This window comes from Limosilactobacillus sp. (assembly GCF_051873035.1).
Classification (GTDB): domain Bacteria; phylum Bacillota; class Bacilli; order Lactobacillales; family Lactobacillaceae; genus Limosilactobacillus.
The window spans coordinates 1-42596 of the sequence record NZ_JBJEEL010000045.1 but is presented as its reverse complement, the minus strand read 5'-3'; the positions used below and the strand labels follow the sequence as shown (position 1 = coordinate 42596).

Genomic DNA, 42596 nt, shown 5'->3' with positions numbered 1-42596 from the left:
AAGACCCTACACATTTGATTCGTCGAAACTTTGTTCAGTTTTCAAAGGTCTACCATGCAACTGGCTAAGCAGCCAATCAACATCAATTATTATATCAAACTTGTTTGAATAAGTCAATAACTATTTTTAATTAATTATTAACTCGTCATCAACAAGTCAGCTTATTCATAATATCATCACATCAACTTCCCGTCAACAACTTTTTTAACTTTTTTATGAGCAACTCAATGGCGTCCTATAAGTACCACCAATTGAACTGTCAACCCGCAGTCAGGCTATCAAGTTAAAAAGCCATTTCTCATACACCTAGTTATTAAAACTAGCTGTTCAGAAAGTTGCTTTGATTGATTGTGAAATTAACAAACAAAAAAGCAGATAACTATTGATGAGACAACAGTTATCTACTTTACTTTAAAGTCTTGCAAAATGCAAGGGTTATTTTTAATTTATTCTAAATCGCTGCTCTTACTTTTATCCTGCATCAATAGTGTTAGGACAAAGCCAATCACTACTAAAACAATCGTAAAGTAAAAGCCATAGTGGGCACCATTAGTAAACCGAGCGGCCATTGAACCAGTACCCGCCTGACGACCAAGTTCCAAAAAGCTGGTTGCTAAGGCCGTGGCCAGCGCACCGATAATTTGCTGCATCGTGTTTAATATCGTGCTCCCGTCACCGGACTGCATCCCCGGTAGTGAATTTAACGCACTAGTCTGTGATGGGGACATTGCCAGCGGGCAGCCAATCATCAAAATGACGTGGGCAGCAATGATATAGGCGATTGAAGAATGTGGTGTGGCTAGTGCTAGCATTACGGCACCCACCAGCGCAATCAAGAAACCACACATTGCCGGTTTCTTGGCACCAACATTATCATACAACCGTCCAGCCACTGCAGACGTTAACGCGTTAATTACCCCACCAGGCAACATAATAATCCCCGTTAAGGCAACTGGCAGTAACAAACCATTTTGAATGTACATCGGTAGTAAGTACATTGCCGATAAGATAATTCCAAAGTCGAGCATCACTAAACAAGCACCAATTGCAAAGGACCGATTAGCAAAGACCCGTAAATTTAAAATCGGTTCTGCCAAGTTTAACTGCCGGTGAATGTACAGGGCTAATACAACGATCCCGATTACTAGTGCTACCAATACCGGTGCCGATAGCCAGCCATCACGGCTTGAAAGTGACGCACCGATTACTAATCCGGAACACCCGATTGCTGATTCTAAAATTGAGAGTACGTCCACGTGTGGCCGCGTCCGTTCACCAACATTTTCCAACGAGGTCAGGGCAAATACCAACGCAATTAGTAGGAACGGGACAAATAGCCAGAAGATCCACCGCCAGGACAACTTGGCCAGGATTAAACCGGTCAGGGTAGGCCCGATGGCGGGTGCAAACATAATCACTAACGCACAAACACCCATCACCGCACCGATCTTTTGCGGCGGGAAGATCTGCATGACTACGGCAAACATCAATGGTAGTATCAACCCGGTTCCAATCCCTTGAATCATCCGTCCGATTAGGACCACCATAAAGCCATTGGCCATTGCTGAAATAATTGCACCAACGATAAAGGCCGCTAAGGCAAAGGTAATAATCTGCCTGGTCGTAAACCACTTCGAAATCAAACTCGATAAGGGTAACACGATCCCAATTACTAGCATGTACCCTGTTACCAGCCATTGAACCGTGGCCGTATTAACCTGCAGTGCCGCCATTAACTTAGGCAAAGCAATATTTAATGATGTTTCACTGAACATCCCCACAAAGGCTCCCAGCAGCATACTAACCATCGCTAATTTCGGGTGGCGGACTTGCTGCCGGGCTTGTGGCATTTCATCCATACATCAACACTCCTTCAATCAATTTTCTTTTTTTACACAAGTGGTTACTTTACCAGAGTGATATTTATTTCGTAAGTTTTTTTGATTATTCTTAGGAATATTAATGTTTAAACTTAAGAAAATTAAGTTATCAGGTGTCTGCACTACTAATTTAGAAAAGACTATAATAATCATAATGTCTTTTAAGGAGTAACTAGATTGATGGATAAATTAATCAAGGTCGTAACAGTAATGCTAATTATCGTTGGTTCACTAATACTGACACCAGCGGGACATGCTAGCCACATGCGAACACCAATCGACTGGCAGCAATCGTCAGAAACCATCGCGTACCCGGACCTGCAAAAGACCCCCAACCTGTGGATCAAAGTACGGCTCAAGCATAACCGCACCTATGTCTATAGTGGTCAAAAATGTATCTATACAATGTACAGTTCGGCCGGAAAACTCCAGAAAGACCCCACCAGCCATACGACTAAAAGCGTTACCCCTACTGGCACCTATACGATCCACGGGGCCCGTGGCGACTGGGTTTATAACCCTAATTTAAAACTAGGTGCCAACTATTATGTCGCCTGGAATGGCAACTACCTCTTCCATACCGTCGTCACCGATCCTAACCACCACTACATTAAAGGTGAGGCCCAAAAGCTCGGTAAAAAGCCCAGTTCCCCCGGTTGCGTCTGCCTATCCGTGCCTGATGCCAAGTGGCTGGCCGGCTCCGTCCCAGAAGGCACTAAGGTTGTCGTCACTAATTAGCTAACTGCTTAATTTTGTCAGGACGAAAGCCGGTCCACCCAGTCACCGTTCCGTGATCGTCAACAACTACTACCGGTAAACTGGCATAGCCTAGTTCCCGTAAGGCGGTTAGCGCCTGATGATCATTAGTAACATCCACTTCCTGGTAGTCGATCCCTTCCTGAGTCATTAGTTGCTCCGTCATCCGACAGCCCGGGCAAAATTGCTTAGTAAAGATACGTACTTCTTTCATGGTAGCCTCCTTGTTATCATCTTTTTTCGTCATATTAATTTGGTTTCTTCATTATATACCCACTAAAATACCCACTAAAAGCCGGCTCGCTCTGACATTAATTTAAAATTAGAGATTGACAAATTAAAATGAGAATGTTTTAATAATACCAACATCAACGGAAAGGAAAGAATGATAATGACTCAACAACGATTAAATACTAGTGTAGTGTATTATTACGGCAATGCTTATCTAGACTAAATGTCTGTGCCACGGCTGGTGCGGACAGGGACGTTCGCACCTAAGCAGAGCTGTATTTGATATGCCCTTTGCTAGGTGTCAATCTAGTAAAGGTGCCAGTATTTTTGCTGAGCAATTATTTTTCCGAAATAATGAAGCACCAACTAGGTTGAGCAATGTCTCACTGTTAGTTGGTGCTTTTTGTTTATCTATTAGGGAGTGAAAGATAATGAGTGTTTTTAAGAAATCTTCTGATAAGGCCGAACCGGTTCTCGGCTTCGGTGAAAGTCTCGTCGTTTTAATTGTCATCCTTTGCATTCTGGGATACTTAATCATCTTTGAAAAGCAGGAACCCCAGGCGCCGCTGTTTATTGCCTTTACCGTTCTCGCCGTTTACGGTAAAATCCGGGGATTCAAATGGGACACCGTAATGGAAGGAATGCGAAGTGGCCTGCGGGCTGGGGTTGACCCGCTGGTGATCTTCCTCTCCATCGGGGTGCTGATCGCTACTTGGATTTTCTCTGGAACCATTCCCACCATCATGTACTTTGGTTTTAAGATTATCTCCGTCCAGTTCTTTTTACCAACGGTCTTCGTTGTCTGTACCCTGGTTGGAGTAGCCTGTGGTAGTTCCTTCACGACCGTTTCCACAATGGGAATTGCCTTTATCGGGATTGGGGCCACTTTGAAGATCAATCCTGGTTTAACGGCCGGGGTAATCGTCTCCGGAGCCTTCTGTGGTTCCAATATTTCGCCCCTGTCTGGGACTACTAACCTAGCAGCTAGTGTAAGTCACATTAGCATTTACGAACACATCCGTTCTCTTCTGATTACTGATTTGCCAGCCTGGGCCCTTTGCCTTGTCCTGTACACTGTCCTGGGCTTAAACTCGCAACACGTCAGTCTTAGTGCCGTCCACCACATGATGAGTGGCCTGGCCAACGGCTTCTGGGTTTCTGGCTGGGCGCTTCTCCCCGTTGTCCTGTTGATTGTTCTGGCAATTCTACAAGTACCGGCAATCCCATCACTAGGGCTCGGTTCCCTATTTGCCGCCTTCCTCGGTTGGATCCATGCTCCGGCAACGAGCATTACGACAATTACTAAGACCATCATGATGGGCTACGTTTCCCACACCGGTGACAAGACCATCGACACCCTATTATCTAAGGGTGGTATTGCCAGCATGCTTACTTCGCTTGCCCTCATCGTCTTTGCCCTGGCATTAGGTGGTTTGTTAATCAAGTTCAACATCATCAACACAATTATTGAGCACCTCTCCGGAATTGTTAGAACTCCTGGCCGGCTCTCCTTAGCAACTGCCATTACCTGTATCGGGGTTAACCTAATTGTCGGTGAACACTACCTGGCAATCATTCTCCCTGGACAATCCTTCATTAAGTCCTTTGACCAACTTGGACTGAAGCGGCGGTTCATGGCCCGGATCCTTAATGATGCCGGGGCCGCGGTTAACGCCATTGTCCCGTGGAGTGTTTCCGGGGTCTTCATTGCGGGTGCCCTGCAAATTAACCCGCTCCGGTTCATCCCCTGGGCCTTCTTCCCATTCATCGTTACCATTTTGGCAGTCGCTGTGGGCTTTTTCCTAAAGCCCGACCAGCAAGCAGCTAAGGTAGCGGCATAGTATCAAAGATATAAAACGCGCGACAAGGGTTACTAAGACCATTGCTGCGCGTTTTATTTTAAAAAATTAAAGACGCTCACGGAACAATTACCGCGCGCGCCTTTCAAGGAACAAATACTAACATTGATGAGTTAGACATTTAACTCTGCACCATATTCATCATTGATGGTGTCAACGACATCCTTAACGGACATGTCGTCTTGCACAATGGCGTCACCGTCGCGCAACGTGTACTTTACGTCGTCGCTCAAGTTACTAAAGTCAACATCGTTACCCTTTGCATCAACAAAATTGAACTTCGAGTTCTGGAAGTTCTTAAGAGCATCTTCATCAATCTTCATGATTATGCTTCCTTTCACTATCTATTATAGTCTTTTTTTCTAAAGTGGGCGTTTAATTTTAAAAATTTTTCGATAAAACGCTTTCTTTGAGAAAAGGATTCAAAAGCCGTGGCAAAGCCAGCCAAATGAAATATAATGAAGTTAGATCCATGAGAGGGGAAATTCATATGTCATTAATGCAAGATACACAAAATATCAATAAGACCGATGAACAAGTTTACCTGATCACCCTGGTACGGCAAAGTACTGATCGTCCGATGTACCTAGACCACATGATCTACCAAACGACGGCGGCGGGGCAAAAGTTTATGGCCAACCTAGCTGATGCCTTTAGCAAGGCCGGTTACCGGCTAGAAAAAGTCAATGCCGACCACTACATCCTCAATAATGGTTTGGACAAGATCACGTTAACTGGTGAATCACAAGGCATCTACCAAGGATAATTACCTGGTATAAACAACTTAACTTTAAAAGACTCCGTGTGGGTGATCACCCGTACGGAGTCTTTTAGTATGCTTATTTATTACTTAGCAGTACTTTCATTATAGGCCGGTAATTTGGAAGGATTCCGCGTGAACGGCATTCGGATCGCCCTTTCGTCCCGGCTTCATCTTTTTAATACCGAGCTTGATTGCCCCGACTGGACAAACTAGCGCACAAAGTTGACAGCCGACACACTTACTCTGGTCAAAGGTTGGGAGCCGTTTTTCATCATCCCAGCCCATTGCCTGGTGGGCACCATCTTGGCAGGAGATAAAGCAACGGCCACAGCCAATGCACTTATCCCAGTCAATCTTTGGGTAAACAACGTAGTCCCGGTCCAGCTTATTAGTTGGCACAATCTTTTGGTTAGCCAGGCCAACCAAGTCCTTTAAGTGGTCAACGCCTTGTTCATCCATGTAGTGCATCAGACCATTGGTTAAGTCATCAATGATCCGGTAACCGTACTGCATGATAGCGGTGGTTACCTGCAAGGTCGAGGCCCCGAGTAGGATAAACTCAGCCGCATCTTCCCAGGTTTCAATACCACCGATCCCGGACACTGGTAATTGTTCTAGGCCAGCTGCTGACCGGATTTGCTGCAAGAACCGGAGGGCAATTGGCTTAACCGCCTTACCAGAAAGACCGGAAACAGCCGACTTACCATTGATGTTAGGCAGGGCGACCTTGTTATCAAGGTCAATGTCGGTAATGGACTTAACGGTATTGATCGAAGAAATACCGTCGGCTCCCCCTTCAAGGCAGGCCTTAACAACCGGAACCATGGTGGTAATGTTAGGTGTCATCTTAGCTAGTACCGGCAGGTCCGTCCCCTTCTTAACTGCGGCACAGTTCTTTTTACATAATTCAGGGTTAGTACCGACATCTGAACCCATGGTATGTGAGGTCATCTGTGGGCAAGAGAAGTTTAATTCAATCATGTCAGCCCCGGCCTCAGTTACCAACTTGGCTAGGTCCGTCCAGTCCTGCGGCGTTTCCCCCATGATAGAAGCGATCAGCACCTTATTCGGGTACTCCTTCTTTAAGCGCCGCATATCGGCTAGGTCTTGGGCCATCGGGTGTTCAGCCAGCTGTTCCATGTTCTTAAAGCCAATAAATGGAGTATCTTCCTTGCTTAGTTGGGCAAACCGTGGTGAAACTTCATCGATAACGAAGTGGTCCGGTGACAGGGTCTTATAGACAATCCCACCCCAGCCAGCGTCGTAGGCATTCTTACACATTTCATAACAGTTGCCAACTGGTGAAGATGACAAGCAAAACGGGTTTTCAAAGTGAACCCCTAAAAAGTCAATTGACAGATCCTTATTAATCATTGTCTTGTCCTCCTAACACACGATCAATTTCTTCGGCAACTTCCTTACCCTTTTGCACGGCGTAAACAACGGTCTTATCGCCGTCTACGATATCGCCAGTAGCAAAGACCTTGGGATCCTTGGTGTGGAAGCGGGCCTCCCGGAATGGAATTTCGTTATGTTGGATGTCGATGTCGAGGCCATCAGCATTGACCTTTTGACCAACGGCTAAGATGATCTTGTCGGCGGTAATGGTCATTTCACTGTCAATCTTACGGTGCTTAAAGGTAACCTTGTTTTCGCGTACGTCAGTTGGGACGTAGCCGTCAACAATGGTAACCCCTTCGCGTTGGGCCCCTTCAAGTTCCTTCTTGGAAGCTTTAAATTCAGAGAATTCTTCGTAAACCATGTCAGTAACGTGGGTTACACCGAGCTTCTTCAACGTGGTAACCACATCCATGGCCACGTCACCACCACCGATAACGAGGACGTTATCCGGTAAGTCATCAAGGTTTCCCTTGCTTTCCTTAGCCCGGGCCAGGAAGGAGATGGCTGACTCCGTGCAAATGTTGTGTTCAAACATTGGAATCGTCTTTGCTTCACTAGCACCGATGGCTACGATAACGGCATTGTACTTAGCCTTTAGGTCGTCCATCGAAATATCCTTACCAACGGCGGTGTTGTACTTGATGTTGGCCCCCAGGTTAACAATCCGTTTAACTTCGTACTCAACAATTGATTCTGGAAGACGGTATTCGGGGATCCCGTAGGTCAGGTAACCGCCGGCCTTGGCATTCTTTTCGTAGATGTCAACGGCATAGCCCTTTTGTAAGAGGGTCGTGGCGGCTTGTAGTCCGGCCGGGCCGCTACCAATGATGGCAATGCTCATCCCATTTGGCTTACCCGCGTGGAGAATCTGCATGTTTTCCTTCCGTTCCATGTCGGTAACGTAGCGTTGGATCCCACCGATATCGATTGGGCCATCGATCTTGGCACGCGTACATGCACTTTCACAGTAACGTTCCGTCGGGCAAACCCGGGCACAGATGGCCCCCAGGGCATTGTTTTCCCGAATAGTTTCGGCAGCCCCTTTTACATTACGGAAACGAACACTCCGGATAAACTTAGCCGGATTAGTGTGGGCTGGGCAGGCCTTAGAACACGGTGCATCCTCACATAATAGGCAACGCGCTGCTTCTTGCATAACGGTCGTCATTGTGTAGCCCTTTGCCTCAGTTTCATATTTTGAAGTCATTGAAATTGCCTCCTCTAGGTTACAACTTCATAATCGCTAATTTCGTGAATTAAATCACTTGATACACTACTATGTTAGCGGTTTCGTGCATTAAAAGCAATGCTATCCGTATAAATTCTTTTTTATTCTAATTATTGTCAGAATAGTATATCGTAGTGGAATATTTTCTTTATTAACTATTGGAATATCCATTCACAAACGTGGTAGTAGCATTGAATTCAAGTGGCAAAAGCACTAAACTAGACAAGCACTTTTTATTTTTGGGGGGATTTTTTAATGAAAAAGGGAATCATCACACTAACCGCTTTATGCTCACTAGGCGTCCTGCTATCAGGTACCGGGACGAGCGCGGTGCCAACAGCGACTATCCATGCAGCGCGGACTGCAAGCCACCACTTCAGTAAGCAGCAATACGCATTACTTGCTTACCTAAAATACAGTCGGCAAAAGCCCGCTGACTTGCTCGCAAACGTCGCTAATTTTAGTCTTTCCAACAATGGCAATACCTATACCATGGGGACAAACGGGACGACCGTTAACGTTAAGGTTAGTGCCAACCAAGTGACCGTTACCGACCAACAGCAGGCACACCATACTTACCAAAAGGCCCGTTTAGCCCATCAATATGCGGCTGATAAGACAACGCTGAAAAAGATTCTTACTTCGACTGATGGTACCACGCAGGCAGCTGAAAATAGCACTAGCCAAGCGGCTACCCAGAAGAATACGGCCACTGGGGAAGGGGACTCAGGGAATGGCCAGTCCGGCGACCCCGATACGGTCACCATCGCCGGCCACACCTTCCATAAATCCTATTCGAACGGTGGTCTTCACTATGAAGGGGATAACAATGAAGGGGAACTTGGCGAATGGGGAGCCTCTAACCCGGACCCGAATATCAAGTCCGCTTATGATAACTTCAGCGATAGCCTTGATAACAATAATTAATAAATAAAGGACCCGTGCTGCCGTTTTGACAGAATCACGGGTCCTTTATTATTAAAATCAGTATAGGCTAACTATTTACCAAACGTCCGCCCATTGAACCAGGCAAACATATCATCAACCTTACGATGGTCAACTTCACTAGTATTACTGAGCATCTGGTAGGTGACATCAGCAGTCGGGGTCAGACGGTCAGTTAGCTCAAAGCCGTTGCTACGGTAAAAGCTCAACCGGCGCTGACGCTGCTGGTTATTAGCAGCCGCCGGATCCAGCTGTTCAATATCTAAAACGATGGTTTCCCCCGGATAACGCTGACGAGTCGTCTGCAGGATCCGGCTACCATAACCCTGGGAGCGTACCTGGTCATTGACTGCCAAGTAAAGTAAGTAGTGGATCCCGTGGTGGTGGACCAGGTAAGTAAAGCCCACTAATTGCTGTTCGTCATAAAAGGCGATGAAGTCGGCCCGCCAAAAGAGACGCTTGAACATTAAGCGCCGCCAGCTCTCCTGCTCATACTTGGGAAACGCCCGGTAATACAGCTGTTTAACCTGCCGGTATTCTGGTAGTCGCGGCGTCACTGGTTGGGTTCTTAGTGTCACACTATCCCTCCTAATCTAAGGAGAGTTTAGCAAACCGGAACACGAAAAGATACCACGGAAACATAATTTGAAACTTTCTTATACTACTTAGCCGATAGGTAATGGCGAATGTTGCGCAGGCACTTGTTAAACTCTACCCACTCATTAAAGGTCATATCAACGGCGCTTACCTGGTAGCGGTCCGGTGGCGTTACTACCGCCATCGTTTTACCATTCCGGGTCAAAATTAGTTGGTCACCCTGCTGGCTAATGTCATAGTGACGGCCGTGGAGCCAGTCCTGCAAGCTTTGAAAGGTATCCGTATTCATAAAATCACCTCGTACTAATAATAGCACGGGTGGTCCAGGGCTAGTCCGTAATCCCTTTCATGAGAATCGCGAAGATTTGCGCAACGGAAAGTTCTTCTTTCAGATTACCAATACCAGTACCAATCGTAATGTAGCCATTATCGAGGTCTCCTTGAAGCATCCCCTTTTGGACACCACTCAGGCTAACCTTACTTGCCAATTGTTCAACTGGCGTGCCGTCCTTTATTGCCTTCATGAGACTATTAGTAAGTCCACCGGGTAAGGTCCGGTAATAAATTGGTACTTGGGGAATGTTAAAGAAGAGCAGGTCTTCACCAGTTGAGCGTAAAATGTATTGCTTAATCTTTTCATCCATGCGGCACTCTTTGGCAATTGTAAAGATAGAACCACAGTAAACACCTTCGGCCCCCAAATCAATTGCTGCCCGGGCGGTCCGCGCATCCGTAATCGCGCCGGCCGCTAATACCGGAATTGAAACGGCATCGGCTAACAGGGGAACAATTGAAAACATTCCCAACGACCGGAGGGGCATCGTTCCACCCTCATCGAAACCGGTAGCAACAACTACATCGGCCCCCAGTTGTTCAGCCGTTTGAGCATCTTTAACGGTCGGGGTCAGCTGGCGGAAAATGATCTTGATGTGGGCCTTTTTCAGTGCTTCAAAGTATTCCGGATAAGGGTCACCAACATAGGCGGCTGCCGGAACGTGTTCCTCGGCCATCATCTTAATCATCGGCATAGTAAATTGGTCCTTGGCCGGATCCAGTGGGATTAGGTTAATCCCAAACGGCTTATCAGTTAGCCGCTGGACCTTCCGTACTTCTTGGCGCATCCGCTCGATTGTTTCATCAACCGAGGTTGTCTTACTGGTTTGACCGGCATTCGGGCCCAGGATCCCCATTCCACCGGCTTCACCAACGGCGGCCACCAGCTTGGCATCCGTCAGCCAGGCCATCGCACCCTGAATAATTGGCTTTTCAATTCCGAGAGCTTCACATACTCGATTAGTCATAATTAACACTCCTTTTCTATAATGACAGTTACCTTGTTACCGCCTTCATTATAGTGTTAATATTAGTTATAAACTAATAGCTATTAATCAGGCCATTATAACCATTTAGTAATAATAGGGAGTGCCAGCAAATGATTAAAAACGATAAATTATTATTGATTCTCGAAACAATTCCGCATTCCAAAACACTAACTGATGTTGCTAACCGCCTATACTTCACTCAGCCGTATATCAGTAAGGTAATTCGGCAGGCCGAGCAGGAATACCAGGTGCAGCTAGTCAACCGGGCCCAGGCGCCAATTTCACTTACCCCGGCCGGGAAAAGTGTCCGCGATGGTCTCGAGCGGCTCCGTTATGATGAGCTCCAGCTAAATAAAAACGTACAAACCATTCGCCGGCGGCAGCAGCTAACGATTACCATTGCCCTGTCGACCCTACTGGAAACTAAGGCCCTGCCGAAGATTGCTGGCGAGCTCCACCGTCTATTTCCCCAGCTATCCTTTCGACTCCTAAACCAACTCCCCAACGCGACAGAAGATGACCTGCTAACCCAAAACGTCGATATTTTAGTGGGTCCCACGATTGATAGTCCCCTGTTTTACTGTCACGAAGTTAATCAAGCTGAGTTAGCCATCCTCATCCCTAAGAGCGCTCATCGGGGTGCTAACCTCACCGCACTTAAGAAAGACCAGCCAATTACCGCGGTTACCCTCCCCCGTGAATCTCTTCTCCAGCAGCGGATCAACGGCTTTTGGGAGAAGCAAGGAGTTAGCCTACGCCCAATTTGCGAGGTGCCAAATATGCGGTTAGCAATCCTAACAGCCGTCGAATTAGGGGCAATTACCGTGGCCCGGCCAGATCTTATTAAGGCGACTTTGCAAGGCCAGACTAAGGATTACCGGCTTCTGCGAATCGCCAAAGAGCAACTAATGTTTGAAAGTACCGTCTCGGTCTCCAAGGCTGCCACCCCCCTTGTTCAGCAGGTTGCCCAAAAGCTAGCCCAGATTGTTGCCAGTGCTGATTGCAACTAGCTCAAATATTTAACTATCCCCCTTATTCCGCCTACAATGGAGGTAAAGGAGGGAGTAGGCAATGAAAGCAATGTCAACGAAAGCTTTGCTAGCAACGATGAAGGGTGACCAAGTCGAAGTGGATCCCGTTAAAGACGGGGAGGACGCCTACGTCTTTAAAATCGACCATCGTCCCTTCGGCCACTTAGATAAGTACGGTAATCTCTATATGGATACCTTTGAAGAAACCATCTCACGGCCGCTTAGCCTCGGTAAGAAAACTATTACCCGGTGGATTAACTGGGCCGTCAAGGGCTTCCGGATCAACCGGCGGCGGATTGAGAAATGGCAATAATACTAATGAAGCAGGGCAAAAGTTGTTTACGACTTCGTAGTCATGCCCCTGCTAGTACAAATAGACCTCAAGTATTCGGCTTTCCGAATGCCTGAGGCTTATTTGTGTACTATGCTATTGACCTTTAACCCCTTAGTTTTAAAGGGGTTGCTTCGCTTATCCTTACATAGCCAAGTCCGACGGAAAATGGCATAATTAAGGGAAAGATAGAAAGGGGTACGAACGATTATGCAAACAGTTGTTATTACCGGCGGGACTTCCGGGATTGGTCTTGCCACCGCCGAACTTTTCCTTACACACGGTTGGAATGCCGTTATCATCGGCCGGAACGAGCAAAAGGGCCAGCAGGTTGAAAAACAATTAGCCGCAAAGTACTCGCCAAAACAAGTAGCCTTTATCCAGGCAGACATCAGTCAGGCCGCTGATGTCGAGCGGGTTAAACAGGAAACGCTGGCTAAGTTTAAGAGTGTGGATGCCCTCGTCAACAATGCTGGTATCGTTATCCACGGTGAACTGCATGAAACCAGCGAACAGGACTGGGACCAGATCTTTGCCGTTGACGTTAAGGGGACCTTCCTGGTCAGCAAGGCCTTTGTGCCCACGATGATCAAGCAAGGCCACGGTAGTATTATCAATATTTCGTCCGTCTCGGGGATGGCCGGTGACCGGGCCATGGTTGCTTATAACGCCGCAAAGGGGGCCATCATTAATATGACCCGGGCAATGGCGATTGACTATGGTAAAAACAACATTCGGGTAAACGTTGTCGCTCCCGGACCAACTAACACGCCGCTATTCCACCAGGATAAGCAGAAATTTGCCAAGAACAGTCCCCTGAACCGGATTGTCGAACCCGAAGAGGTTGCTGCGGCGATTTACTTTGTCGCCAGCCCCGCTGCTAGTGCAATTACCGGAGAAACTATTCCGGTAACAGCTGGTTTTGAAATTTCAACCGGCCAGCCAATGTAACCTTACTAATATCAAACGAATACGGGCCCGCTAAGTAACGAATGAGTCTCATCCGTCCTCAGCGGGCCTATTTTGAAACACTAAAAAAGCCTTCAGATCGGTGTTAATCGCACCTGATCCGAAGGCTTTTGAAGTTTTAATTATGCTGACTAGAGGATTCGAACCTCCGACCTCATCATTACTAATGACGTGCTCTGCCAACTGAGCTAAGTCAGCATTTAACCAACAAAAGTTAGTATAGCAGATCATGTCCCGGATTGGAAGAGGTAATTTAAATTAATTCACCAATTTTTTAGCTAACGGGGCCGTAATACCTTGATCCGGTGCCGGTACCGGTCAATTTGGCCACTATTCTGCAGCTGGGTTAACTTACGGGAAAGGGTCTCTGGTGTCGTTCCCAGGTATGAAGAGAGGTCCTTCAGCTTTAACGGTAACGTAACTACGGAACTTCCTTGCTCAACCACCAGCTGGTTTAAATAAGCCGCCAACCGCTCTTCAATATTCGGCAACCCCATCAACTGGGTTTGCCGGCGGAGGGCGTCAATGGTGGTTGCTTGGCCCGCCAAGAGCTTCAGCGCAATATCACTATGGGTTTGGATCAGGTGCGTAAAGTCGGCCCGGTCTAAAATACAGATCTCACTATCACTCGTCATTTCAACGTAACTATTACTGTTTTCTACCCCTAGCAACCAGGTTTCACCGACGTAGTCACCAACACTTAGGGCCCGTTGTACCTGCTCTTCACCCGCGGCACTTAACTGGTACAGGCGCCCCTTCCCCTGCTTAACAATTACCAGCCGGTTACTGTTGGCCGGGCTAACCACGATGGTCCCCCGTGTAACGTGCTGGTGGTGAACTAACCGCTCCACCTGGCGCTGCCGGTCGATGTTTAGCTGGTTAAAAAGCGGCACTAAGCGAACACAAAGTTCCTCTGCCATTAAATCCTCCTCCGCCAATTAGTCTTTAAAAATCATCGTCGTCTTCAGTATACAACCCCGTCCGCAAGTCATGTCCTAAGAAGCGCTGGGCCAAGGCAATTTGTCCCTTAATCCACGCTAATAGGATGCTCAACTGTGCCGCCAGTTCGGGCCAATTCTCCTTATTCGCCAACTCAATTGCCTTCGTAATGAAGAGGGTTTGGGTATCAAAGTCCTTAACCAGGGCAAATAGTTGCTCTGCGCCCGACTGGTACTTGGCGGCCCCGTCTTCTTCTAACATCGTGAATTGCTTAAACTGGTCGGTCGTGGTCGGAATGCTTTCACCGTTATTTACCAATAACCGGTTTAACAGTGCAAAGGTCGACTGTTCGTAATCAATCCATCGGTCACCATACTGTGCTAACAATAAGGTGGCTGGGCCCTGGGCAAATAGCTTGGCCTGACTAATCTTTAACGAATGAATCACGAGGTTAGCGATAATATGACCGGTCATCGCCCCGGCAGTCGGGGTATGGTGGTCAATATCACTTTGTCTTAATTCTTGTTCGTATTTTTCCGTACTCGTCATTATGATTAAAACTCCTTTGTCTCAACACCTTGCACCGCATAGCCCATCTTTTCAATATTTTTCTGAACCGTGTCAGAAGAGGTGACCGCCGGATCCAGCGTAAACTTGACCTTGCCCGCGTTAAAAAGTACCTTCACATCGGCCGTCCCTTCAACACTTTCCACACTCTTTTGAATTTTTGTTAGGCAGGACGGACAGGTTAACCCACCGAGTTTCATCATTACTTTTTCCATTTTCAACACTTCCTTACATAATTTATTCTATGCTGGCCGGTCGGTTAAAAAATTGACGATGGTCAACTTTAGGTGAATATTTAATCAGCCGCATGCTATTTAAAATGACGATCAAAATACTTAGCTCGTGAATCAGCATCCCCGACGCCATCTCAATATCGCCCACGAACAGGCCGACAAATAACAGGAGAACCGTTAACAGGGCAATTGCAATGTTCTCGTTCATATTCCGGATCGTTTGCTTGGCCAGCTGAAAGCTGGTCATCAGGTTAGCCAGGTCGGACTTTACCAGCACCAGGTCGGCGACATCCATGGCAACGTCGGTACCTGACCCTATCGCTACCGCTACGTTAGCCGCCGACAGGGCCGGACTATCATTGATCCCGTCGCCAACAAAGGCCACCCGGTGCCCCCGTTGACGTTCTCTTTCAACAAACGCGGCCTTCTCCTGGGGTAGCATTGCGGCGTGAACCTCATCTAACGGCAAAGCTGCAGCAATTTTCTTCGCCGTACCCACGTTATCGCCAGTCAACATCACCAGCCGCTTTACACCTAGTCGCTTCAATTGTTGTAAGGCGATAGCCGTTTGCGGCCGGAGTTGGTCCTTAATCGCAAAGATAGCTAGCTCACGGTGGTCGGCGCTGGCAAAAATTACGGTTGAGTTGCCTTCACTAGCAAGCCGGGCCACTGCCTGATCAAGTTGTTTACTATCAACCATTTCACTAATAAGTTGTTGGTTACCAAGCAGGTATTCCTGGCCTCCCAGCCGGGCACGGACTCCCTGCCCCTTCACCGTCTCAACCTTATCCGGAATTAACTGCCGCTTGGTTGCTAGGCCGGTAATTGCCTGAGCTAACGGGTGGTCAGACTGGTTTTCAATCGCTACCGCCTGGTCAATAATCATCTGCCGATCTCCTTTGAAGACCAGTAATTTCTCAACCGTTGGCTTACCCTGGGTCAGGGTTCCGGTCTTATCAAAGGCCACTGTATCAACGTGTTGCAAGCGGTCCATCACATCCGACCCCTTAAACAGGATCCCGCGGCGGGCACCATTACCAATTCCCGCAACCGTTGAAGCGGGAACCCCGATGACTAGGGCCCCGGGACAGCCCAGTACCATTACGGTAATCGCCAACCGAAAGTCCCGGGTGATCATCCCGACAAGCACTGCCACCACTAGGACCAAGGGGGTGTAATACTTAGCAAAACGGTCGATAAAACGTTGGGTCTTCGTCTGCGAATCTTGGGCCTCCTCGACTAGCTCAATAATCTGGCCAAAAGTCGTATCGTCCCCCGTCGCGGTTGTTTCTACTGTCACCGTTCCATTTTCCAAGACGGTCCCAGCAAAGACTTCGGCACCCCTTTGCTTGGTAACCAGGCGGGACTCCCCGGTAATACTGGCCTCGTTGACTAGGGCCGACCCCGTAACGACTTTGCCATCCACGGGTACCTGGGAGCCGGTTTTAATCAGGACCCGGGTACCGGTTTCCAAAAAGTCAACGTCCTCGACGCTCGTGGTCCCATCATCATTCACCACTAGGGCCGTCTGCGGGGCCATGTCAGCTAGTTGCTGAACGGCCGAACGGGTTTTCTGTAGGGTTACATCCTCTAAAACCTCCCCCAGCATAAATAACCAGGTTACGATTGCAGCCTCATTGTATTCGCCGATAATGAAGGCCCCAATCACGGCAATGCTAACGAGAACATCGATCGAAATTAGACGTACCTGTAAAGACGAAATTGCCGTCAATAAAATCGGTACCAACCCAATAATGCCGGCCAGCGCCATAACAAGCTGGTAGGCCAACAGGCTGTGGCCGCCAAACCGGGCCGCCTCTGCTACCAACAGTAAAAGCGTCGTCAAGGCCACAATCGGTCGCCGGTATTTTGTAAAAAATTGTTGAATTCTAACCATCTGCAGCTCCTCCTTCACCATCTCAGTATAGGGAAGAACCACCGTTACTAACTTGACCGTGATCAAGTTTCTAAAAAATTAGCAGACTGCTATATAGTTAAAAAGTCAACGGCGCGGTACACAAATGGCCTCAAACATTCAGGAAAACCGAATGTTTGAGGCCGATTAATGTTGCGGGGACAATACCCTTAATAATTTATTTAGTGTAGTCGACATCCTTCGTTTCCTTGGTCAGTAACCAGGAAACCACCGCCAGCACTGAGAGTGCCAACATGTAGTAGCCAGCCGAGTGCAGGCCATAATTGGCGATCAACCAGGTCGTCACTGTCGGCGCTACTGCCGCCCCCACTACTGCTGCCAGGTTATAGGTGATCCCGGCGCCAGAATAACGAACCTTGGTTGGGAAGAGTTCTGGCAAGACTGCTCCCACTGGGCCGTAAAGGGTTCCCATCACTAAGAAGCCTAACCCCAAGAAGAGTAAAACACCGACCAAGTTATGCCGTCCGCTAAGGAAATATGGGAAGACCAAGGAGAAGACCACAAGTGCTACCGAAGCGGTTAACAGAACCTTTTTACGGCCAATCCGGTCAGCCAACACCGACGTCAGCATGATCAGAACAGCAAATTCAACGATCGCCCCCATCAGTAGTAATAAGAATTCGGCAGAGCTAAAGCCCAGCGCCGTTGTCGCATATGATAATGACCAGGTGGTTAGGGTAAAGAACAGTGCATAGGTTGCCCCCATGATGAAGGTTCCCTTCAAGATTTCACGCCAGTTAGACTTAAATACTTCGCGTAACGGTGAAGAAGTTGTGTTGTCTCGTTCCTGGGCCAGCCTAAACAGTGGCGTTTCTTGCAAACGGCGGCGAACATAGAGGCCGATTACCACCAGGACCGCTGACGACCAGAAAGGAACCCGCCAGCCAAAGTTCATCATTTGGGCCGGCGTTAATACCCGCTCCAAGAAGAAGAACAGGCCATTACATAAGAAGAAGCCGATCGGTGCCCCGACTTCCGGAAAGGCACCATACAAGGCCCGCTTCCCGGCCGGAGCATTTTCCGTGGCTACCAGTACGGCTCCAGACCACTCACCGCCAAGACCGATTCCCTGGATAAACCGGCAAAGGCACAGTAATAGGGCACCCCAAACACCAACGGTCTGGTAACTAGGGATAAAGCCAATGGCGACAGTGGCCACACCCATTACCAGGAGTGAGACTACCAGGGTTTTCTTCCGTCCTAGTCGATCACCATAGTGACCAAAGAGGAACGAACCAACTGGCCGGGCCACAAAGGCTACTCCAAAGGTTAATAGACTGAGCAGGGTTGCTAATAACGGTGTCATTTGGGGAAAGAAGACCTTAGGGAAATAAGCAGCCGACGCGGTCCCGTAAGCGTAAAAGTCGAAGAATTCAATTGCCGTTCCCATCATCGATGCTAAGATCACGGTCCTAACCGGGTCCCGTTTGACATTCAGCTTACTGGTCGGGGTGCTAGTTACTGTACTATCCATAATTTATACCTCTCAATTTCTTTTATTTACTGTTGATCATCACGATTGCTGGTTATAATTTCACTTTCCAATTTCCCCACATCCTTCCAAATAAAAAAGGCCGGCTAACTGTTGAACAGTCAGCCGGCCGACAGAAATGTCTTTACCACTGCACTGTCCACATCCCCATCACGGTGATGCGAACAGCATTAAATTATCCGCATCACCTAGCTAATGATCCGAATAATAATAATCGTAACTTGTGCATTTGTGGTAAAAAGCATTTAACTGTCCTCCGTTTTTCTTGATGGTTAGTATCATATCATGATGAAAATTAGAAAACAATAGTAAAATCACAGTAAATTTTAATTTTATGGCTAAGCAGGTTTACTAGAATTTTGTCCAGGGCTAGTTTAAGATTAGCTAAGAATAGGTGTCGCATAACTTCTCCAAAGGCAGGTTAGTGAAATGATCCATAACATCCATACCGTCTCGAACTACATTGAAGAAATTGAAAAATTAATTAACAATAAGGAACACAACTACTACTTCCGGGGGCAAGATGATGCCTTCTCCAATACCCTCCCGGCGATCTTTCGAAGTCGCAAATTATTAGATAACGAGGATAACCTGTTTAATGACTTCCTAATGACCGACCCCCAGCTATTTGAAAAGTGCCGGACTAATTTTGAACGGATGGCGCTGATGGAACACTACCACCTGCCAACCCGCTTACTGGACGTCAGCACTAATCCCCTGATCGCCCTCTTCTTTGCCGTTAAGGGCGGTCAAGGGAATGGCGAGGTCTACGTCTATAAGGATCAGCCCAACCGCGACAAATTGGCCAAAATGCTTAACCAGCGCGGCTGGCATAACTTAATTGCCGAATATAACTTCAAGAGCGGCCTCACCAACCATAACTACTTCAAGAAAAATGCCTTTAGTAACGAGATGCAGCTGGAATCATCCCTCGCCCGCCAGTCAATGGCCGACAAGAGTTCCTTCTTCCAGACCGTCAAGAACTTTTACCAGTTAGACAATAGCTACATCGCCCAGCAGCACCGTCTGTGGAGTAATGACTACCTTAACTACTTCGATGAGGAAGACTCCAACTACTTTGCGGAATTCAAACACGATTTACAGACACTCCCCTTCCTACGGCTATTTGAAGAGGCTAAGCGGGATATCCCGAGCTTTGCCAATAAGCTGAACCCGCTCGAATTAATCGTCCCGAAGATTGTGACGATTAAACGGATGAGCCGGCGGATGGAAAACCAGCAGGGGCTCTTCCTCTTCGTCCCCTTTATTGGTGACGAATATGACCAATCCGTCGAGATCGACTATGAGGAAGTTGAACGCCGGGCGCAACTGGCAATCGATATCCTTAGCCTCTATAACCCTGACAATCCCAATGAAAAGGAAAAGTACATCATCCCCGCCCAGTACAAGCGGCCAATCTTAGACGAGTTAGCTAAGCTGGGGATCGACTATAGCTTCATCTACCCCGAAGATCATGCTAAGAAGGCGGAAATGATTAAGGATAAGTACCTGGGCCTATAGATTTGCCCCCTGGGTTAAGCAAAGGTACCTTACAGCGACGACTCTGAGCAAACCAGTTTTCAACAATAGCTCAGTAACACCCGCGAAACACTTACCAGAAAGCTACCAACACCTAGCTGTCCGTAGACGAGATTACTTTTTTGCTAGGCTACTATCCTTTATCCGGGCCTTCAGCATTTGGACCGGTCAAGGAGTTAACGAGTACCGCCAGGATCACTCCAACAAATAAGAGCTATTAACGATGATCACAAAGGTCACAACGTTAATAGCTCTTTATTTTATTAGTCAATTTTAGCAACCAGTTTACCAACTACCTGGTGATCCTTAATCGCCTGTAAGCCATTCTTAAGCTGGTCAAATGAAATCACCTTTTCAATCAATGGTGCGACTTTTCCCGTAGCTACTAATTGTAGTAGTTCCGCGTTCATCCGGCCTAAGTCAGCCTTCTGAGCCAGATTATTGCTGAGGTGAGCGCCACCGAGATTAACAACCTCCAGGCTAAGTCCCCGGTTAAACATCTCCGCTGCATCGATATCTGGAACGTCAACGATGGTCACGAGCGTACCATTATAAGTCAGGCGAGTCAGGTCTTTTTGAGCTTCCGCCTTTCCTACCGTATCGATAATCAGGTCAACGCCCCGACCATTCGTCAGTTCATCCAGGCGGGCACTGACGTCCTCACGCTGGTAATCGATAATTGCTGCCGGATGTAGTTTCCGGACGTATTCAATCTTACCAGTTGATACCGTTGTGAAAACTTGGAGACCGTGTAGCTTAGCCAACTGAATGGCAATACTGCCAACCCCACCGGCACCAGCATGCACCAATATAGTGTGTACATTTTTAAGATTAGGCTTACGCTCGACTGCAGTATAGGCAGTAAGGCCCCCACAAAGTAGACTGGCAGCAGTTTCATAACTAACATTTTCTGGGAGCCGGGCTAACTGATAAGTCGGGACTGCTACATATTCCGCAAAGCAGCCATTCTTTGTCAGGTCACCGTGACCCGAGACCCGTTCACCAACCTGCCAACCGGTAACACCATCCCCAATTGCCACGATTTCTCCGGCCACGTCTAAGCCCAGCGTATGAGGATATTGCCAAGTAGGGACCCCACCTTCGACTACCTTGTAGTCAACGGGGTTTAGTCCAACAGCATGCACTCTAAGCAGGACCTGACCCGTAGTTGGTTTGGGTATCTTAACATCAGCAATTTTCAGGTTAGCAATTGTTTTATCATTTGGTGTCGCAACTACTAGGGCTTTCATGAGTAACACTCCTTTATCCTTCACTAATCCAACCGTAGAATCGGTAGGTCAGCTACTTGATCTTCAATTTGTTTTGTTTGTTTTTTCGTGAAGTCGTCAAGTATTGATAGAGCCAGCATGATATCCATTGGGTCTAAGCGGGCGGCTTTAATATTCTTAACCATCTTGGGCGACAGGCGTTTTCTTTTTCGCAGCGGCTCAATTATTGAGCCCAGCTGACGGGCCTCATTAGGGGTATGACCGCGGTTAATCCACAAGCGGTTGTTATTTAATAGGTCAAAGAGCGCCGAGAGCCACTTTTCAACCTTTTCCTGGCTCGGGCAAACGTATCCCGCGTCACTCATCTCCTCATTAAGGTCATGCAAAAGGTCCGTCTCCTTTTGCAAGAAGTACTTATTCTGCCGCTGCCAGGCAATATTGCTCCACCCTACCAACTGGTCTTGCGGGACCCCCACAAACTTATGCAGAGCCGTTTGGTACTTTTTCAACCGCCCCGTATCCGCAAAGTAAGCCGGATCCTGGTACTTTAACAATTCATTCTTAGCGGGCAGGTAATAGGGAATCCCGATCTGACGGGATAGTAGGTTTTCCTCCACCCGCTGATCGTAGACCGTCGGGTGGATAATTGATGGCACTTCCATAACATCGCTAACCACAAAGTCATCCCGCTGCCGGTTGAAATGTTTCTCAAACCAATCGATCAGCTGGCCGGGAACCAATTCGACATCCGGGTTTTGCTGAGCCATGATTCGGTATAGCTGGTCGCAACTGATTAGGCCGTACAAGTTGGCACAAGCGGCCCCATAGCTTTTCAGCAGTTCTTCAGCCTCTCGTGGTAGGCTAGTGTGGTAATTATTAACAAACGACATCACCTCGTTTAGTTCCTTGTTCGGATCACCATCTTGAAGTTCTGCAGCCAGTCTTTCCTTAATCCTTAACCATTCATCCCCTCCAATTAGGCGTTGATCCGCCAAAAATCGGTAAAACTTTTTTAACGCCGTTTTAGTTTGGAGCATCTCACTAAATGAATAGCCGTCATAAAGTGCTGCTTCCAGGTCCAGGGCATCAGCACTAAAAATGGTTTCCAACGTTTCACTCAAATAATTGAGGTAGCGCGTGAGGCGGTCACGGTGGCGGCGGATGGTTTTAGGACTAAGTTGAGAACGGTTAGCATCAACAAAGGCAGCAATCAGGGCATCACTTTGCTGCTGAATTTTATTAATTTGTGTGTTGAATGGGGGACTAGCTAATAGCTCATCGCTGTGCTCACTAATGTAACGTAACTGCTGGATAGCATTTTGCAGTTTTAATTTTTGAGCCGGACTTTGCGTAGCAGTTGGGGTGGGCTTTTGCCAGGTAGGAAGGTTGGCAAAGGTCGTGGCCGAATAATCCGCCCCCTGTATGCCTAGTAGTGCCCTTATCATTTGCGGCATTGAGCTTCCTACCAACGACTTGGCCCAACTCATCTTGGTGGTCAACTTACCGACAATTGAACGGTCCACCGTCTTATTAATTTGCCATTGACCAGCCCGCTGCAGGTATTGGTTAACTTGCTGGTGGGTCATCCCCAGCTGACGAAATTGCCGCGTTAACTGCTCTTCAAAACTTTTTTGCAGGTGCGGATAATCTGCGGCGGTTACGTTAGGAACAACGATAAACAGTCCACTGGCATCATTGATAAAGCCCACTACCCGCCGGTGTTGGCTAGTAAAGTACGATGCATGCCAAGAATAAAGTGGATTAGCACGAGCCAGCGCCTTCGCCGTATCAGGATCGTCAACTGATGGGTAACTACGAAACATTGGCCGTGCTTTTTGGGTAACGTTAATGTACATTGGCGACCTCCTTAAGTTGAAATCGTTTTTTAACTTAAGCACATTATACTGCTTTATCCGTGACCCATCGCTAATTCGCAAATTCAATAAAATAGGCCTCAAGTATTCGAGCTTTTCTGAATACTTGAGGCCCCGTTGGTTTTTGACCTTTATAACAGACTGAAGTTTTAGTCATTTACTAAAACAATCCGCCCAGTCTTATGGCTGCCTTGCAAATCCGCATAAGCCTTTTGGTAATCAGCTAGGGGGTAGGTTGCGGCAATTGGTGGCACGAGTGAGCCATCATTTACCCCGCTCAAAATAAAGCGCTTAGCAGCGGTCAGTTTAACCTGGTTAGTGATAACTTCATTAACCGTGAACGCCTTAATGGTCAGTGCTTTCGGCATCATTTCATTAAGTGGCAATTTGGCAGCTAACCCACCCATGACGCCGTAGGTAATAATGCGGCCATCCTGGGCACTGACCTGCGCCGCGGTGCTAACAAACTGACCGGCAAGCGCGTCAAACACCACGTCAACACCATGACCACCAGTAACCGTGTTGACATATTGGACTAGTGCACCGTCATCGGAGCTGTTCGCCGCGTACTTCATCCCCAGGGTACGCAACTCCTTAACACCCTCATCAGATCGGGAAAGGCCAATCGGGTAGGCACCAATTCGCCGCGCAATTTGCGTGGCCGCCTGCCCCACCATTGAAGTAGCGGCCGGGATAAGCACATACTCACCGGCCTTTAGGTGACCATCCGCGATAATGGTGTAGGCCGTGAGGTACGGTAACCACAGTGCCGCTTCTTGTGCCCAGGTTAGCTGGGGACTCTTCGCAACCAGCCGGTCCGCCAGTGCTAATGCCTCGGTTCCTTCAGTCCCATACTGGGCAACATCGTACGGGCCAATAATACCGACTTCCTTACCCAGCCACTTTTTATCAACATCGGGGCCCACCGCAGTTACTATTCCGGCGCCTTCGTAACCAAGCTGTGATAACTCCTGGGCCTGCTCACCCTCACCGGCATAGACCGTACCGTTAATCAAACGCATCTGGTCACGGTTTAACGCACTGGCCTCAATTTCTACCTTGACCTCGTTAAAGCCTGGTTGGCGGAGCGTTACTTCATCTAATTGAAGGTTTGCCAGTCCCTGACTGTGTAAACGTAAAACTTTTGTCATATCATTACCTTCCTTCCAAGTCGGTTTTCATTATTTGCCAAGTTTCATTTAGTAATTCTTTAGTCGCTGGCTGGTTGAGCTTCCCGGCCAACTCTTCTAAGTATTGGAAGCACTGGTTAACTTCCTTGGTCGCCTGTTCACCGTCGGGTAAGAGAAACATCTGCTTTTGGCGACCACTATTGGGGTCCTGCCGCCGAATTACCAGGTTTAAAGATTCGAGTTTAACAATCGCATTGGTTAATGACCCGGCTGGCCGGTTTAAGAAGTCGGCGACCTCCTTTTGTTTAGTCCCCGGGTGCTGACTAACATAATAAAGAATTCGCGCATAATCCATCGTTAAGTGGTACTTTTTCAGTGCTCGGTCAATGTAGTGGGCTTCCAGTTGGCCAATCTGGTAAATTAGCTCCGCTGCGCCACGGTCTTTATTTTCACAATGATCCATAATTTTTACCCCACCATTTATCGGTGAAGATCCCATCCTCACTTTCCAAAGAATGTTTTACCTAAAAGTGTTTTAAATAGTAAAACATATCAAATAGGCATTGTCAATCTAATTTTAAAATAAAAAATCACTGATATCCCAGCAGTGTTACTGAGGCATCAGTGATAGTAGGTGTTTAAAACCGGTGTCAGTTAAAAGGGCTTAATTAATATCCAACGATTTTTTTAAGGATAACTATCACTAAAACAACCTTGACGAGACTAATTCGACGATCCTTTATCCTTAAGTGAGGCACCACTGGTGGCATCCGGGGTTTCTCCATTGTCAATTTCCGAATAGTCAAAATCATCGGTAATTACTGCACCGTTCTGATAATGTTTACCGTGTCGCTCTTCAAGTGGCAGTCCCAGAGCAACCGACCATTCCTTAGTTGGGTGGTGAACACGGCCAGTAATCCGCTTAACCTTAATCGCCCACGTCGGCACTCCCTTAACACTATCCGCCGACAGTGCAACTGGAATTGTATTAACGTAATGGTGGATGATCGTACGGAGCGCAAATAGTTTCTCTTGTGGAGCGGTTAATTGACGTGGTACACCACTGCCAATCACGCTCATAAAGGATGGGCCGAAGTCCCCCGGCCGGGGTGGTGTATAAATCAAATTTTCGTGGCCGTGGTCAGACTCAAACCCAATCACTTTGCCCTCATTTAACGCGGCAGCTTTCTCGCCGTCACCTGTTCCATGAATATAAAGGGTGTATTGACCATCAGGGCCTTCCTGATAGCCATAGTGGACCGGGACAACATAACTTCCGTGTTCATTGGCTAATCCTAAATGTAAAATTTGGCACTGGTCAAGGATCCACGAAATCTTAGCATGATCGGTAATAATATCCTTCCGCATAATTTTCCCTCCTTGATAAATAAGGTACTCTTACTCGTAACACAACTATCATATAACGGTCAAACCTGTATAAAGGTTCGGGAGCAATATCCATCAGTGAGAAACCGCTACCAACGAACGACGATTACTATAAAGTATCTTTGTAAAATTCTTCTAACCAAAGACTTACTTCCGCAGCCAGCCAAAGAGGCCCCGCTTCTTTTGGTTTTGCTGGGTGGCCTCCGTCAGCTTGGTGATCGCTTCCGTCAACCGCGCTTGGTTATCCTGTTGGCGGGCCGTTTGGGCGGCCTGGCTACTCTCGTACCGCTGTCGTAGGGTATCGCTATTCAGCCACTTATCAAAGTTGGCCACGTCCACAATAAAGCCCGTGCTCGTGTACTGGTAGCTAATGTGGTATTTCCGCGGCAGGTATTGGAAGTAACGGTGCATCATCATCGACCCGTTATTCTTGGAAGTATTATCCGAAACCTTGTTGAACAGTTGCTTATTAATTTGTGCGCAGAGCCGTCCTTCCTGTTTGATAAAGGCAATGTCAGTGCCAACCTGGGCCTGGTTAACGAGCATGGTCCAGTCATTACGGCCGACAAACAAGGAATAGTCATAGTTATCCGCAAAGTAGTCGGCCACCTGGTCGTACATGTCAAACTGGTCCAGCGCCTGTTTAAGGACGTGCTTAATAGGATATAAAAAGTCCTTTTCAATCCGTCCCTCGTCTTCCGCCGAAACAGCGCCGAAGAACTTTGCCAGTTCAACCTGGCAGTAGAGGAAAAGTTGGTCATTGGCCCGGGACAGCAGGTCGTTTAAGACCGCCTCACGTTCATCATCTTCCCCGCTAAAAGTAGACTCAAAGCTCAGGTACCACAGGCGCCGCATCATTTCCGGCTTAATTGAGAACTGTGACTGGCTGTCCCCCTCCTGCCGGTTCATCGTGAAGATAAAGGACGGTAGTGGCCGGGTAAGGTTGCGTCCGTTAGAAACATCCTTGATGAACTTGTCAAAGTAGTTCCGGGTCGTCAGGTTCGGACTAACATCATCAATCATCATCGGGCTGACCGGTCCTTCCGAGTACATGTAGTTTTCAAGGACCGTTGTCATCGTCATGTTTGTGTTCGCCTTTCCAAGTGCGTAACTCCGCGGGTCAAACACACCGGCATCCAGGAAGTTCCTACTCCCCGTAAGTTTGGCCGCCAGCCGTTTCCCCAGCGTCGACTTCCCCGTCCGTCCTTGACCAATTAGGGCAATCCCTAGTGGGACGTCTTCCCGGGACTTACTGCTGGTGGAATACTCGTACATGTTACGAACTTGCCAGAGCCACGGTGCTTCGAAGAGGTAACAAATAAAGTCGCAGGCCTGCCAGCCTTCACCGACCTCCTTGTAATTATCGTATTCGTGAACAATGTCGGCAAACAGCTGCAGTTCCCTTTGGAGGTCATCCCCAGTGAGGTCCGACGTAATTAGCGACAGGTCAACATTATCCCCAATTCGTGGCGCCTCGTATAGTTGCCCCCGGTTCCAGTAAATAACCGGTTTGGGGAAGAGGTCCTCTTCCCGGGTGATCTTATCACCATCAGCTTGAGCGGCCGTCTCGCGTTTAACAACTTGGGTCAGACTATAAAGTTCGTGACCGACCTGATCGAGGTTACGCTTTTTATAGCCACCGGGGCCGAATAACTTAACCGTTTGGGCAACGCTGACCTTGTCCGCGGCCGATAACGTCTTGAGCTGGTCGTCAGACTGGTACTTCGCACGGAACTTCTTTACCTCGGCTGGTGGAATTACTACCGCGTCACTGCCATCATCCTTGCTTTTGATTAAGTTGACCGTATCAGTATAAACGTTAACCGCCAGCTGATCTGCGTTCTTGGCCTTCATAAACCCGGCCAGCTGCTTAGCGTTGATAAAGTCAGTGGCGCGGTCCCGGTTGGCGGCCAACAGCTGCCGGTAGCACTGGTACATCGGCATGGCCTTGGCACCGTAATCAGCGACCAGTTGCTCAACGTTCCGGTTCAGTGCCTGCTTGGTCAGATTCATCGAGCCCGTCAACGCTAAAAAGCTATTCTCATTGGTAATAAGGTAGGCCTTGGTATGGATTAATTCCTGCTTTGTGAAGAACAGTCGTAGGCTACTATCTAAAACCCGCTTAGTAAACTCACTTTCCGGGTGTTCGTAACCGTACTGGGCAACCGCCGTCCGGTCAGTCAGCTGGCGCATCCGTTTACCGACTGAATCGGCACCGTTATCCGTCAACCCCAGAATTAAGGTTACCTTGGCAAAGCGGGGCAGTAGCTCCTCTTCAATAAACTTAATTGACGAAACAAACGAAACGCCACTAAATTCGGTTGGCCCCGTAATGTGGTGATCAACGAATTCCCAAAAATCGGCGTCGGTCACAAGAGCCTGCTGCTGGTAGTCTAATATTTCTAACATTTCCTTATCCTCACTTAACGGTAACGTCTTCCCTATCTCCTATATTTTAATATAAGACTACGCCAGATTAAATAATTGCCGTGAGTTGTTGCTTTCAGCAGCTCACGGCAATTATTATTATCGATATTTAGGATTATGCGGATCAAAGCCGGTCTTGTCCTGATCAGTAATTGGCCGGATAACCTTCGCTGGTGAGCCCGCCGCGATGACGTTAGCTGGGATATCATGCGTTACGACGCTCCCTGCACCAATAATCGTATTATCACCAATTGTTACTCCCGGTGTTACCGAAACATTAGCGCCTAACCAGCAGTGGTTGCCGACCTTAATTGGCTTAGCGACGCAGCCACCTAGTTGTCGCTCCCGGGCGTCGAAGAGGTGGTTGCTAGTATACAGGCCCACCTTGGGACCGAACAAAACATCATCGCCAATCGTGACCGGGGCACCATCTAGGATCGTGCAGTCATAGTTGGCATAAAAATTATCACCCACGTGAATGTTCTGGCCAAATTCACAGCGGAAATTAGGGTTCACGAAGGGGGCCTGGCCAGCACTCCCGAAGAGTTGGCGAACCAGTTTCTTCTTTCGGCCGGAATCATCTTCTGCATTAAGTGCATTCGCCTTTAAAGTGGCCTGGTCACGGGCCTGAACCAATAAGGGGTCCAGGTCATTGTAGGGCTTGCCAGTCGCCATGTAGGCAAACTTTTCTGCTAACGTCATTAAAAATCACTCCTCAATATTTAACTGACCGCGCGAATAAAGAACTGCCTTCCCCGCAAGGGTGGTTTCTTTTCCACGGTAGTCACAGTACAAGATGCCACCACGCTGGGAAGCCTGGTAGGCAACTAAGTGCTTTTTCCCCAGCTTTTGAGCCCAGTAGGGGATGATGTGGCAGTGGCCACTACCGCAAACGGGGTCTTCCGCCACTGCCAGCTTGGGGGCAAATGACCGGGAAACACAGTCAAAGTCTCTGCCCCGGGCAGTCGCGTGCTGGAGGAGGCCGTCTAGTTGGGCTAACTTCTCCTGGTCAGGATTCATGTTTTTGACGGTTGCGGCACTGTCAAAGATGCAGAGAAGGTCCCGTCCCAGGTAGGCCGCCCGGGGTTGAGCCCCAAACGCGGCGGTCATTTCAGGAGTCACCGGCACTTGTTTTAGGTCGTAGGACGGGAAGTTCATTTGGTATAAGTCCCCGTCCTTGGTAACGGTCAGGTCACCACTCATGGTGGTCGTAAAGGTAATCGTAGCCGTCTTTGCCGAGGCGGCCGTTTGAAAGATTACAAATGCGGTGGCAAGGGTGGCGTGGCCACACAGGTCAATCTCGCCACCCGGCGTAAACCACCGTAGTAAGTAGTGGGCCGGTGTTTGGCGAATTGCAAAGGCGGTTTCGGAAAACCGGTTTTCCTTGGCAATATTTTTCATCGTCGTTTCACTAGGCCAGTGGTCAACAAAGCAAATAGCGGCCGGATTACCCTTAAATAGTTGGTCGGTAAAGGCATCCGCAATGTACATTTTAATCATTAGAATCATCCCCTGGTTAATTTCAGTTGCTCCTATTATAGTTAGCCAGTCTATATTAGTGAAACGAATAATTTTAATAGTAAGATTAATAAAATTAATGTTAGGGTAGCCGATCCTTCATTGCCTGAATCTCATCAACGAAGTACTGGCACGCCAGCGACAGCTCCTGGCGATTTAAGAACGCCACCCCGATTTCACGGGTAATTCGTGGTGCTAACGGTCGGCGGACAAACTTAAAGGGCATCCGTAAAAGGACCAGGTTGGCCAGAATACTAATCCCCAGTCCGGCCTCCACCATGGTCATAATTGCGTAGTCATCATGAATCCGGTACTCAATCCGCGGCCGGATTCCGGCGGCAGTAAAGGCATTTAACGGTTCACTATAGGTTCCCTCTTCCAGCAAAATAATCGGCTCATCAGCCAAGCACTCAATTGGCAGCGGCTGACCCGGCTTAGCGGCTAGCGGGTGGTCGACCGGTAAAATCGCCTGCATCTCGCCTTCCTTGATCGGAATCACGTCCAGGCCGGCAGTCATTGCGGGAGTCGTAAAGCCGATATCAATCGTACCGTTTTTGATCCATTCCGCAATTGAGTTGTAGTCCCCCTGGTACATCACAAACTCCACGTCCGGGTACTTTTGCTTAAAGGCCTTTATCAGCAGGGGGAGCCAGTGGCAAGTAATACTCGAAATGGTCCCAATCCGGATCACGTCCTTGTTTAGGCCCTTAATCTCATTTGCCTTGGCCTCAACCCGCTGGAACTGGTGGATGCTTTTCACTATTACCGGGTAAATTTTGCGTCCCTCAGCGGTTAAGTGGATTCCGTGGTGGGAGCGGATGAGGAGTCGAATTCCTAATTTAACTTCTAGGGCCGCAATCATCTGGCTGATTGAGGACTGGGTATAGCCTAACTCGGCCGCTGCCTTAGTAAAGCTGCCGGTTTCGACCACCTTTTGAAAGGCAATGTAATGGTTCAAGATGATTCCTCCTTCATTAACAGTAGCTGGTAACTCTTAATCGAAAATAGCTAATAAATTACACTTATCGGTGAATGTGCATATAATATACTTGAAGCGGGGGTAAAGTTTCCTAAGCTGGAATATTCATTGGCATACCAAGTTAGATCTTACAAACTTATTTATTTTGCACTAGCCAGTCTTTACTTGGTTACCCTTTACCTTAACGCTAACGGACTTATAAGCTCGGCAGACTGCCGTTAGCTTACGTTAACCCCACCTTCGTCTATGTGGATAATGACTCAAGCAGCCATTGTGGAAGTCACTTAGGCCTCTTTTCTCATAAACCATGAGCTGACGCTAGTTGATAGCACGCTGTCGAAACTGGTAAGCGTTGATCAGCGCAAATTGAGGAGATGTTATGAGATGAGTGCTGAACATCAAGCCACTACAGATAAAGATGAAATCAACCAAGTCGCTTTACTTAAAGATACTAACTCAATTTACCACGAGTTGAATAGCTCAGCTACGGGTTTGACCAAGCAGGATGTTCAATCACGGCAGGCGAAGTACGGGAAGAACATCTTACAAAAGTCGAAAACGGTCCCGCTGTGGCGGCGCTTTTTGAGTAACTTTACTAGCACCATGGCCTGGCTACTATGGGTTGCCGGTATCATTGCCTTTGCGGCTAAACTAGCAGAACTAGGGATCGCCATCTGGTCGGTTAATATCATCAACGGCTGCTTCAGTTTCTGGCAAGAATACCAGGCCAACAAGGCTACCGAGGCGCTAAACAAGATGATGCCTTCATATAGCCGTGTAATCCGTAATGGTAAAGAAGAGAAGGTCCTCTCAACCGACCTAGTTCCCGGTGATCTTGTCCTGGTTGAAGAAGGTGATGACGTCCCCGCCGATATCCGGGTTCTCACATCCACCAGCCTTCAAGTCAACCAATCTTCTTTAACCGGGGAGGTCAACCCGGTCAACAAGAATTCCCGGCCGGTTAAGGTGATTAACGGTAATCACTACGAACTCAACAATATCATTTGTTCAGGAACATCCGTGGTCAAGGGTGATGCCAAGGGTGTGGTAGTCAAAACCGGGATGGCTACTGACTTCGGTCAAATTGCTACGCTAACGCAAAACGTCAAGGAAGAAAGTAGTCCCCTGCAAAAGGAACTGGGCGTTTTGACGAAGCAGCTATCGATCCTAGCCGTTTCCATTAGTGTCGTCTTCTTCATCATCGCCACCTTCTTTGTCCACTATCCCTTGGTAAAGTCCTTTATCTTTGCCCTGGGGATGATTGTGGCCTTTATCCCTGAAGGACTTCTGCCTACCGTCACCCTATCACTTGCCGGTGCGGTTCAGCGGATGGCAAAGAAAAATGCCCTCGTTAAGCGGCTATCAAGTGTCGAAACACTAGGTTCAGCCTCCGTGATCTGTTCCGATAAAACCGGGACGCTCACCCAAAACCAGATGACCGTTACCCACCTATGGACCTTAAACCACAGTTATGAGGTTACCGGACAGGGTTACCAGGCCCAAGGGAACATTCACATTGGGCCCAGTATCATCGACCCGCAACAGGACTCAACGCTCCGTGAACTATTACGCAATGGTCTGCTAGCGGATAACGCTCGGATCGTCCCACCTGATGACCAACACAAGCGTTACACCATCCTTGGTGACCCGACGGAAGCCTGTCTCGAAGTAGTTGCTAAAAAAGGCGGCCTCGATCCGCAGGCTGAACGAAAGGCAACACCCCGAATCAAAGAATTACCCTTTGATTCCGACCGTAAGATGATGACGGTCATCCTAAAGCCTGATGACCAGCACCAGTTTAACGTCGCTACCAAGGGTGCCCCTAACCGGGTGGTTGACCAATGCAGTAGTTGCCTGATCAACGGGAAAGTCGTACCACTAAGTGCCACCTTAAAGGATAAGATCATGGCTGCTAATGATGGTTACGCCCGGCGGGGCCTCCGGGTACTTGCCGTTGCTGGGCGCCGGCTACCGGATGAGATGAATAACAACCTGGATTCCGCAACCATCGCCACCGTTGAAAAGGATTTGACCTTTATCGGTCTTTCGGTAATGGTTGATCCGCCACGGCCAGAGGTTCGTAAGGCCGCCGAGGTCTGTCGCCGGGCGCATATTAAGATCATCATGATTACTGGTGACTACAGTCTGACGGCCAAGAGTATTGCCCAAAATATCGGGATTGTCGACCCTAATAAACCATTAACGGTGGTTACCGGTGCGGACCTCAAGCAGATGAGTGATGACGAGTTAAAGAAGAAACTAAGGGGCGAAATTGTCTTTGCCCGGATGGCGCCGGAACAAAAATACCGGGTGGTTCAAACCCTGCAGTCCATGGGCGAAGTTGTGGCCGTTACTGGTGACGGCGTTAACGATGCCCCAGCGCTGAAAAAAGCTGATATTGGGGTCGCAATGGGGGTTACCGGTACCGACGTTGCCAAAGAAGCCGCTGACATGATTCTGACGGACGATAACTTTGCCTCAATCGTGGCGGCCATCCGTGAAGGGCGGGGTGTTTACGCCAATATCCGTAAGTTCCTGCTCTACATTTTGAACTCCAACGAGCCGGAAGCTGTCCCGTCAGTCCTCTTCTTACTGAGTGGTGGGACTATTCCGTTGGCACTGACCGTTATGCAGATCCTGTTTATTGACCTGGGGACCGACCTAATCCCCGCAATTGGGTTAGGTAAAGAAAATGCCGAAAAGGGCGTTATGAATCAGCCACCGCGTTCGCAAAAGTCGCACCTGATTAATAAGTCCTTACTGCTAAAGGCCTTTGCCTGGTACGGCCTACTAGCATCAATTATTTCGACCGCGGCCTACTTCGTTAATAACTACTTAAATGGGCGGACCTGGCCACACCTTGCCACAAGCGGGCTTGCTTATAGTCAGGCAACGACAATGACGCTAGCAACCATTATTTTCTGTCAGATTGCGGCCGTCTTGAACATTCGTTACCAACGGAACTCGATGTTTAATAAGCACTTCTGGGATAACTCCATGATCTTTATCGGGATTATCTTTGAAATTATCCTCCTGCTTTGCATCTGCAACGTGCCGTTCTTCCGTGGTGTCTTTGGGACTGCGCCCCTGTTCGGTCGGGACTGGCTCATGCTGGTATGTATCCCAATTGTCTTAATCGTAATTGATGAATTACGGAAACTATGGTTGCGGCACCACCTTAAATAAAGGAGCGGCTAAAAAAGCGTTAAGCATTCGAAAGCGGATGCTTAACGCTTTTTCTACTATATGCCAGCAAAAATATCCTTAAAGTTCCGGTAGTTTGTCCGGGTACATAAAAGATAATAGCTTATTTGTGCCGCCCCGTCCCGGATCGGAATCGTTACGCGATCGGCCATCTGCTTATCGACCGTCGTTAGGCTGGAGCTAAATACCGGCAGGGCGGACGCCTTGACGAGCTGGTCAAGGGACTGCATATTTTCTTGGACCAACAGATTAACCTTCGGGATTTGCTGCCGGCAGATATTTATCCAAACACCAGAACCAGCATGGGCTAAAATATTCATCCCGGCTAGGTCACGAAAGGAAACTTTCTTATGCTTAGCAAGCGGCGTTCCCGCTGGCACAGAAAGCATCAGTCGCTCATCCAGGAAGGGTTTACTTATTAATTGCGGATCATTAGTCGCGCGCGTAGCAATTACCAGGTCATAGTCGTCATTTTGCAGCAAGGCAGGTGCTGCGGGATAACTGATTAGGCTGGTCGTTAACGTCATCGTGGGGTAGTAGTCCTGGCAAATCTGAATCAAGTGATGGATCGCAATCGTTGAACAACCGGCAATCCGAATGGTGTGTTGCCGGCGGTAAAAGGCCAACGTTTCCGGAATAATCTCATGATTGGCTTTCAACGCCCTTCTAGCATACTGGACCGCAATTTTACCATTCGCGTTGAGTTCAATATGACTATGGGTACGGTGAAATAAAGGAATACCAAAAAGGCTTTCAATTCGGTGCATTGACTTACTTAGTGCCGGCTGCGTAATGTGTAAGGCTTGGGCTGCCTTTGATAGTGTCCCCGCATCAGCAAAGGCAACGAGCTGTTCCAATAGATAATTCTCTAACATCGCTGTCCTCCCTATAACTTCTATTCATACCCTGGTAACTAGTTTTCATTTTACGACCACTAATTGTCCTTTTACAATAAGGACAATTAGTAAAAAATGAATTGGAGGAATCTGTTATGAATAATGTTGCAGGTAAAGTGGTTGTCATCACAGGCGCTTCTTCAGGTATCGGTAAAGCAACTGCCCGGCAACTTGTTAAAAACGGGGCCAAGGTCGTCCTCGGTGCCCGGCGTGAAGAACAGTTAAAACAACTTGTCGATGATTTAGGAAGTCAGAACGCCGCTTATCAAGTGGCCGACGTTACGAAGCCAGATGACATGAAAGACCTGGTCCAAGTCGCCCTGGATCGTTTTGGCAAATTGGACGTCTTCTTTGCTAACGCGGGAATCATGCCGGCCGGTAACGTCTCCGAACTGAATACCAAGAGCTGGGATTTGATGGTTGATGTTAATATCAAGGGGGTCCTAAACTCCATCGCCGCGGTTTACCCGGTATTCAAGGAAAATAACGTGGGGCAATTTATCGTTACCTCTTCAATGGCGGGACTACAACCCGTCCCCGGGAATGCCGTCTATAGTGGCACCAAGCACTTTGTTCGGGCGTTCGTCGACTCATTCCGGGCCGAATCCGCCCAGGAGAAGCCTGACATCCGTACCACCATCATCTATCCAGGCGCGGTGAAAACTGAATTATTAAACTCAGTGGCCCCCTCCGCTACCAAGGACCAGGTTGCTAAGTTTTACGAACAGGTCGGGATTGAACCAGTTGACATTGCCAACGCAGTCACCTTCGCTGTTTCCCAGCCCAAGAATGTTGATATTTCAGATATTGCCGTCCAACCAAGCCGTCAGGGGTAGGATTGGGTAACTATCAAAAAGAGGCAGTTCAGTCGTACTGAACTGCCTCTTTTGATTGGTCAGGGCGGTATGTGGGATTTGAACCCACGCGTGCCGGACCCACAAACCGGTGTGTTAACCAAACTTCACCAATACCGCCATATCACTGCTTTCTATCGTACCATAAGAAAGCGGTGAAACAAGTATTTTTTAATATAAACTTGGGAAGTTATTTTCCCCACAATGAACTCCGGTTAGCGGGCCAGTGGGGAATTAGCTTAGTTCCAGCGTCTGCGAAAATTGTCTGCAGCCCGGGGGTTAACTGCGCCTGGCCCATACTTTTATCATTAATGTTATCCACAATCTCATTTTCCCGGTTGGTAAGTACCTTGCGGGCAAAGTTCGGGTCGGCAATCGAGGCCCGACCAACGGAAATCAGGTCGGCATACTTTAGAGCGTCCCGGGCAGCGGCACCGGAACGGATATCCCCAACAATTCCAAGCTTAGCATCCCCAATTACCGGTTGAAATAACTCGGCGAAGGTTCGATCAGAATCCTGTGGTTTTTGGTCATATTTGGGCAGTGAGAGGTCAAAGTAGTCAAAGTTAAACCGGCTGGCTAACTCTTTGACCAACTGGGTTGACTCGTGCCAAGTATAGCCAACCGTATCATGAATTTCTTCTGGGCTAATCCGGTAGCCCACGATGAAGCCTGGCCGGGCATATTCTTTGACCACCCGGAATACCTCCGCAGTGACTGCTAAGGCAAAATTCATTCTCTTTTCTAACGTGCCACCCCAATGGTCGGTCCGCAGGTTGGAAATGGTTGAGAAAAACTGCTGAATTAGGTAGTGGTTGGCGCCGTGAATCAGGACACCATCAAAGCCAGCATCGATGGCCCGCTTGGTGGCGCGGCCAAAGTCACGGATAATTGCCCTGATTTGCTGGTCACTAAGCGCCTGAACCTGGTATGGCAAGAAACTGTAATCGACCGCGCTCGGCGCATAGACGGTCTTACCCACCTGCGCCAACCCAGAAGCCTGGCGCCCGTCATGGGCCAATTCGATAATGGCCTTGTTGCCATCCTGCTTGATTGCGGTTGCTAGCTTAGTTAAAGAAGCTGTGAACCGGTCATCATAAATTGCCAGCTGGGTCCGGTCCGGCGCCCATGACATTGCGGGTCCCTCGTTTTCCGAAACATAGGCATATTCGACGGTAACCATTCCGGCCGAATTGGAACGTGCCCCGTAATATTTAATTGTGTCAGCCGTTACCTCACCATTATCCCCACTGTTGGTAAGCATTGGCGGTTGTACGAACCGGTTCTTCGTAACACCACCGTTGGGAAAAGTTACTTGATCAGTTAATTGTTTCATCATATCTTCCTCCTTATTTAACACTTACGAGGGCATCGTCGATTGGCGTATTGCCCGTCCGCATCATCATTACTTTGCGAACTGTATTGGGATGATCCAAAATTTTAGCAAGGGTCAAGGCAACGTCCGGAATCGGGTTGGTGGCCACCTTACCGGAATCAATCGTTATCCTCCCCGTCCCGGTCTCCGTTGTTAAGTTTGTAGGGCTGAGAATCGTGTAGTCTAAGTCGGTTTGGTTAACCAGGTAGTTATCAGCAAAGAACTTGGCAGTCTTATAATCGGCATAAACCATCAGGCCATTCTCCCGCCACTTGGCCGGTTCCAGCGGGAACATGGCGCTGAGCATGATATAGCGGTGGATATTGTTTTCTTCGGCGACCTTCATCGTCTTGATCGCCCCCATTGCGTCGGTTCGCAGCAGGTCGCTTCCGTTAGAACCGGCCGTAAAGTAAAGGACATCGGGGTGGCCAATCACCCGTTTGAGCTCGGTTAGTTCATCGTGAAGGTCTAACCTGACCGGGGTAACGTTTTTCGCCTTGATAATTCTTTCTGGGTGACGGGACCCGGCCGTGACCGTGTGACCCGCCGTTACCAAGTCACGAATTAGGGCCGTCGCTACCCGACCGGAACCACCAACAACAAATATTTTCATAGATACCATTTCCCTTTCAAAACTTAATCATCAAAATACCAATGAACATAATGACCGCACCAATCGCTTGCGAACGGTTGATCTTAATCGAGCGGGAATTAAACCACCCGAACTGTTGAATAAGTGCACTGAAGATGAGCTGACCAAATAGTGCCAAAATTACTACTTGGCCCGTTCCCAAGATTGGGACCAGGACAGAACTTAAGCCCACGTAAGAACTTCCCAGTAGGCCGCCGAGCCAAATCCACCATTCCCGGCGCGGTTGTTGTACCAGTGTTTGACGGACGGCCGTTAGTATTCTTCCCCGACGAGCCAGGTTAAATAAGAGTAGCAGGATAAAGCTAACGGAAAAAGAAATCAACGAGGCATGCAGTGGTGAATGGAAGGCCTGGCCTAATTTGGCATTGACCGCATTTTGAATTGCCAGGGCCACTCCGGCCAAGATCCCGAGTACTGGCCAACCAAGCCGTAGTGACTTCTTAGTGCCGGCCTCGACAACTGTCCGCCGGAAGCCTAAGAGGTTAATAAAAACTAACAGGCCCACAATTAGTAGCAGGGCACCGCCGCCCTTGTGCCAAGTCATTCTTTGCCTTAACGACCCCAACCAGCCGAACTGGTCAATAACCAGGCTCATGATAATTTGGCCGATCACCGGGTAAAGGGTCGTTTCAACACTCCCCAGGTACTTAAACAGTAAAATATTGCAGGTTAATGCAAAGGCGGCGGTTAAACCACCCAGCCAGCTCCACCACGGGGCTTTTAAGACCACCCCTAACGGTATTCCAATCCCTTGGCCTGAACACAAAGTTAAAATGGCCAAAAAGACTGAACCAACCGCAAATGAAATTGTTGATGTTAACAGGGGTAAGTGGTTATACGATGTTAACCGTGAATTAATAGCCGTCTGACTAGCAATAAAGACGCCCATTAATAATGGTAAGATGGAAACAAGCTGCATTAGTTGACCTCCTTTGCATTAATCAACTACATTATGCCGCCCTTTTCCCGCCACTGGAATTGACATTCTGCTTAACGTTCTATTAACTTGTAGTTAATACTGGAGGTGGTAAAATGCTCGACCAACGAATCACTACGTACCTGGAAGTAGTAGCAACGGGAAGTTTTACCCAGGCGGCTAAAAAGCAATTCCGCTCAACAGTTGCCATCATGAAGCAGGTTTCGACACTGGAAGAAGAACTAGGCGTTAAGTTACTCGTGCGGACTCACCGCGGCGTCACCCCGACCCCGGCCGGCAAGTACTTCTATACCCAGGCCCAGCAAATGACCAGCAGGGCCCAACAGGTAACGCAACGGGTAAAGCAGATTGACCAGCAAGCGGCACAAATCATTCGGATTGGAACATCATTACTGCGCCCTAGTGACGCCCTAGTAAAACGGTGGTTAAAGTTGTCCGGACGGTCTAAGCAGTTTACCTTACAGTTAGTACCATTTGTTGACCGGTTTGGAAGTGACCAGGACAGGGTCCTAACACCGCAAATGGACTGTATTCTCACTCCCTATAGCGTTAAAACATGGCAAAAGTACTATAATTACCTCCCCCTCGGTGCTTCCCCGTGTGAAATCGGTATTCCCCGGCAGCATCCCTTGGCGGAAAAGCTTGGGTTAACCTGGGCTGACCTAGAAGACCAACGGCTCCTTTTATTGAAGAAGGGAACATCAGCGGTGGTTGACCAGATTCGGGAAGAGGCTAACCACCACCCCGGCATTGAACTAGCCGATTTAACGCACCTCTACGATATCGACAGCTTTAACCTGGCTATTCAAACTAATTCATTGATTGAAGTACCAAGTATTTGGCACGATGTTAACCCTGAAGTTAAAGTTGTTCCGATGACATGGGATTATCAAATTCCCTACGGAATCCTCTATCACAAGCACCCCACGCCAAGTATGCAGGAGTTTGTGACGGTCCTTAAAAAAATAAAGTGGCATTAGGTGAAGTTCGTCAACTTCACCTAACGCCACTTTTATTCCAATATTTTAACTATAATCTTAAATCCGTTTAGCAATCTCATAGGCCGACTTAGTAACCGTATAAACGTTACCGACCTTTTGACCATCACCAATTTCAAATACGTCGAACCCTTTGCCAATTAAAGAACTAGCAAGGCTCTGACGGGAGACCATCCCCGCAGAAATAACAACATTATCGGCTGGCAGCAGCTCATCGGTTTGGTCCGTATTAGTCACCACAGCGCCCTGGTCAGTGACCGCCTTAAGCCGGGTTGAGGTCAGAATCTTGACGTTGTTCTTTTCCAACAGGAGCTTTAAGGCAACGTTGTTCAGGAACGGGATATTAGCACCATTCAAGATCGCTGGGGTCATTTCAACGATCGAAACGTCATGATCATGCTGGGCCAGATCTAGGGCAATTTCACAACCAGTCTGTCCCCCACCAACGATAATGACCTGCTTACCAAGTTTAGCGGACTGTTCAATTGCGGTCAGGCAATCCACTACTTTATCTGAGTCAGAACCAGGGAAGGTAATCATTCGTGGCTGCGACCCCGTCGCTAGTAGGGCAACATCTGGATGTAGGCTTACTAATTCGTCAGCAGTAATCTGGTGGTTCAAGTGGACGGTAATATGGAGGTTCTTCATTTGCAGCTTGTACCAGTCGTTTAGCCGGTGAATATCAACCTTGAAGTCATGGTCACCAGCGGCAATCAAATCACCGCCGAGGACGTCACTTTGTTCGTAGATTTCAACCTGGTGTCCACGCCGCTTGAGGATCCGTGCAGCAGCCATCCCTGCCAGACCCCCACCGACAACAACTACCTTCTTTGGGTCAGTAGTTGGGGTTAGTGGTTCCTCATCTTCATGACCAACTAGTGGATTAACGGCACATTCCAAGTGACCATTTGCCAGCAATGTTTGCAAGCACATATTGCAACCAATGCATGGGCGAATTGCTTCAAAGTGCCCCGCCGCTAACTTATTAACGAATTCGGGATCGGCTAATGAGGCCCGACCAATGGCCACGGCATCGGCGGTTTGTGGATCAATCGCCTGGTCCAACAGGTGTGGTTCATCAATCCGGCTACCGGTAACAATTAACGGGATCTTGACCGCCTGCTTAATCTGTTTAGCAAAAGGAATCGTAAAGCCCTTCTTAATGTACATAGGTGGCAGGCCGTAATGCAGTGATTCAAAGGCACCGGAATCAATCATTAAGGCGTCGTAGCCGTAATCTTCAAGGCGTTTAGCAATCTCAATGGCCTGGTGAAGTGAAATTCCGGCCTCTTGATCAGTATCTAAGGTAGGCTTGTTCAGGCCGGCCAGGTAGGATTCAACATCAAACCTAATAGTAACTGGGTAGTCTGGCCCACAGGTTTTAGCAATTGCTTCCCGGGCCTCCTTACAAATACGAAGACGATTATCGAGTGAGCCCCCATATTCATCGGTCCGCTTATTGGTTAATTCAGCCGCAAATTGTTCCAGGACAAAGCCCCAGTGCATACCATGGACATCGATGCCATCAAATCCGGCCTGCTTTAAAACGGCCGCGGTTTCAGCAACCGCCTCAATCTTTTCATGAATTTGGTCAATGGTCATTGCCGGGGAAACCTGATCAGGGTGCCCAACCACGGGATTTTCTGAGGGTCCGGGTTGTCCAAAGACCCGGCCCTGACCAAAGGTAATTTCGCCAAAGATCTTACTACCATGTAGGTGTACACGGCTGGTCATTTGCTTGATCGGCGGGATAAAGGATTCGGGATTGGCTAATGGTGTTGGTGACATATGATTAGGTTCAATCTTGTCCTTTTTGATGGCATCAAAGGCACCGGTTATCAATAGGCCAAAACCACCGGCCGCACGTTCAACATAGTAATCCTCCCCGGATTTATTGATATTGCCGTTAGCATCAAAATAGTTAGTCATCATCATCGGTGCTAATACAAACCGGTTTTTAATATTAACATTACCGATTTTCAGCGTCGTCCATAAACGCGGGTTAACTTGTGTCAGTTCGTCCATAATAAATACCCCATTTCTAATGATAAATGGATAATAATTAACTCAACAGCTTTATCATAGTTAGAAATGCGGTATATTACTATTTAGAGAAAAGCGCTTTCTATCAGGAAACTGACACTTGTTCAGAAAGTGTAAGGTAAATCATCAAAAGGTTCAGCGAACCGGGGGGATAAAGTTGGCTAAAAAAGAAACACATGCGCAACGGGCAATTAAAAGAGAGTGTTGTAAGTTACTTAGCAACAACTCACTAGACAAAATCTACGTGCGAACAATCTGCCAGAAGGCCGGCTACAGTACCATGGCCTTTTACGCCCACTATACCGATAAGTACGATCTCGGAAGACAAATCATTCAAGATGAGGCCCGGCAGATCGCCATTGCTAACGTGACCCTTTCCAGGGAAATAATGAGCAACCCCGACCAGCAACCGGACAAGGTATATTTTCAAAAGATCGCTAAGCAGTTAATCGACCGGGCCCAGTCCAATCAGCTATTGTACTCCTGTATTTTTAATAATAAGCTCGCGTCAAACGGCATTGCTGACTTTAGTGAATACTATGATCAAACTCTGCACCAGCAGCACATCTTAGCAAACGGAACCGCCAATGACACCTTCAATGACTTCTTTACTTGCCAGACCATCATTATGCTGATGAATGCCGTGAAATACTGGCAAGATAAGGGCTGCCCAATTCCGGCGGCTAAGTTGGCCAGCTTGTACAGCAACAGCACGGGCATTTGGTTAGGTTCCATTAAAAAAGCCGGTCAATTAAATAATGTTGAGATTAACTTCTGACGTAGCGTGTTCCTAAGTGAAGAAAACGGGGGACGTGACATAACTCTCTCTATATAGATCAAAAGCGAACAACGCGGTACACAAATGGGGTCCAGAGCCCGGCAAAGCCGAACTCTGGACCCCTATTTGTGCTCGCGGGGGTGGCAGATAGCCTAGCTACGCGTCGTGAAGACGAAGTCGTAACCGACTTCTGTCACACTCCCCCGTTTTTTTAATTCTTTTCAATAAAATTAGTAACTAAATTGTCCTAAATTTCAAGAATAAGTTAGCCACTGGACTCAAATAAATAATACTGAC

The 42596-nt window shown here is 48.1% G+C and carries 39 protein-coding genes and 2 tRNA genes; 12 read left to right on the top strand and 29 right to left on the bottom strand.

Annotated elements, in window-relative coordinates; genetic code table 11:
• Window positions 1-446 precede the first annotated feature (446 nt).
• Window positions 447-1859, bottom strand: a complete 1413-nt coding sequence (locus ACI31H_RS04420) for a DHA2 family efflux MFS transporter permease subunit (protein ID WP_439770793.1) — start codon at window positions 1857-1859, stop codon at window positions 447-449.
• 201 nt (window positions 1860-2060) lie between these two features.
• Between ACI31H_RS04420 and ACI31H_RS04415 the strand changes: the two genes are divergently transcribed.
• Window positions 2061-2618, top strand: coding sequence for a L,D-transpeptidase (locus tag ACI31H_RS04415; RefSeq protein ID WP_439770792.1), 558 nt, complete (start codon window positions 2061-2063; stop codon window positions 2616-2618).
• Here ACI31H_RS04415 and ACI31H_RS04410 read toward each other — a convergent pair.
• Window positions 2611-2850, bottom strand: a complete 240-nt coding sequence (locus ACI31H_RS04410; RefSeq protein WP_439770791.1) for a glutaredoxin family protein — start codon at window positions 2848-2850, stop codon at window positions 2611-2613. The genes ACI31H_RS04415 and ACI31H_RS04410 overlap by 8 nt on opposite strands.
• Window positions 2851-3298: 448 nt before the next feature.
• On the opposite strand from ACI31H_RS04410, the gene ACI31H_RS04405 reads away from it, so the two are divergent.
• Window positions 3299-4708, top strand: coding sequence for a Na+/H+ antiporter NhaC family protein (locus tag ACI31H_RS04405; protein WP_439770790.1), 1410 nt, complete (start codon window positions 3299-3301; stop codon window positions 4706-4708).
• Between the two features lie 131 nt (window positions 4709-4839).
• On the opposite strand, the gene ACI31H_RS04400 is transcribed toward ACI31H_RS04405, so the two are convergent.
• Window positions 4840-5049: a hypothetical protein gene (locus ACI31H_RS04400; RefSeq protein WP_439770789.1), complete on the bottom strand. Its 210-nt coding sequence runs from the start codon at window positions 5047-5049 to the stop codon at window positions 4840-4842.
• A gap of 167 nt (window positions 5050-5216) precedes the next feature.
• Here ACI31H_RS04400 and ACI31H_RS04395 point away from each other — a divergent pair, with 167 nt between their 5' ends.
• A complete protein-coding gene (locus ACI31H_RS04395) occupies window positions 5217-5492 on the top strand; it encodes a hypothetical protein (protein ID WP_439770788.1) in 276 nt (91 codons plus the stop codon).
• A 99-nt stretch (window positions 5493-5591) separates the two neighbouring features.
• On the opposite strand, the gene preA is transcribed toward ACI31H_RS04395, so the two are convergent.
• Together preA and ACI31H_RS04385 are read right to left on the bottom strand one after the other, a co-directional pair.
• On the bottom strand, window positions 5592-6863 hold the full coding sequence (gene preA, locus ACI31H_RS04390) for an NAD-dependent dihydropyrimidine dehydrogenase subunit PreA (RefSeq protein WP_439770787.1): 1272 nt from the start codon (window positions 6861-6863) through the stop codon (window positions 5592-5594).
• Window positions 6856-8097, bottom strand: coding sequence for an FAD-dependent oxidoreductase (locus tag ACI31H_RS04385; RefSeq protein ID WP_439770786.1), 1242 nt, complete (start codon window positions 8095-8097; stop codon window positions 6856-6858). The genes preA and ACI31H_RS04385 overlap by 8 nt, the downstream gene beginning before the upstream one ends.
• 276 nt (window positions 8098-8373) lie before the next feature.
• On the opposite strand from ACI31H_RS04385, the gene ACI31H_RS04380 reads away from it, so the two are divergent.
• Entirely contained in the window at window positions 8374-9045 is a 672-nt protein-coding gene (locus tag ACI31H_RS04380) for a hypothetical protein (protein WP_439770785.1), read from the top strand.
• A 71-nt stretch (window positions 9046-9116) separates the two neighbouring features.
• On the opposite strand, the gene ACI31H_RS04375 is transcribed toward ACI31H_RS04380, so the two are convergent.
• The 3 genes from ACI31H_RS04375 to ACI31H_RS04365 all read right to left on the bottom strand — a co-directional run bounded on the left by ACI31H_RS04375 (window position 9117) and on the right by ACI31H_RS04365 (window position 10961).
• Window positions 9117-9641, bottom strand: coding sequence for a GNAT family N-acetyltransferase (locus ACI31H_RS04375; RefSeq protein WP_439770784.1), 525 nt, complete (start codon window positions 9639-9641; stop codon window positions 9117-9119).
• A gap of 83 nt (window positions 9642-9724) precedes the next feature.
• On the bottom strand, window positions 9725-9949 hold the full coding sequence (locus tag ACI31H_RS04370; RefSeq protein WP_439770783.1) for a hypothetical protein: 225 nt from the start codon (window positions 9947-9949) through the stop codon (window positions 9725-9727).
• Window positions 9950-9989: 40 nt separating this feature from the next.
• A complete protein-coding gene (locus ACI31H_RS04365; protein ID WP_439770782.1) occupies window positions 9990-10961 on the bottom strand; it encodes an NAD(P)H-dependent flavin oxidoreductase in 972 nt (323 codons plus the stop codon).
• A gap of 131 nt (window positions 10962-11092) precedes the next feature.
• Between ACI31H_RS04365 and ACI31H_RS04360 the strand changes: the two genes are divergently transcribed.
• The 3 genes from ACI31H_RS04360 to ACI31H_RS04350 all read left to right on the top strand — a co-directional run bounded on the left by ACI31H_RS04360 (window position 11093) and on the right by ACI31H_RS04350 (window position 13295).
• A complete protein-coding gene (locus ACI31H_RS04360) occupies window positions 11093-11992 on the top strand; it encodes a LysR family transcriptional regulator (protein WP_439770781.1) in 900 nt (299 codons plus the stop codon).
• A 61-nt stretch (window positions 11993-12053) separates the two neighbouring features.
• On the top strand, window positions 12054-12326 hold the full coding sequence (locus ACI31H_RS04355; RefSeq protein ID WP_439770780.1) for a hypothetical protein: 273 nt from the start codon (window positions 12054-12056) through the stop codon (window positions 12324-12326).
• Window positions 12327-12554: 228 nt separating this feature from the next.
• The gene (locus ACI31H_RS04350) at window positions 12555-13295 is read left to right on the top strand and encodes an SDR family NAD(P)-dependent oxidoreductase (protein ID WP_439770779.1); all 741 of its coding nucleotides are present in this window, start codon (window positions 12555-12557) and stop codon (window positions 13293-13295) included.
• A 143-nt stretch (window positions 13296-13438) separates the two neighbouring features.
• On the opposite strand, the gene ACI31H_RS04345 is transcribed toward ACI31H_RS04350, so the two are convergent.
• The 6 genes from ACI31H_RS04345 to ACI31H_RS04320 all read right to left on the bottom strand — a co-directional run bounded on the left by ACI31H_RS04345 (window position 13439) and on the right by ACI31H_RS04320 (window position 18462).
• A tRNA-Thr gene (locus ACI31H_RS04345) sits at window positions 13439-13511 on the bottom strand.
• An 80-nt stretch (window positions 13512-13591) separates the two neighbouring features.
• Window positions 13592-14233 carry a Crp/Fnr family transcriptional regulator gene (locus ACI31H_RS04340; RefSeq protein ID WP_439770778.1) on the bottom strand — a complete coding sequence of 214 codons (642 nt, stop codon included), beginning with the start codon at window positions 14231-14233 and terminating at the stop codon, window positions 13592-13594.
• A 25-nt stretch (window positions 14234-14258) separates the two neighbouring features.
• Window positions 14259-14801 (bottom strand): DNA-binding protein, encoded by a 543-nt coding sequence (locus ACI31H_RS04335; protein WP_439770777.1) that lies wholly within the window; start codon window positions 14799-14801, stop codon window positions 14259-14261.
• Between the two features lie 5 nt (window positions 14802-14806).
• On the bottom strand, window positions 14807-15034 hold the full coding sequence (locus tag ACI31H_RS04330; RefSeq protein WP_439770776.1) for a heavy-metal-associated domain-containing protein: 228 nt from the start codon (window positions 15032-15034) through the stop codon (window positions 14807-14809).
• Window positions 15035-15056: 22 nt separating this feature from the next.
• On the bottom strand, window positions 15057-16949 hold the full coding sequence (locus tag ACI31H_RS04325) for a heavy metal translocating P-type ATPase (protein WP_439770775.1): 1893 nt from the start codon (window positions 16947-16949) through the stop codon (window positions 15057-15059).
• Between the two features lie 196 nt (window positions 16950-17145).
• Complete coding sequence (locus ACI31H_RS04320) at window positions 17146-18462, bottom strand: MFS transporter (protein WP_439770774.1); 1317 nt, start codon at window positions 18460-18462, stop codon at window positions 17146-17148.
• Between the two features lie 447 nt (window positions 18463-18909).
• Here ACI31H_RS04320 and ACI31H_RS04315 point away from each other — a divergent pair, with 447 nt between their 5' ends.
• On the top strand, window positions 18910-20001 hold the full coding sequence (locus tag ACI31H_RS04315) for an FRG domain-containing protein (RefSeq protein ID WP_439770773.1): 1092 nt from the start codon (window positions 18910-18912) through the stop codon (window positions 19999-20001).
• 281 nt (window positions 20002-20282) lie between these two features.
• Here the strand turns inward: ACI31H_RS04315 and ACI31H_RS04310 are convergent, their stop codons facing one another.
• From ACI31H_RS04310 to ACI31H_RS04270, 9 genes are all read right to left on the bottom strand, one after another.
• Entirely contained in the window at window positions 20283-21269 is a 987-nt protein-coding gene (locus tag ACI31H_RS04310) for a zinc-binding dehydrogenase (RefSeq protein ID WP_439770772.1), read from the bottom strand.
• A gap of 23 nt (window positions 21270-21292) precedes the next feature.
• A complete protein-coding gene (locus tag ACI31H_RS04305) occupies window positions 21293-23104 on the bottom strand; it encodes a DUF6933 domain-containing protein (RefSeq protein ID WP_439770771.1) in 1812 nt (603 codons plus the stop codon).
• A 167-nt stretch (window positions 23105-23271) separates the two neighbouring features.
• Window positions 23272-24273 carry a zinc-binding dehydrogenase gene (locus tag ACI31H_RS04300; protein ID WP_439770770.1) on the bottom strand — a complete coding sequence of 334 codons (1002 nt, stop codon included), beginning with the start codon at window positions 24271-24273 and terminating at the stop codon, window positions 23272-23274.
• Window positions 24274-24277: 4 nt separating this feature from the next.
• Complete coding sequence (locus ACI31H_RS04295; RefSeq protein WP_439770769.1) at window positions 24278-24715, bottom strand: MarR family winged helix-turn-helix transcriptional regulator; 438 nt, start codon at window positions 24713-24715, stop codon at window positions 24278-24280.
• Window positions 24716-24975: 260 nt separating this feature from the next.
• On the bottom strand, window positions 24976-25620 hold the full coding sequence (locus ACI31H_RS04290) for a pyridoxamine 5'-phosphate oxidase family protein (RefSeq protein ID WP_439770768.1): 645 nt from the start codon (window positions 25618-25620) through the stop codon (window positions 24976-24978).
• A gap of 165 nt (window positions 25621-25785) precedes the next feature.
• Window positions 25786-28047, bottom strand: a complete 2262-nt coding sequence (locus tag ACI31H_RS04285; RefSeq protein ID WP_439770767.1) for a phospholipase D-like domain-containing protein — start codon at window positions 28045-28047, stop codon at window positions 25786-25788.
• 117 nt (window positions 28048-28164) lie between these two features.
• On the bottom strand, window positions 28165-28767 hold the full coding sequence (locus ACI31H_RS04280) for a sugar O-acetyltransferase (RefSeq protein ID WP_439770766.1): 603 nt from the start codon (window positions 28765-28767) through the stop codon (window positions 28165-28167).
• A 6-nt stretch (window positions 28768-28773) separates the two neighbouring features.
• Entirely contained in the window at window positions 28774-29565 is a 792-nt protein-coding gene (locus ACI31H_RS04275; RefSeq protein WP_439770765.1) for a PhzF family phenazine biosynthesis protein, read from the bottom strand.
• A gap of 100 nt (window positions 29566-29665) precedes the next feature.
• Window positions 29666-30541 carry a LysR family transcriptional regulator gene (locus ACI31H_RS04270; protein ID WP_439770764.1) on the bottom strand — a complete coding sequence of 292 codons (876 nt, stop codon included), beginning with the start codon at window positions 30539-30541 and terminating at the stop codon, window positions 29666-29668.
• Between the two features lie 405 nt (window positions 30542-30946).
• On the opposite strand from ACI31H_RS04270, the gene ACI31H_RS04265 reads away from it, so the two are divergent.
• Window positions 30947-33748, top strand: a complete 2802-nt coding sequence (locus ACI31H_RS04265; RefSeq protein ID WP_439770763.1) for a cation-translocating P-type ATPase — start codon at window positions 30947-30949, stop codon at window positions 33746-33748.
• Between the two features lie 56 nt (window positions 33749-33804).
• Here the strand turns inward: ACI31H_RS04265 and ACI31H_RS04260 are convergent, their stop codons facing one another.
• Complete coding sequence (locus ACI31H_RS04260) at window positions 33805-34641, bottom strand: LysR family transcriptional regulator (protein ID WP_439770762.1); 837 nt, start codon at window positions 34639-34641, stop codon at window positions 33805-33807.
• Between the two features lie 116 nt (window positions 34642-34757).
• On the opposite strand from ACI31H_RS04260, the gene ACI31H_RS04255 reads away from it, so the two are divergent.
• Window positions 34758-35498 carry an SDR family oxidoreductase gene (locus ACI31H_RS04255; RefSeq protein WP_439770761.1) on the top strand — a complete coding sequence of 247 codons (741 nt, stop codon included), beginning with the start codon at window positions 34758-34760 and terminating at the stop codon, window positions 35496-35498.
• Window positions 35499-35561: 63 nt separating this feature from the next.
• Here ACI31H_RS04255 and ACI31H_RS04250 read toward each other — a convergent pair.
• The 4 genes from ACI31H_RS04250 to ACI31H_RS04235 form a co-directional block, all read right to left on the bottom strand.
• Window positions 35562-35636 (bottom strand) — tRNA-His (locus ACI31H_RS04250).
• 70 nt (window positions 35637-35706) lie between these two features.
• Window positions 35707-36855: an NADH-dependent flavin oxidoreductase gene (locus tag ACI31H_RS04245; protein WP_439770760.1), complete on the bottom strand. Its 1149-nt coding sequence runs from the start codon at window positions 36853-36855 to the stop codon at window positions 35707-35709.
• Between the two features lie 10 nt (window positions 36856-36865).
• Window positions 36866-37504 (bottom strand): NAD(P)H-binding protein, encoded by a 639-nt coding sequence (locus tag ACI31H_RS04240; RefSeq protein ID WP_439770759.1) that lies wholly within the window; start codon window positions 37502-37504, stop codon window positions 36866-36868.
• Between the two features lie 16 nt (window positions 37505-37520).
• Window positions 37521-38462 carry a DMT family transporter gene (locus ACI31H_RS04235; RefSeq protein WP_439770758.1) on the bottom strand — a complete coding sequence of 314 codons (942 nt, stop codon included), beginning with the start codon at window positions 38460-38462 and terminating at the stop codon, window positions 37521-37523.
• 113 nt (window positions 38463-38575) lie between these two features.
• Between ACI31H_RS04235 and ACI31H_RS04230 the strand changes: the two genes are divergently transcribed.
• Complete coding sequence (locus ACI31H_RS04230; protein WP_439770757.1) at window positions 38576-39460, top strand: LysR family transcriptional regulator; 885 nt, start codon at window positions 38576-38578, stop codon at window positions 39458-39460.
• Window positions 39461-39517: 57 nt separating this feature from the next.
• Here the strand turns inward: ACI31H_RS04230 and ACI31H_RS04225 are convergent, their stop codons facing one another.
• Window positions 39518-41503, bottom strand: coding sequence for an FAD-dependent oxidoreductase (locus ACI31H_RS04225; RefSeq protein ID WP_439770756.1), 1986 nt, complete (start codon window positions 41501-41503; stop codon window positions 39518-39520).
• 175 nt (window positions 41504-41678) lie between these two features.
• On the opposite strand from ACI31H_RS04225, the gene ACI31H_RS04220 reads away from it, so the two are divergent.
• A complete protein-coding gene (locus tag ACI31H_RS04220) occupies window positions 41679-42299 on the top strand; it encodes a TetR/AcrR family transcriptional regulator (RefSeq protein WP_439770755.1) in 621 nt (206 codons plus the stop codon).
• Window positions 42300-42596: the final 297 nt, after the last annotated feature.

Bases quoted from the DNA above. Each gene is read 5' to 3' on its own strand.
- ACI31H_RS04420 (WP_439770793.1), bottom strand. From the start codon at position 1,859: ATGGATGAAATGCCACAAGCCCGGCAGCAAGTCCGCCACCCGAAATTA.
- ACI31H_RS04415 (WP_439770792.1), top strand. From the start codon at position 2,061: ATGGATAAATTAATCAAGGTCGTAACAGTAATGCTAATTATCGTTGGT.
- ACI31H_RS04410 (WP_439770791.1), bottom strand. From the start codon at position 2,850: ATGAAAGAAGTACGTATCTTTACTAAGCAATTTTGCCCGGGCTGTCGG.
- ACI31H_RS04405 (WP_439770790.1), top strand. From the start codon at position 3,299: ATGAGTGTTTTTAAGAAATCTTCTGATAAGGCCGAACCGGTTCTCGGC.
- ACI31H_RS04400 (WP_439770789.1), bottom strand. From the start codon at position 5,049: ATGAAGATTGATGAAGATGCTCTTAAGAACTTCCAGAACTCGAAGTTC.
- ACI31H_RS04395 (WP_439770788.1), top strand. From the start codon at position 5,217: ATGTCATTAATGCAAGATACACAAAATATCAATAAGACCGATGAACAA.
- preA (WP_439770787.1), bottom strand. From the start codon at position 6,863: ATGATTAATAAGGATCTGTCAATTGACTTTTTAGGGGTTCACTTTGAA.
- ACI31H_RS04385 (WP_439770786.1), bottom strand. From the start codon at position 8,097: ATGACTTCAAAATATGAAACTGAGGCAAAGGGCTACACAATGACGACC.
- ACI31H_RS04380 (WP_439770785.1), top strand. From the start codon at position 8,374: ATGAAAAAGGGAATCATCACACTAACCGCTTTATGCTCACTAGGCGTC.
- ACI31H_RS04370 (WP_439770783.1), bottom strand. From the start codon at position 9,949: ATGAATACGGATACCTTTCAAAGCTTGCAGGACTGGCTCCACGGCCGT.
- ACI31H_RS04365 (WP_439770782.1), bottom strand. From the start codon at position 10,961: ATGACTAATCGAGTATGTGAAGCTCTCGGAATTGAAAAGCCAATTATT.
- ACI31H_RS04360 (WP_439770781.1), top strand. From the start codon at position 11,093: ATGATTAAAAACGATAAATTATTATTGATTCTCGAAACAATTCCGCAT.
- ACI31H_RS04355 (WP_439770780.1), top strand. From the start codon at position 12,054: ATGAAAGCAATGTCAACGAAAGCTTTGCTAGCAACGATGAAGGGTGAC.
- ACI31H_RS04350 (WP_439770779.1), top strand. From the start codon at position 12,555: ATGCAAACAGTTGTTATTACCGGCGGGACTTCCGGGATTGGTCTTGCC.
- ACI31H_RS04340 (WP_439770778.1), bottom strand. From the start codon at position 14,233: ATGGCAGAGGAACTTTGTGTTCGCTTAGTGCCGCTTTTTAACCAGCTA.
- ACI31H_RS04335 (WP_439770777.1), bottom strand. From the start codon at position 14,801: ATGACGAGTACGGAAAAATACGAACAAGAATTAAGACAAAGTGATATT.
- ACI31H_RS04330 (WP_439770776.1), bottom strand. From the start codon at position 15,034: ATGGAAAAAGTAATGATGAAACTCGGTGGGTTAACCTGTCCGTCCTGC.
- ACI31H_RS04325 (WP_439770775.1), bottom strand. From the start codon at position 16,949: ATGGTTAGAATTCAACAATTTTTTACAAAATACCGGCGACCGATTGTG.
- ACI31H_RS04320 (WP_439770774.1), bottom strand. From the start codon at position 18,462: ATGGATAGTACAGTAACTAGCACCCCGACCAGTAAGCTGAATGTCAAA.
- ACI31H_RS04315 (WP_439770773.1), top strand. From the start codon at position 18,910: ATGATCCATAACATCCATACCGTCTCGAACTACATTGAAGAAATTGAA.
- ACI31H_RS04310 (WP_439770772.1), bottom strand. From the start codon at position 21,269: ATGAAAGCCCTAGTAGTTGCGACACCAAATGATAAAACAATTGCTAAC.
- ACI31H_RS04305 (WP_439770771.1), bottom strand. From the start codon at position 23,104: ATGTACATTAACGTTACCCAAAAAGCACGGCCAATGTTTCGTAGTTAC.
- ACI31H_RS04300 (WP_439770770.1), bottom strand. From the start codon at position 24,273: ATGACAAAAGTTTTACGTTTACACAGTCAGGGACTGGCAAACCTTCAA.
- ACI31H_RS04295 (WP_439770769.1), bottom strand. From the start codon at position 24,715: ATGGATCATTGTGAAAATAAAGACCGTGGCGCAGCGGAGCTAATTTAC.
- ACI31H_RS04290 (WP_439770768.1), bottom strand. From the start codon at position 25,620: ATGCGGAAGGATATTATTACCGATCATGCTAAGATTTCGTGGATCCTT.
- ACI31H_RS04285 (WP_439770767.1), bottom strand. From the start codon at position 28,047: ATGTTAGAAATATTAGACTACCAGCAGCAGGCTCTTGTGACCGACGCC.
- ACI31H_RS04280 (WP_439770766.1), bottom strand. From the start codon at position 28,767: ATGACGTTAGCAGAAAAGTTTGCCTACATGGCGACTGGCAAGCCCTAC.
- ACI31H_RS04275 (WP_439770765.1), bottom strand. From the start codon at position 29,565: ATGATTAAAATGTACATTGCGGATGCCTTTACCGACCAACTATTTAAG.
- ACI31H_RS04265 (WP_439770763.1), top strand. From the start codon at position 30,947: ATGAGTGCTGAACATCAAGCCACTACAGATAAAGATGAAATCAACCAA.
- ACI31H_RS04260 (WP_439770762.1), bottom strand. From the start codon at position 34,641: ATGTTAGAGAATTATCTATTGGAACAGCTCGTTGCCTTTGCTGATGCG.
- ACI31H_RS04255 (WP_439770761.1), top strand. From the start codon at position 34,758: ATGAATAATGTTGCAGGTAAAGTGGTTGTCATCACAGGCGCTTCTTCA.
- ACI31H_RS04245 (WP_439770760.1), bottom strand. From the start codon at position 36,855: ATGATGAAACAATTAACTGATCAAGTAACTTTTCCCAACGGTGGTGTT.
- ACI31H_RS04240 (WP_439770759.1), bottom strand. From the start codon at position 37,504: ATGAAAATATTTGTTGTTGGTGGTTCCGGTCGGGTAGCGACGGCCCTA.
- ACI31H_RS04235 (WP_439770758.1), bottom strand. From the start codon at position 38,462: ATGCAGCTTGTTTCCATCTTACCATTATTAATGGGCGTCTTTATTGCT.
- ACI31H_RS04230 (WP_439770757.1), top strand. From the start codon at position 38,576: ATGCTCGACCAACGAATCACTACGTACCTGGAAGTAGTAGCAACGGGA.
- ACI31H_RS04225 (WP_439770756.1), bottom strand. From the start codon at position 41,503: ATGGACGAACTGACACAAGTTAACCCGCGTTTATGGACGACGCTGAAA.